We start from the raw sequence: 57,671 nt of genomic DNA on the forward strand, positions 1-57,671 counted from the left end.
CGGCCGGCGCGGTGGGAACGATGGTCACCCAGCTCGCCCGCGAGGCCGGGGCCTACGTCATCGGTACGGGCCGGGCGGCCGACCGGCGGAAGGCGCTCGACTTCGGCTCGCACGAGTTCGTCGACCTGGAGAACGACTCGCTGGACGACGTCGGCGGTGTCGACCTGGTCTTCGACGTCATCGGCGGCGACGTCCAGAGACGGTCGGCGGGCCTGATCCGGGCCGGCGGGATCCTGGTGTCGGTCACGGGGCCCGTCGAGGCGTACCCCAAAGAAGGTCTTGCCGTTGACTTCGTGGTCGAGTCGGACCGGGCTCAGCTGGGTGAGATCGCCCAGCGGGTGCGCGACGGCCGGCTGCGGACGAACATCGACAACGTGGCGACGCTCGACGACGCCGTCGCGGCGCTCAACCCGGCCGGGCGGCGGAAGGGCAAGACGATCATTCGAGTACGAACGTCCTGACGTGGTCCAGCGCCACATCGAGCGCGACCGCCATCGGCTCGACGTCGTGAGCCGCGTCGGCCAGAAGATATCCGCCCTGCAGAGAGGCCATCAGGAACGTCGCCAGCCGATCGGGATCGGCGTCCTCGCGCAACGAGCCGGCCTTCTGCATGCGGCGCAGGCCATCACTGATCAGCGTCTCCCAGGCCGCGAACGTCTCCGACAATGACTGCCGGGCCTGTTCGTCCTGGTCGGACAGCTCGGCCGCCATCGAGCCGAGACCGCAGCCGTGGGCGCCGTTCTGGAGGCTGTTCGCCTTCACGAGCGCGTCGCGCCAGCGCCGCAGCGCGCCGAACGTCCGGAACCGCTCCAGGCGCCCCTGCTCGCGCTCGAGAACCAGCTGACCCCGGAACTTGACCACTTCCCGGATCAGGGTCAGTTTGTCGGGAAAGTGCGTGTAGAGCTGCGACTTGCTGGTGCCGCTGGCCTCGAGTACGTCGTCGACGCTGGTCGAGTTGACGCCCCGCACGAACATCAGATGGTTGGCGGCCTCGAGAATCCGCTGACGGGTAGCGAGCGCACGCGGATCAGGGGTACGCCGGCGCCGGCGAGGCGTCGCGCCCGCCGGCTCGTCACTCATCGTGCCAGCGTACCCACAGCGGCATGTGCTCAAAAAAGCTGGCGACCGCGTGCAACCCTTTCCGGCCGGCCGCGCCTCTAAGCACGACGGAGGGAGCACAACCGAGTGGACACCGAAGACGCGGACAATTTCCGCGAGTTCGTCCGCAACCGATTCGATCAGTTACGCGCACTCGCGTTCGTGACGTGCGGTGACTGGCAGACGGCGGAGGACGCCACGGCCGGGACCCTCGCGAAGCTGTACCGCCGCTGGGACAAGGTCACCACGCCGGACGCGTACGCCCGCACGATGGTGGTCCGCGCCGCCATCAACGAAAAGCGGAAGCCGTGGCGGCGAGAGCGCTCGTACGGCGACGAACTGCCGGACGCCGCGCTGCCCGACCACTCCGGCGCCGTCAACGACCGGCTGCGCCTTCACCACGCGCTCAAACGGCTGCCGACCCGGCAGCGCGCGGTGCTCGTCCTGAGGTTCCTCGAGGGCCTCAGCGTCGAGGAGACCGCCGACGTTCTCAAATGCCGGCCGGGCACGGTCAAGAGCCAGTGCGCCCGGGGACTGGCCTCGGCGCGGGCCCTGCTGGCGGCCGAAGACATCACGCTGTACGACGACGAAGAGGGGAACGAGCGTGGGTTACGACATGCGGGACGTCTTGAGGTCACTCGAGGCCACGCCGCCACCTCCGGCGCGTACGACAACCGATGACATCATCGGCCGGGCCCGCCGCGCGCGGGTCTGGCGCCGTGTCGCCGTAGGCGCCGGCGGCGCCGCCTGCCTCGCCGTGGCGGTGGCCGTCTCGGCGACGACGGTGACCCGGCCCGGCCCCGGTGACTTGGGCGGCGCGGCTGGTCAGCCGAACCCGCAGGCGTCGTTCTCGGCGCCACCGCCCGAACGGACCGATCCGCCGCTGCCCGTCCACAAAATCGACTTCAGCAGCTCGTACGGTCAGTACCGGGTCGGTGCCTACAAAATCGGCCCGGCCGTCGAAGTCACGGGCGGGTACACCGAGCTGCCGGTCTACCACGACGGCACGACGCTGGGCGACGGGTCGACGGTGCCGTTGGAGGTCGCCACGATCGCCGTCTACGACAAGGGCCTGTACGACACCGCCACGTTCGGCGGCGCGGGCGACGCGACCCTCGTCATCGGCGACCAGTACCCGGTGATGGTGGACGGGCGTGACGCGCTGGGCCGGGACTGGACGTACACCTCACCCGTCGACCCGGCGAAGAAGCGGGTCATGGCCGCGCTGGCCTGGCAGTACGCGGATGACGCCTGGGCCACGCTGCTGCCCAACTACGGAGGCCCCGACCTGCCGCGCGAGCAGGCGACGCAGATCGCCGTCAACCTCACCACGTCGGCCCGGCGTGACCTGAAGGTCCCGTACCAGCTGAAGTTCCTGCCGAAGGGCTGGCAGGCGGTCGCGGTGCGGCAGTCGGTCCCCGGCAGCGGCGATGCGGTGTCGGAGGTGTTCCTGCACGAGGGCCCGGTGGCCGACCCGGCCACCCGCGTCGATGAGGTGCTGCCCGGCCACGTGAAGATCTCGGTGATGAAGGGCCTGGAACCCGGAAAGGCCGACTACATCAAGGATGAGGGCGTGCACTGCGCCAACGGCCGGGAGAGCTGCGCGATCATCAAGGGCGACTACCGGATCGACGTGAGCGCCTACGGCAGCGGGCTGTCGGACAACGACATCAGGCAGATCGCCGAGGGCATACAGCTGCGCGACCTGGCCGACCAGAAAACCTGGGCAAAGGCCGACTTCTGATCGGTGCTGGCAGTGGGTGACCGGCCGCCCGGCGGCCGGTCCGACCTCCGGCCGAGATGACACCATGATCGACATGACCGCCGACGAGCATGCCGCACGCGCCGCCGAACTCACCGCCGAAGCCGAACGTCTCTACCAGATCTGCCTGGTCGACTACCAGACCAACATCAACGAAGACGACCATTCCGACGAGCCGTACGTCCCCGGCGCCGACCTCGCGATGCTCACCGCGACCACACAGCTGGCCCAGGTCCACGCGACTCTCGCTTTGCGGGGCCGGCAATAGACCTGGACCTCATCGTCACAAAGCCGCGCGGCTGTTCGTCGTGGTCGGCAAGCACAGAATGGTCGCCTTGAGTCCAGCCTTCAACCCGTTCGATCTGACGGTCAGCGGTCGCCGAAACGAAGTTGCGGATGGGCGAACAGATCGATGCCGTAGCGCGCATAGACCTTCACCGTGTTCTCGCCGGTCAGTGCGTCTTCAGCGATGCCGAGCAGTGCGGCTACCCGTACGACCTCCTCGCGGGAGTCCGCCTCGATCTCCAGGTACGGTGGGATCAATGGCCATTCGTCGATCTCCAAGCACGCTCCGTCGAGCAGGAAACTGGTGCGCCGGTTCTCCTGATACGACTTCGCGGTGAAGCCGAGCCGGCCCAGCAGTTCGTTGGTCGCCTCGAAGCGGTCGACGCCGACCTCTACCTCGTCGGTGCCGTCGATCCCGTCGTGCGTGATTTCCTTGACCGCCAGCGTCGCGCCCGCGCCGGTGTCCCGCAGTCGAATCCAGCGGCTCTCATCGCCGGGGGTGATGTCGTAGACGTGGCGACGTTGGAGCAGCGTTTCGCCCTTTTGCTGTCCTCCGAGAGCAAGGATCGACAAGGTCATCTGGGCAGGGTCGATGTCGAGAACCTTCGCCTCAAATTCGGTCGACAACGCATTGCTCCTTACGGGAACGGGTCACAAGTGGAAAACTGACCGTACTCGGCATCACGCAGCGCGACGACTTCCTGGCACAGGGGACTCTGGACGAACTCGCTGACCGGCATGCACAAGTCCATCCGCTGGATACAGACACCGACCTGGTAGCCACCGCGCCGGTCACGGTAAAGGCGGACGCCGTAGAAGCCCTCCTCGCAGTCCTTGGTGTTGTTGAACTGGCACCCAAGGCATGTCTTGGGTAGCCGGACACGGCGAATCTTCTTGAAGAGCAGTTCCCGGCCCGCGGAGGTCCGGTAGGCAGTACGCCATCCTGAGACTCCGGCTGTCACCCGATGCTCGAAGGCCGTCGCGCCAGCCTCCGCCAGGATTCTTTCGATGGCGATGACAGAGTCAATGCCATCATCGAGGGAATTCAGCAGTCGCACCGACAACCCGGGCGCGAAATCGGTCAGCAGTCTGCGCACGCGCGACGCATGGGAGTAGTTCGGGACCACGATGTTCGCGCTGACTCGGATTCCTGCGGCGAGGGCTGCTTGGACCGCGTGCCGCAACGCCTGGATCTTCTTCTCAGCCCGACGCCGGTCGGCGAATCGGGCGTGCTGGACCTGAGCCAGTTCGCTCGCGGTCGTACCGAAGATGCTGAAGTTCACCCGGTCGAGCCCTTCCCGGGCGCAGCCGGCGAGGATCCGTGCTCCGTTCTCACCGTTGGAGGTCATGCAGACGCGGAAGCCTGCCCCCGTTGCGGACCGGATCACCTCAGCCAGGCGTGGGTGGAGGCTGGGTTCGCCCCCGATGAGATGCAGCTCGTCGACGTGCAGCGCATCCCGCAGCGTACGGAGTGCGTCGACGAACTCCTCGTCAGGAGAGACCGCCGCGGGCAGGAACCGTGCGCCGTTACTGGCAAGGTAGATGGAAACGCGCCCCGACTGCGCTGCCGCGTCGAAGTCGCGCGGGTCGCGACCCAGGTTGTCGGCGACGACCGGCGTCCCCTCGTTGTGACAGAACGTGCAGGCCATCCCGCAAGTGTCGATGACCTTCACGCGCAAGGTGCGGTCCCGCTCCACTCGCACCGGCAGGTCAGCCAATTCGCTGCTGTGCCCCTCACCGCCCAGCCGCACGCGATGATGGAGTGATAGCGATCCGTCAATATCCGCCATGTGCTGATCGTGGTTGCGGAGAGGCGCCGAACCCATCACACGCGGTAGTGCATCAACGGGTAGGTTCGATCCGGTGACCGGATACTCGGCAGTCCCGAGTTATCCGGTGCATGGATGGGGTCGGAAGCGACCAGAGGAGCATCGTGGGTAACCGCACAGCGCCGGCGTTCTCAGTTCCCGAACACCTCTGGCGGGCGGAAAGCATGCGCAGCGCCCTGGCAGCGCGCGACATCGCCCAGGCCTTCCGGCTGGTCCAGCGAGAGACAGGCGTGAGTCAAACCCATCTCGGCGGCGCGACGGGCCTCAGCCAGGCACAGGTCAGCGAGATCATCAGTGGAGCGCGCAGGGTTAGCAGCATCGACGTGTTGACCCGCATCTCCACCGGGCTGGGGATGCCTGATGGCGCCCGCATGACCCTCTTACTTGGTGAACGTCCGCAGACTGCTGCGATGTCCTCTGACAAGAATGTCGGGTCGTACCTGATCGAACGGTTCTCCGACGTCGAGGCGATCTACCCGAGCCGATCGGAATTCACCTCGAAGGTGCCGCCACATGCCCTGTTCGACGAGGCGGCTGATATCCGCGCGGCAGGGTTGTCGCTCAATCTGATCTGTCAGCAGTACGCCGACAGCCGACTGGCTCAGATCGTCCGCGACGGTACGCATCTGCGTCTGCTCTTCCTTGACCCGGCTGGCAGAGCCATCCGCCAACGTGAGACAGAAGAAGGTTTGACCGCCGGCCATCTGGGCTCTCTGACGACGCTCAACCTTCAAGGCATCCTCCGTGTGCGCGATCGGCTCCCGGCCGAGGCGCAGGAGCGGATCGAGGTGGCCACCTATGACCAAACTATTCGCATCAACATCCTGCTGATCGATGACATCGTGTGCGTCGCCCAGCCGTATCTTCCGCACTCCCGAGGAGTTGAGGCTCCCACGATGATGATCAGAAAGCGGTGGCCGGCAGCTGGGCTCTACCCGGTATTCGAGCGCACATTCGAGGAACTCTGGAGCGGTGGCCGGCTCAGATGACTGACTACACGGACCTGCTACCCATCGCTCACCAAGCCGTCGATCTAGCCAGCGACATCATGCGTACGATGCAGCCCGGCCTACTGACCGCCAAGGGCGACCGTGACATGGCGAGTGAGGTCGACTACGCCGTCGAGGACCGGGTTCGCACCTTCCTCGCCGAGCACACCCCGGAGATCGGCTTCCTCGGCGAAGAGAACGGCCCTAGCGGCACGGCAGACGGGCCGACGTGGGCCCTCGACCCGGTGGACGGCACCGTCAATTTCGTCCACGGTTCACCGCTGTGCGCCATCTCGCTCGGCCTCATCACCGAGAACCGCTCAGTCATCGGCGTCATCGACCTGCCCTTCCTCGGAAACCGCTACTCCGCGGCCGAAGGCAACGGCGCCCACGCGGACGGCAACCCGATCAGAGTCAGCACGACGCGACGAGTCAGCGACGCCGTGGTGGCGATCGGCGACTACGCCGTCGGCGATGGAGCTGCCGAGAAGAACCGAGCCAGGTTCGCCCTCACACAACGACTGGCCGAGAACGTCCAGCGCATCCGCATGCACGGATCAGCCGCCATCGACCTGGCCTGGCTGGCCGCAGGCCAGGTCGACGCCGTAGTAATGCTGGCCAACAAGCCCTGGGACACGGCAGCCGGAGTCGTCATCGCTCGCGAAGCCGGCGCACTCACCGCCGACCGTGACGGATCGGCCCACAGCTTCGAATCGTCCGCAACGATCGCAGCGAACCCGAATCTTCTCCGCGCGATCCTCGATCTCGCGGTTGACCCCGACCGTTTAGCTACCTAACCGTGCCGGCGGCCGAACCCAGCGACATCCTGCTTAGCAGGCCTAAGTAGCTGCTCGTTCTACACAGCACGCTAAGGGCGGCTCCTGACAAGCGCTACGCGCCGGACTCCCCGTAACGAGGAGCCCGGCGGCGCTGCCACGGCGAAGGCCGCAAATGCGATCCATTCGCCACGGTGCCGGCCGGTCAGCTCAGCCCCAACTGGTGCACGAACCATCGCGTGACTCGCGGCATAGATCAAGTGCGATTGATGGCGCACCGCGAAGCGTCGGCGTCCAGGGCGAATCCGCGTCCGAAACGGCGGATCACCCGGCACCGAGTAAGGGCGTCGCTCTGTAGATTCGGCGACTCCGAATCGGACGCGCATCGGCCGCTTGCCGCGCCGGCCGAGCGTGGTTGCCTCACGGTCCCACTCATCAGGCAACGCGGCAGCTCAAGCGGCCTTGCCCGACCGTCAGCCATGCGGCACGACACCGGAGGGACTGACAGCACGCCGACGCGGCCCTAGATGGGTCCGGACGCGACATCCCTGGTCAACACCAGGGCAGACAGGCCACTCCAGAACAACCGATCACCACATCCCACATGGCAGGATTTCGGCAGGACTAGAATGGGAAACAAAATGCCGCAACCCGCGTTTCCGCAGGTCACGGCATTTTCAAGAAGTGCGCCCGAAGGGACTCGAACCCCTAACCTTCTGATCCGTAGTCAGATGCTCTATCCATTGAGCTACGGGCGCTTGCCTTGGTGCTCGACCAGCATACACACCGGCCTCACACGCGGAGACTCCGGGATTCGAACCCGGGATGGGCGATAAACCCAAACCGCATTAGCAGTGCGGCGCCATAGACCAGACTAGGCGAAGTCTCCCCGGTAGCCGCAGGGCTACCGACGCTTGAGAGTACCGGACCAGCGTGGGGGCGCACAAAGCGGGCCACGCCGGGCGGGTCGCACCGATTGCCAACAGGTGAAATGTGCTCGTTACGGCTAGGCTCCCACGGCATGGAGGAGAACCCGCCCACCGAGCCTCGCCGGTCGCCTCGAGCGCGCAGTCAGCGGTCCCCGTTCAGCGCGGCCGGGGAACCGGGGGCGCAGGAGAAGCCCGCGGGGCGGGCTCCCCGCCGGGCGCCCAAGCCGGCCCCGCCGGTCACGTTCCAGCCTCCCAGTGCCGAAGATCACCCGTCCGGGGGGTCCTCGCCGTCCGAGGGGGCGGGCCGTCCGCCGGCCAAGAGCTCTTCTCGTACGAAGGGTGACCGCGCCGCCGCTCCCCGCGACGAAGAGGCCGCCCCGGAGCAGCGGCCTGTGCGCAAGGCCACACCCCGCAAAGCGCGGGCGCCCCGGCCCGAACCGGCGCCGACCGCCACGCCGCCCACAGGCGACGGGGTCGAGGCCGCCGCGACGCCGGCAAACGCGGAAGCACCTAAGGCTGCGGCGCCCGCGAAAGCGCGCGGGGCCGCGGCACCCAAGGCTGCCCCGGAAGCGCGTAGGGCGGCAGCACCCGGGACTGGCCCGGAAGCGCGTGGGGCCGCAGCGCCCGAGGCTGCTCCAGATGCGCGTGGGGCCGCAGCGCCCGAGGCTGCTCCAGATGCGCGTGGGGCCGCAGCGCCCGAGGCTGCTCCAGAAGCGCGTGCGGCCGCAGCGCCTGAAGCTGCCCCGGAAGCGCCCAGCGCCGCCGCGCCCGAAGCTGCCGCGGAAGCGCGCGAGAGCAGTGCGACCGAGGCCGCTACCGCGTCGGTAAATGCGGAAGCGCCCAAGACGCGAGCGACGGCGGACGGGACCGACCCGCAGGTGGCGGAAGTGAGCCCGGCTGAGGAGCCGCGGGTGACAAGAGTGACCGCAGCCGAGAAGCCGGTAGCGACAGAAGTGACCTCGGCGGAGACGCCAACGGCGACGGAAGTGACTGCGGAGACGGCGGCCGAAGAAGCCCCGGCGGAAAAGCTGGTGGGCAGGGAAGTGGCGACGGAGAACACGGTGGGCGGGGAAGTGGCCGCCGAGAAGGCGGCCGCGCCTCGGGCGCGTCGTGCTCGGGGCACTAAGGCTGCCGGCGGCTCGGTCAGCCGTTCCAAGGCGGCGCCGCGAGAGCATGTGCAGGAGGAGCTGATTCCGCAGGAGCCGGCCGCCACCGTGTGGAAGGAACCGGCCGGCCCCGTACGGGAAGAGGCCCTGGCTCCGCGGAGCGAAGCTCCCGCCCCGGTAGAGCAGAGCGCTGCGCGCGATATGGCTGTGACCAAGCCCGCGGCGGAACGGACCGACCCCTGGGCGGGGCTCATCGCCGACCCCGCTCGAGCGCCCGAGCTTCTGGCCATCGCCGCTGTTCAGACGCTGGGGCCTCGTGCGCGGGAATGGGCCGACCGGACCCGGGAGGCCTATCCCGCAGCGGGGACCGATGCTCTTGTCCGGCTTGCCACCCGGCAGTTCACCCGGCTCGGGAGTCTGACCGGGATCGTGGGGGCCGTCGCCGGCGCCTATGCGCCCGTCGCTCTTCTCGGGGCGGCCGCCTTCACCGATGCCGAGCTTTCCCTTCACATCGCGGCGGCGTACGGCCTCGATCCCACCGATGAGGAGCGGGCCGCCGATCTTCTCGTGATCGGGCGTGTACACGCCACCAAGGGCGACGCGATCGATGCGCTTGCCGAGGCTCGCCGGCCTGCGTACGACTCGAAGGAACCGCTCTGGCGTATCGCTGGATTTGTGGCCGCGCAGACCGCGGCCTGGGTGGCCGTGAAGGTTGTCAATCGGCGTTTTCCGGGCACCAGTCTGCTGGCCGCCTTCCTGTCCAACACCGCGTCGGCCAATGCGACGGCGGCCCGAGCGGCCAAGTACTACAAATCGGCTAGATCCAGTTGAGCCAGGAGTCGGGCAGGAGGGTGTAGCCGACGAAGGCGACCACATCCAGCAGGGTGTGGGCGACGATCAGCGGCATCACCCTCTTGTAGCGCAGGAAGAAGAGCGCGAAGATCACGCCCATCACTGCGTTACCGACAAAAGCGCCAAAACCTTGATACAGGTGGTACGACCCCCGGAGCACCGCCGAGCACACCACGATCCAGACCGTCGAGTACTGGAGCTGGCGCAACCTGGTCATCAGGTAGCCGACGACGATGACCTCTTCCAGGATCGCGTTCTGGGCGGCCGACAGGATCAGCACGGGCACCGCCCACCACACCGGTTGCAGGGCGGCCGGCACGATCTGCGCGTTCAGGCCGAGCACCGAAGCCACGTAGACCAGCCCCAGGCCGGGGATGCCGATCAGCGCGGCCAGCCCGAAGCCCCAACCCGTGTCGAAGGCCGGCCGGTCAAAACCGAGACCGAGCGTCCGGCGTACGGAAATCTGGTCCCTGAGCAGGAGATAGAGGGCCAGCGCGACCGGGATCAGGTCGAAGAAGATGCCGAGCAGCTGATAGGTCAGGTCGAGGTACGGCCGGGCCGACTGCGACGCGTTCAGCACGGCCGCCTGTGAGGACAGCGGCTTGCCGGCGGTCAGCTTCGCGACGAGCGACACCACCGCGTAGACCGCGCTCTGTCCCAGCGACAGCAGCAGAACGATGATGATCTCGCCGGTCAGGAGCCTGCGGCCGGTCCGCTGATCAAGGGTCACGGGACAAAACTACTCACTCGTTCGAGGCTCCCAGGCACCACCTAAACGGACTTTTCCGGTCAAGGGTCACGGCATGAATGGAGATGAGTCGCACGTTCCGTGCGTCGCCTATCCGACTGTTGTGACCACCCTGAATCCATGGGAGACCTCGGACGAATGCTCAAGGAGAGCTGGAGCCTCATCGAGGAGCATCAGGAAAAGGTCGCCGGCTACTTCTACGCCCGGATGTTCCTGTCGCACCCCGAGCTGAGGGATCTCTTCCCGGTCCACATGGACATGCAGCGTTCCCGGCTGCTCAACGCGATCGTCACCGCGGTGCAGACGCTCGAGGATCCGGAGAAGTTCGATTCGTACCTGCGCGGCCTCGGCCGCGATCACCGGAAGTTCCACGTGGAACCGGAGCACTACGAGGTGGTGGGCGGAGCTTTGATCGAGGCGATGCGGCAGTACGCCGGTGAGAGCTGGAGCGTCGAGTACGACCAGGCCTGGGCGGACGCGTACGCGGTCATCGCCTCGAAGATGCTGGGCGGCGCCGAGGCCGACACCAACCCGCCCTATTGGTACGCCGAAGTGGTCGCCCACGAACGACGGGCGCAGGACATCGCCGTCTTCACCGTCCAGCCCCTGCAGCCCCTGGAGTTCCGCGCCGGGCAGTACGTCAGCGTCGAATGCCCCCGAATACAGCCCCGGCTGTGGCGTACCTACTCCGTGGCGAACGCGCCCCGCCGGGACAACACGATCGAGTTCCACGTGCGTGCGGTCGGCGCCGGCTGGGTCTCCAGCGCGCTCGTACGGCGGCTGGAGGTCGGCGACATGATCCGGCTGGCCGCGCCGATGGGCTCGATGACGCTGGACCGGCGCTCGACCCGCGACACCGTCTTCATCGCCGGCGGCACCGGGCTCGCGCCGATCAAGTCACTGCTCGAGGAGCTGACCCGGTACAACCGGACGCGCTGGGTGCACGTCTTCTTCGGCGCCCGCAACCGCGAGGACCTCTACGACCTGCCCGACCTCAACCGTCTCGCCGCCCGCTATCCCTGGCTGTCGGTGGTGACCGCGTGCAGCGACGACCCGACCTTCCCGGGCGAGCAGGGCCAGATCTCCGACGTCGTGGCCCGCTACGGCCCGTGGAACGAGCACGACTTCTTCGTCTCCGGCTCGGGCCCCATGGTCAAGGCCACGCTCAAGACCTTGGCCGAGCAGCAGGTCCCCTCGATCCGCATCAAGTACGACAGCTTCTCCGAGATGGCCTAGTAAGCCCACGGCCGTTGGTAGTCGGGCACGAGGTTGGACTCCGCGTTCATCCGGTCGACGTAGAGCCGGCCCTCCAGGTGGTCGATCTCGTGCGCTACGAGCCGGGCCATCGCCCGCTCGAACGACGTGATCACCCGCGTGCCGTCGTACCGGGCGTGCTCGACGTCGATCCGCAGCGGCCGTTTGACCAGCCCGCGGTAGTCGAAGAACGAGAGGCACCCCTCGTACTGCTCGTCGCGGTCGGTGGTCTCACCCACGATCCGTGGATTGATCAGCACGACCGGCTCCGCCGAGCCGTCGGCCGGGCGTACGACCGCGACCGCCACCGAGCGCCCGATCTGCGGCGCCGACAGCCCGACCCCCTTGCTGAAGTCGTGCACCTGCTCGAGCCGGGTCAGCGCGCTCAGCAGCGCGTCGACCGTCTCGTGGGCCTCGACCTCCTCGCGCGGCAGCTGGAAGTGCCGGGCCCGCTGCCGCAGCAGCTCCGACCCGCGCTGCACGATGCCGACGTCACGGGCCGGTCCATGGCCGTTCGTGGTGTTGCCCGGCGCCACCGCCGGATAGGACGGCGCGTTCGCTCCCCGGAACCGCCACTCCAGCCGGTAGCGGGCGTTGAGCTGCGGCGCGTCGGTCGACCACTCGAAGACCGCCCGCTCGTCCTCGTCGTGCCGCTCCATCGGGGTCCGCACCGGCACCTCGGCCGCCAGCGACGTCTCGACGCCCCAGACCTGCGGGTCGAACGCCACCGGGAAGTCGAGTCGCACGGTCAGCCGCCGGGTCGGCAGCCGGACCGCCCGCTGGAACCACTGGCCCCACTTCTCGACGCCGACCGTGTACGCGTATTCGATGGTGGTCCGCTCGCCCGGGTAGAGGGCGAACTGGCCGCGCTCGTTCGCGAAGAGCAGCCAGACCTCCTTGGAGGCGTCCCGGTCGAGCTTGACCCGCCACTGCATCGGCTCGATGGCGTCGCCCTCGCCGGCGCAGGCGACCAGCGCCATCTCGTCGAACGAGAGCGGATGCTCGCGGTGGTGCCGGTTGGAGCCGGTGGGGTCATTGGGATAGCGGTCCACCGCGATCTTCACGAGGTAGCGCGTGACCGGCTCGGAGCCCGCGTTGTAGAGCGCCCGGCGCACCCGGCAGCGATAGGTGCCGTCCACGTACGTGAGCTCGGCGACCTCCCGCTCGACGATCAGGCCGGTGCCGGGCGGAAGCCACTGCACGGGCACGGGCGGATCGCGGTGGAGCGCCGTGCTGCGCGCGTGGCGCAACTGGTCGTACTCCTGGAAGCGTTCCCAGATGGCTCCGCCCGCACCGAGGACCGCCTCGGCGCGCCGGGCGAAGTCCTCGGTCGGCTTATGTCGGCGCCCCTCGACGTGGCTCACGTACGAGGGGTCGAACCCCATGCGCGCGGCGAGTTGCTTCTTGCTCATCCCGCGCTCGACCCGCCAGTGCGCCAACGCCGTAACGAATTGGTCAGCGGCCCGCTCGACGGGCGAGGTGGTCATCATCGATGTCCCCTTCGCGACGAGAATTTCAGTGTCGCCGCCGCGCGTGTCCGCATCGCGCTACTAGCGCGTTGCCGACAGATACCTTGACGTATCCGGCAACATGGGTGCCGAACGTTAGCTCGCCCTTGCTGTGGGTATTAGTCCGAAAGTTCGGCTTGGTTAGGCTACCCTTAGAGGTGTACGGTGGGTCGTCATGACGGGGCCGTTTCGGCCCTCGAGGCCCCACGCGGACAACCGCTCGATTTAGCGAGGTGAATGCGGTGACAGCTCCCCGTTTGTCGCCGCGGACGGGCAGCGCCCGGTGACCACAGCGCTTCACCGAGTGACACGCACTGTCACCAGACCCCGCCCTCTCGCCCCGGTGACGGCGACCCTTCGTGCCATGTTCGGCACGAGCACCGAGATCCCCGGCCTCGCCCCCGATCTGGTCGTCGCCGACCCGGCCGGCTGGGCTCCCGCCGCCACTCTCGCCACCGAAAATCTCGACACTCTCCTCGACTCGGCCCGCCGCCGCTGGAACGCCCAGCCGCATGCCGCCGCCGCCCTGGCCTGGAAGGCGTACACGTACTGGCTGGCCCTGCCGGCCGTGCTCGGCTGGGCCTCGGCCCGCCGCGTCCCGCTGCTCACCGGCGACAACGTCCTCGTGCACTTCAACGACGAACGCCCGCTGGTGACCCTCGGCCTGCGCGCCGAAACGCCCATCGCGGTCCTTCCGGGCGACCCGATCGCCATCGCCGGCCTCCCGCAGGTCCGTGTCGTGGCCGACGAGGACGCCCTGCTCGCCGAGCTGCGCGCCGCGCTCCTCGACAGCCACCTGACCCCGCTGCTCGACGCCATCCACGACCGGGTCCGCCTCGGCAAGCGCACCCTGCTCGGCTCCCTGAGCTCCGGCGTGGCCCAGGCCATCCTCCGCTCGGCCGACGTCATCCCCGGCCCGTCCGCCGACAACATCGAGCTGCTGCACCGCGCACTCGGCGTCGACGGCCTGATCGACCTGGTCCCCGGCCCCACCGGCAAGCTCGAGGTCCAGCGCAAGACCTGCTGCCTCGCCTTCACGCTGCCCAAACCCAAGGTCTGCAAGGGCTGCTGCATCAAGAGCTGACCCATTTTGTACGGATCCACGAAAGGCCCCGCTTCGACGGGCCCGGGCCGTCGTTGGTCACCCTCCTCGCGCGGCTTCCGGGCTGTCCTGCCCACTCGCGCTCTTTTCATCGGCCATCCCGCCCGCGCCGAGTACCCGAACGATTACTTCCAGCGATCACCGGGCAGAAGTAGCTTGATCTCCCTGGTCGAGTGTGGAGGACCGAGTTGCTGGCGCAGATCTCCTCAACGGACGTCGCCGAGATCGACGACCTGTACGCGTGGCTGACGGCCGACCGTGAGCTGGCCGCCGAAGTGGTGGGACGGGGAAGTCCGAAGTACATGGGCGGACTCGAGGTCCTCGATCTCGTGCTGACCCACGCCGTGGCCATCTCGAGCCTGGCGATGTCGGTGGTGGGCTTCGTGAACAATCGCCGGAAGCCGGAACGGCTGACGATCACCCGGCCCGACGGGGCGAAGCTCGAGATCGAGGGCGCCACCGAGAGCACAGCCGCGGAGATCGAGGAGTTTCTGCGCGCGCGGCAGGACCCCGAAGAGCCCACGTGACGCCCGGCGAAGCGGTTCTCCCTGATCCGAAGACGTCCCGGGCCGTTCTCATCGGGGTCAGCGACTACAAGCGGATGCATCCGCTCCCGGCGGTCGCGAACAACGTGAAAGACCTGGCCGGCCTGCTGATGGATCCCGGGGTCTGGGGTCTGCCGGCCGCCAACTGCGACATCGTGCTCAACCCCGAGAGCGTCGGCGAGGTCCTCGACGCCGTGCACCGGGCGGCGAGGTCGACGTCGGGAACACTGCTGGTCTACTACGCGGGTCACGGGCTGCGCCCGTCCGGCGAGTTGCGGCTCGTGCTGCCCAGCGGCGACCAGAGGAATCTGTATCGGACGGTGGGGTTCGACGACATCCGCGACGAGTTGCGCTCGCCGGACGTCCGCGCCTCGAAAAAGGTCGTGATCCTCGACTGCTGCTACAGCGGCGCCGCGGACATGGGCATGGCCGACCTGCTCGAGGAGGTGGCCGGGCAGACGGCGATCGAGGGCACCTACGTGATGACCGCGACCACGGATTCCCGCCCGGCCCTGGCCCGCCCGGGCGCCAGATACACGGTCTTCACCGGCACGCTGCTGGAGGCGATCCGCCAGGGCGTGCCGAACGGCCCCCGGGCGCTGAGCATGGAGACCCTGTTCCGGCAGGTGGCGGACCGGATCAGCTCACGGGGCGGTCCGGCGCCGGAGCAGCGCAGCCGCGGTGACGGCCACCGGATCGCCATCGTCCGGAACCGGTGGACCCCGCCCGGGGCCGACGAGCCACCACGGCGGGCCGGCCGGGCCCGGCAGTGGACCGCGATCGTCGCCGCCGCGATGGCGTTGTTCGCGGTGGTCGCGCTGATCTGGCAGCCCTGGCGCGCCGGCGACTCACCCCAGTCGTCCGTCGTGGCGATGCGGGCTCTCCGAGCACAACTGGACGAAAGCCACTCGACCGAGGAGCGGCGGGCCACCGTCGCGGCCATCGGCGACCTCGCGCGGAAGGCTCCGGCCAGCCTCCCGGAAGGTTGTGCGGCACTCCAGAACTTCGTGGTCGATCTCCTGCCCTTCCCGCGCGTCGAGCCGTACAACGACCCGAAGTTGCCCCCGCTCGGCTATCGCGCGCCGGACGTCCAGGACGCGCTCACCCAGCTCGGCGGCGTGCCCTGCCCGAACCTGATGATGGCCGAGGCCGACTTTCGCGTGGCCCGGCTGACCGGTGATTTCCGGTCGGCCCACCTGGACTGGGCCACGTTGTACAAGGCCGATGTCACCCAGGCCCGTTTCGAGGGTGCGACGCTCACCGGCATCCACCTGTGGCAGATGAACGGCAAGGGAGTCTCGTTCGAGGGTGCCAACTTCGACGGGGCCGAGTTCTCCTACACCATCCTGGCCGGGGCGAATCTGCGCGGCGCCACCTTCAGGACGCTCGTGGACCGCCGGACGAAGTTCTATTACACCGACCTGAGAGGCGCCGACTTCCGCGGCGCTCACCTCGAGGGCGCCGACCTGAGCATCGCCAAGATCGACGCCAAGACGCAGTTCGCCGGGGCCACAGCGGACGATCAGACGCTGTGGCCGCCGAAATTCGACTGGCGCAAAGCCGGGGTCAAGAAGTGAGCGCCCGCTTCAGCAGGTCGACGATCTTCTCCTCGTTGACCTCGAGGAGGGCGAAGTACACCGGCCACATGTCGCCGTCGTCCAGGGTGGCGTGGTCGCTGAAGCCGAGGGTGGCGTAGCGGGTCTTGAACTTGGCCCGGCTCTGGAAGAAGCAGACCATCTTGCCGGCGCGGTAGTAGGCCGGCATGCCGTACCAGAGCTTCGGGGTGAGCTCGGGCGCGTTGGCCTTGATCACGGCATGGAGCTGTTCGGCCTGCTCGCGGTCGGCGTCGGCCATCTCGGCGATCTTGGCCAGGACGTCGGGCTCGGTGTCGGCCTTGGCGCCCCGCTTGAGTTCCTTGGCACGGTCCTTGATGGCGTCCCGCTCGGCGGTGGTGAAGCTGGTCATGACTTGCTCCTTATGGCTGACGAGATGTGGTCGAGGGCATTCGTGATGGTGATCGTGAGAAGAAGGGCGGCCAGCTCCCGCTGGTCGAAATGCTTGGCGGCGAGGTCCCAGACCTGATCCGGCACCGGATCGGAGCCCGGACTGATCACGCAGGAGGCCAGAGCCAGCACGGCCCGGTCCTCCTCGGTGAGCGGGTCTTTCTCGGCGAGCGGGGCGGCCCGGGCATGGCGGCGGATGAGGGCCAGCAGCCGGTCGTCCAGGCCGACGGCGTCGACCGCCTTGCCGATCGCCGCCAGGGCCGCCGCGGCCTCCGGGATCAGGACGGTGGGGCTCGGCATCCGCTCGGTTGTCATTGCCGCCTCCTTCCTTGTGCTTCCTCGTGCTGACAGGTGCAATCCGACCACCGACGGCCGGGGCCGCACGCCTGCCGTGGGACACCATGGGACAGGCGCAAGGCTCTGAGCTGGGCAGACGCGGAAGTGATCCGTTGGCGTGGGCCGGGACGATACGGTGTTCCGCGTGGCGGGGCCGCGGGAGAAGCTGGTCGCCCAGCTCGCGTCGATCAAGGAGCTGAGCGGTCTCAGCCTGCGCGCGCTCGCTCGCCGGGCCGAGTTGAGCAGCTCGTCGCTTTCGCGCTATCTGACCGGGCAGCTCGTGCCGCCGTGGGAGGCCGTGGTCGCGCTCTGCCGCGTGGCCGGCCGTGATCCGCGCCCGTTGCGAGCGCTGTGGGCGGCCGCGGGTGAGGCGGACGCGGCGCCGGCGCCCCGCCGCAACGATCTGCCGGCCGACCTGTTCGACTTCACCGGGCGCGAAGCCGAGGCGGCGCGGGTCGAGGAACTGCTGCGGACCGCCGGGGCGGTCACCGTCGACGGCATGGCCGGGGTCGGCAAGACCAGCCTGGCCGTGCACGTGGCGCATCGACTGGCCGCGAAGTTTCCCGACGGCGGCCTCTACCTCGACCTGCAGGGCTTCACCCCTGGTCAAGAACCTTTGGACACACAGACCGCCCTCGTACGCCTCCTCGCCGCCCTCGACATCGCCCACGTCCCGGCCGACGCCGCCGCCCTCTGGCGTTCGGAGCTCTCCCGGCGGCGCGCGCTCGTGGTGCTCGACAATGCGGCCGACGCCGACCAGGTGCGCCCCCTGCTGCCGGGCGCCGGCCGCTCGGCCGGGCTGATCACCAGCCGCAACCGGCTGATCAGCCTGGACGGGGTCCCCCCGGTGTCACTGGCGCCGCTGGACGACAAGACCGCAGCCGCCCTGTTCGACCGGGCATCCGGCCGAGGCGACGGTGACCGGGAGGCGTCCGGCCGGAGCGACGGTGACGAGGACGGGGTCGGGCAGGTGCTGGTGCAGTGTGGCGGCCTGCCGCTGGCTCTGCGCATGGCCGGGGCCCGGCTCCGGCATCGTCCCGGGTGGACGGTCGCTGTGCTGGCCGAGCGTATGCGCGACACCGCCAGCCGGTTCGATGCCGCCTTTGGCATGTCGTTGAGGCAGCTCGATGATGGCCAGCGCCGCACATTCCGCCTGCTCGGCGTGATGCCCGGTGCCGACTTCGACGCGGCGGCGGCCGGCGCGCTGATCGGCCGGCCGGCCGGCGCTTCGCTGGAGGAACTGGTCGACGCGCATCTCGTCCAAGAGGTCAGGCCCGGCCGCTACCGCATGCACGATCTGATCCGTCAGTACGCGGCCGATCTCGAGGGTGAGCACGACACGGACGACGCGGTGCTCCGGGTGCTTGTTCACTATCTGAGCCAAGCGGAAGAGCACGACCTCCTGTGGCTCGACCTCGAATACGGCAATCTGGTCGCCTGCTTCGACGCGGCCGTGCGCCTGGGCGCGGACGAGATCGTCGCCGGGCTGCCGCAGGCTCTGCGGCCGTGGTTCTTCCGTCATCGCGGCACCGACGACCAGACGCGCATGCTTGCCGCCGCCGCTGATGCCGCCGGGCGGCTCGGACGTGATGAGCTGCGGGCTTCGTCGCTCTCGGATCTCGGGTGGGCGCACGCCGCGGCCGGGCGGCTGCCGGAAGCGCTGGCCGCGTACAGGGATGTCGCTCCGCACGATGAAGCTCAGGCCGCCGCTCTGGCGTTGCGGCGTGGACTCGTACACCGGGATCTCGAGGATTTTGAGGCCGCGCAAGCGGACTTCCGGCAGGCCACGGCACTTTTCGAAGAGACCGGAAACCGCAGTGGGCTGTCCCAGGCGCTGGCCTTCGACGGCTGGGTGACGCTGCGGCTCGGGCGGTCCGGCGAGGCGGCCGAGCTGGCCCGGGCATCGATCGACCGGGCCGAGGGGCCGGCCAGGATCACCGGCCTGGTCACCCTGGGCGTGGCCACGGTCTCCGAACTTCCCGTACGGGAGGCGCTCGCGCTCGCCGAGCACCACCACCTGGTGCACAACCAGGCGTGGTGCCTGAACTATCTCGGCGTCGTGCTCCGGATGACCGGCCGGTTCGAACAGGCGCTCGACCATCATCGGCGGGCGCTGGAGCTGCTGGTCCCGCTGGCCGAGGTGCAGCTCGAACGCGAGTGCCGTCGCTGTTACGCCGAGACCGAGACGGCGTACCACCAGGTCTCGAGCTCGTCGTCCAGCATCTCCAACTCCTCCTCCGACGGCCGGTAGCCGGAAGGCAGCTCCACCGCCATCGCGCCGGTCCGCACCACGATTGCGCGCAGCGCCGCCACCGCCGGCATCTCGGCCAGATCTTCGACCGAGAACACCGCCCCGCCCACCAGCGTCTGATGGCCGAGCGCGTACCAGCCGGCGATCAGCTCGGCGTCGCCCTGCGCCTCCGCCGCCTCGGCCACCGCCACGACCAGGTCGATCAGCTTGACCTCGCGCGGCGGCTCGTCGTCGACCATCCGCCGCCACAGCGCGCTGCCCGCCTCGCAGTAGAGCCAGGGCGGGTCCACGTATTCGTCGCCGGTCTCACTCAGCTCGGTGAACTCGGTGATCCCGTCGTGGTCCGGATGCGCGCCGACCGGAAAGCGGTAGGTGTGCCTCCGCCGGATCAGGATGTCCTCGACCCGCCCCTGCGTATGGGAGCAGTCGAACCCGCGCTGGAACTCGTACAGAGCGACGAGCCAGTCCCGGACCCGCCCGTCCTCGGCCGGATGGTGCCGGTCCAGGGCCACCACCGAGAGGTGAACGAGATCCTCGATCTCATGCATCGACATGCGCGCATTGTCCGGGGCGTTGCGTCGGGACGGTTCCGTTCTATGATGTCGATCTTCACATCGGGGGAGAGGGTCCATCGTGGGCGTTCGTCGGTTGGTGGCTTCGGCGGCGGTCAGCGCGCTGGCCTGCGGTACGGCGGTCGGCGTGAGTGCCGGGCCGGCGCAGGCGGCGGTGGGTGCGCCGACCGGGTTGCGGACAGCGGGGCAGAGCTGCGCTTCCGAGGCCCCCGGGCCCTACCTGAGCCCGGCGCGGCTCAACGACGCCCAGGCGGTCGTGTTGACCGGAGCCGTCGCCGAGGCGGGCGAGGGTGCACAGGCCGACTTCCAGGTCTGGGATGTCGCGCGGCCGGACGAGCGCCAGCAATGGCTGCGCGGTGCGGTTGCGGGCGGCCAGGGGGCGTACGTTCAGCTAGAGGACGAAGGGAAGCAGCTCGACGGCGTCACGTACGCCTGGCGGGTGCGTCTTCTCGACGGCTCGGGCGCCTCGGGGTGGAGCGACACCTGCTACTTCACGGTCGACCGGGTGGGCGGCACCGAGCCGGTCGTCACGTCGCCGGAATATTTGGACGGCGACACCACGCTGCGCGGCGCCATCGGTGTGCCCGGAACCTTTACCTTCACGCCGACCACCGGCGATGTCGTCGCCTATCGGTACCGTTTCTATGCCGGGGAGACCCCGGAGGGCGGGCCCTGGGTCGATGCTCCCGCCGAACGGCTCGGAGCGCCACTGACCGTCACCTGGGCGCCGAAGGTGGCGAGCTACCACTCGATCACCGTCTACGCGGTGGATCGCGCGGGAAACCTCTCCCAGTTCGCCGACCGGGCGTTCTGGGTCCGGGAGACCCGGCCCTCGATCTTTTCGGCCGACTATCCCGAGTCCTACCCGAAGCTCGACTTCACCGTCGGCACGCCGGGCGAGTTCCAGTTCAGCGGCACCGCAGGCGACACGGCGTCGTTCGAGTGGTCGATCGACGAGGGTGGGCCGTCGGGGACGGCGCCGGCCGACGCGTCCGGCAAGGCGACCGTGATGATCGCGCCAACCCGCTCGGGTGAGCAGACCCTGACCGTCCGGGGCGTGGGCCGCGACGGGGTGCAGTCGCCGTCGCGGGACTACTCCTTCGTGGTCGACGACGGCCCGATCGTCACCGGCCCGTCCGGGGAGATGATCGTGGGAACGCCGGTCAAGCTCGAGGCGGCGCCCCGGGCGGAGAACGTCGAGGCGTACCTCTATTGGCCCGAGGACGGCGGTCTCTTCCCGCGGCCCGTCCAGAAGGTCACCGTCCCGGCCCGCGCCGACGGAACCGCCGAGATCACCTGGATCCCCACCCTCGCCGACCGCAACATCGACGGGCTGCGGATCCAGAGCCGTAGTGCCGACGGCACCCTGTCCGTGCCGCGATTCCAGTCCCTCCGGGTCGACACGGCGACACCGACGAACACCCGCACCGGCGGCGACTCGCTGGGTGAGGTGGCCACCTTCACCGCCCGGACCCGGATGCCCGGCGTCGTGAACTGGGTCGTGCAGGTCAACGGCGACGAGACGGTCGCACAGAACGTCGCGCCGGAGGCCGATGGCAGCGTCCGGTTCCAGTACACCCCGGTCAAGCGGGGCAACCACACCATCACCTTCGTCGCGTACAGCCGGAACGCCGTGACCGAGACCGGCGGCGACAGCTGGACGGTCACGGACGCGCCCCGGATCACGTCGGCCGACTTCCCGGCGACCGGCACGGGCCGGCTCGCGCCCGGCACCTTCACGTTCACCCCGCGACTGCCGGGCACGGTCCGCTACGAGTACTCCATCGACAGCACGGGGTACGTCAAACTGCCCTCCTTCACCGATGACGGCAAGGCCACCACGCCGGCCTGGACGCCGGCCACGACCGGGCGGCACCTGATCAACGTCCGCGGCTACGACGCCAAGGGCTACGCGTCGAGCATCGCGTCCTACTTCTTCGACGTCGCCCCGGCCGCCGTCACGGTCACCGCGGTGGCGCCGGCCTCGGTGGCCGCCGGCGGCCTACGCACCCTGACCCTCACCGGCGCCCAGCTGCGGGCGAAGGACGTCGTCGAGGTGACGCCGGCCGGCGGCAAGACGATCATCGGCACGGTCCTGAGCACGGCGCTCGACGGCAAGCGGACGACGGTCGACGTGAACCTGGCCGGCGCGGCGCTCGGCAAGGCGACAATCACGATCCGGCCGTACGGCTCCGGGCAGCAGCCGGTCGTGCGGGCCGCCGCCTTCACGATCACCGCGCCGCCGGCCATGCGCGCGACCAAGGCGCCCACGATCACCGGCACGGTCGCGGTCGGCGGCACGGTCCGGCTCACCACCGGCACGTGGACGCCGGCGCCGACCGCCTACGCGTACCAGTGGATGGCGAACGGCGTCGCGATCAAGGGGGCGACCGGGGCCTCGTACGTCATCCCGGCCTCGCTTCTCGGCAAGCGGCTCACCGTGGTCGTAGCCGCCGCCCGACCGGGCTACACGCTGACCCGGGCCGGCTCGGCCGCCACCGCCGCCGTGGCCAAGGGCCACGCGCCGGCCCCGACCGTCCGGCTCCCGAAGATCACCGGTACCGCGAAGGTGGGCCGCACGCTGACCGCCGACCCCGGCGCCTGGAATCTCAAGCCGGATTCGTACCGCTACGAGTGGCGGCTGAACGGCAAGCTCATCCAGAACGGCTCCGTCCGTACGCTCAAGCTGACCTCCGGCATGCGCGGCAAAAAGGTCACCGTCACGGTCGTCGCCCGTAAGGCCGGCTACAACGACGGCCGGTCGACCACGAAAGCGGTCACTGTGGCGAAGTGACGTTCGACACGGCTCTCAGGTTGATCAATACGCTGAGCAGGGACGTTTCCGCAGGTTCTCAGCCACCCGCCCAGGTGACTGGCAGAAGGCTGACAAGCTGAAAACCTGATGCGAGCGATCGGTGTGTAATGCAACTATCGCCGTCTGCTCAGCGCGCGCGGCCCTTCTGACCTGCGGGCGCGTCGATGCCGGAAGCCCTTTGGAGTTCCCGTGACAGAACAAGCCGCCGCGCCACCCAACAAACTGGACGCGCACGTTTTGAAGATCGCCGGTGTGGTGGTCCTCGGCGCGATCATGTCGATTCTCGACATCACCGTGGTCAGCGTCGCGCTGCCCACCTTCCAGACCGAGTTCGACGCGACGTACGCCGAGGTCGCGTGGACCATGACGGGGTACACGCTGGCCCTGGCCACCGTGATCCCGCTCAGCGGCTGGGCCGCCGACCGGTTCGGCACCAAGCGGCTCTACATGATGGCGCTGCTGCTCTTCACGCTCGGTTCGGCGCTCTGCGCTACCGCCGGGTCGATCGAGCAGTTGGTCGCCTACCGCGTGCTGCAGGGCCTCGGCGGCGGCATGCTGATGCCGATCGGCATGACGATCATGACCCGGGCGGCCGGTCCGGATCGGATCGGCCGGCTGATGGCCGTGCTGGGCGTTCCGATGCTGCTCGGCCCGATCGGCGGCCCGATCCTCGGCGGCTGGCTGATCGACATCGCGAGCTGGCACTGGGTCTTCCTGATCAACATCCCGATCGGCGCGGCCGCGCTGGTCTATGCGTTCGTCGTGTTGCCCAAGGACGAGCCGCACCCGTCCGAGTCCTTCGACTTCGTCGGCATGCTGATGCTCTCGCCGGGTCTGGCGCTTTTCCTGTACGGCGTCTCGTCGCTCCCGGAGACCGGCACCATCACCGCCACCAAGGTGTGGGTGACCATGCTGGTCGGCGCGCTGCTGGTGATCGGCTTCGTCTTCTACTCGTTCAAGCCGCGCCACCCGCTGCTCGACCTGCGGCTGTTCCGCAACCGCAGCCTGACGATCGCGACGCTGTCGCTGTTCGTCTTCGTCATCGCGTTCATGGGCGCCGGTCTGCTCTTCCCGAGCTACTTCCTCCAGGTGCGCGGTGAGTCGACGCTCAACGCCGGTCTGCTCATGGCCCCGCAGGGCCTGGGCGCGATGCTGACCATGCCGATCGCCGGCATGCTGGCCGACAAGATCCCGGTGGGCCGCACGGTGCCGTTCGCGATGGCGCTGATCGCCGCCGGCTTCTTCACCTTCACCCAGGTCGGCACCGACACGTCGTACCTGCTGCTGTGCGGCTCGCTGTTCGTGATGGGCCTCGGCATGGGCGGCACGATGATGCCGATCATGACGTCGGCGCTGCGGACGCTGTCGCACTCCGAGGTGGCCCGCGGTTCCACGCTGGTCAACATCCTCCAGCAGATCGGCGGCTCGATCGGCACCGCGATCATGTCGGTGATCCTGACCAGCCAGCTCAACGGCTCGGCCGAGATCCCCGGCCTGACCAACCCGAACAACGGTGAGCCGATCACCGAGGCCGGCGCGGCCATCGCCGTGCAGCAGGGCGCGCAGATCCCGCTGCCGCCGGAGATCTTCCAGCGCGGCCTTCAGTGGGCGGCCGACTCGTTCGCCACCACGTTCTGGGTCGGCTTCCTGTTGACGGTGGCCACGCTGATCCCGATCGCGTTCCTGCCGAAGAAGCGCATCACGAAGGACGAGAGCGGCGAAGGTGCCGTCGACGCGCCCGTTCTGATCCATTAAGGATCGTTAAGAAGGCCCGAGCCCCGTTTCGCCGCGCGCGAAGCGGGGCTCGGCTTTTACCTGCGAAAACGCCTATTCGTTACCTGAAAGAGAATCGGTCGTCATTCACGATCAATAATCTCCGGCGGATCACGTCCATCGGAGGATAATTCTCTATGCGTCGATATACACGCAAACCGGGGCTGGTGCTGCGCTCAACAGGCGCCGCCGCTCTGGCCGTCGCCCTCGGGCTCACCCTGGCGGGCCCGGCCGTCGCAGCCGACGCGACGCCGTTCATCAGTGAGATCCACTACGACAACGTCGGCGTTGACAGCGGTGAGGCGATCGAGATCCAGGCCCCGGCCGGATTCGACCTCAGCGGCTGGCAGATCGCCCTCTACAACGGCTCCAACAACGCCGTCTACAACACAGCGACGCTCAGCGGCGCCGGCCTGGTCGTCCAGAGCTACCCCGTCGACGGCGTTCAGAACGGCGCCCCCGACGGCGTCGCCCTGGTCAAGCCGGACGGCTCGGTTGCTGAGTTCCTCTCCTACGAGGGCACGATGACCGCCGCCAGCGGTCCCGCCGCCGGGCAGACCAGCGTCGACATCGGCGTCGCCGAGACCGCGTCGACCCCGATCGGGCAGTCGCTGCAGAAGGTCGACGGCAAGTGGCAGGCGCCCGCCGTCAGCTCATTCGGCGCGGCGAACGGGACCACGCCCGAGGAGCCGGAGGAGCCGCAGCCCGGCTGCACCACCGACGTCACCAACACGATCGCCGAGGTGCAGGGCACCGGCACGGCGACCACGCTGCCCGGCAGCAAGGTGACCGTCGAGGGCGTGGTCACCGCCGACCACCGCACCGGCGGCTACAACGGCGTCTACATCCAGACCGCCGGCAGCGGCGGCGACCGTGAGGTCAAGGCCGGCGTCGCCTCGGACGCGATCTTCGCCTACTTCACCACCAACACCGCGCTCCACCCGGCGGTCGCCGTGGGTGACAAGGTGCGGGTGACCGGCACGGTCAGCGAGTTCAACGGGCTGACCGAGATCACCACCGCGGCCAAGGCCGACGTGCAGGTGTGCGCGAGCAACGCGCCGCTGCCGTCGCCGGTCGCGCTGAGCCTGCCGCTGGACGACGCGGCCCGCGAGTCGGCCGAGGGCATGCTGGTCGCCCCGGTCGGCACGTTCACGGTCTCCGACGTCTACAACACCAACCGCTACGGCGAGGTCATCCTGGCCGCCGGCGACAAGCCGGCCCGCGTGCCGACCGACGTCGCCCGGCCCGGCACCGACGCCAACGCCAAGGTGAAGGCCGACAACAAGGCCGCCCGCATCCTGCTCGACGACGGTAGGACCACCAACCTGTCGAGCGCCGCGCTTCCGCCGCCGTACCTGGGCAAGGACGACCCGGTCCGGGTCGGCGACAGCGTGGAGAAGTTCGGCCCGGCGGTGCTGGGTTACAGCCTCAACGACTGGCGCCTCCAGCCGGCCACCCCGGTCGACGCGGACACGCCGGCCGCCGCGCGGACGACGTTCAAGGACACCAACCCGCGTACGACCGCTCCCGCCCCTGTCGGCGGTGACATCAAGGTCGCCAGCTTCAACGTCCTGAACTACTTCGTCCACTTCGGTGGCGAGGCCCGGGGCGCCACCGACGCGGCGGCGCTGGCCAAGCAGCAGACCAAGATCGTCTCGGCCATCACGGCGCTCGACGCCGACGTGGTCGCGCTCATGGAGATCGAGAATTCGGTCCGCTTCGAGCCGAACGATCCTCAGGTGGCGCTGAAGACCCTGGTCGGTGCGCTCAACGAGGTCGACGGCGCGGGCACGTGGGACTACGTGCGCTCGCCGGCCGAGCTGCCGAGCGCGGCCGAGCAGGACTTCATCACCACGGCCATCATCTTCAAGCCGGCCAAGGTGGCGACCAAGGGCGCGTCCCGGTCGCTGAGCGACGAGACGGTGTGGGCCAACGCCCGGGAGCCGATCGCGCAGACCTTCACGGCCGGCTCGGCGACCTTCACCGTGGTCGCCAACCACCTCAAGTCGAAGAGCGCGTCGGTCGCGCCGACCGGCGACAACGCCGACACCGGTGACGGTCAGGGCGCGTACAACGGCGACCGGGTCCGGCAGGCGAAGGCGCTGGCCACCTTCGTCGACGGGCTGAAGACCTCCAGCGGCAGCGACGAGGTGCTGCTGCTGGGCGACTTCAACGCGTACACGCGGGAAGACCCGATGCAGGCCCTGTACGACGCCGGCTACAGCGATCTGCACACCACGCACGCGCCGGACAAGTCGTCGTACGTCTTCAGCGGCGAGTCGGGCTCGCTCGACCACGCGCTCGCCACGGGCGCCATGGCCAAGCGGGTCACCGGCGTCGACATCTGGAACATCAACTCGGGTGAGTCCTTCGCGTACGAGTACGACGGCTACGCGCCGTTCTACGCCCCGGACCCGTACCGCGCGAGCGACCACGACCCGGTCGTGATCGGCCTCAAGACCACGAGTGGGCCGGTCGATCTCCAGCTGCTGAGCGTCAACGACTTCCACGGCCGGCTCGAGCAGCCGACCGCCGGAAACGGCGGCGCCGCCCAGCTGGTCGGCATGGTCAACGCCCTGCGCGCGCAGAACCCGAACACCGCGTGGGTGTCGGCCGGTGACAACATCGGCGCGTCCACCTTCATCTCGGCCATCGACGGCGACAACCCGACGATCGACGCCCTGAACGCGGGCGGCCTGGCCGTCTCGGCGGTCGGCAACCACGAGTTCGACAAGGGCCTGGCCGACCTCCAGGGCCGCGTCGAGGACCGGGCGAACTTCCCGTACCTGGCCGCGAACGTCTACAAGGACGGCCAGCGGGTCCTGCCCGGCTACAGCGTGCAGACGGTCGGTGGCGTCAAGGTCGGCTACATCGGTGTGGTCACCGAGCAGACCAAGTCGCTGGTCAGCCCGGACGGCATCGCCGGCGTGGAGTTCCACGACCCGGTGGCCGAGGCGAACACGCTGGCCCAGCAGCTCTCCGACGGCAACGAGGCGAACGGCGAGGCCGACGTGCTCGTGCTGCTCGCCCACGAGGGCGCGGCCACCGAGAACATCGGTTCGGCCGAGGCGCTGCAGAACGACCCGGTCTTCGGGAACTTCACCAAGGTCGACGCGAACATCGACGTCATCTTCAGCGGTCACACCCACCAGCCGTACGCCTTCGAGGTCCCGGTTCCCGGCACCGACCGGACCCGTCCGGTCATCCAGGCCGAGGACTACGGCCTCAAGCTCGGCAAGGCCGTGCTGACCTACGACCCGGCCACCAAGTCGGTCACCAAGTCGACGGCCGAGCTGCTCAACGTCGCCGGATATCCGGCCGACACCGCCGTCGCCGACATCGTGGCCAAGGCCAAGGTGACCGCGGAGGAGCTCGGCAAGCAGCCGCTCGGCAAGATCACGGCGGACATCAACCGCGCCTACACCAGCGCGAACGCCGAGGACCGGGGCGCCGAGTCGGTGCTCGGCAACTTCATCGCCGACGTCCAGCTCGACCAGACCAGCGCGCCGGGCCGGGGTGGAGCGCAGATCGCCTTCATGAACCCGGGCGGTCTGCGGGCCGACCTCAAGTACGGCACCGACGGCACGGTCACCTACTCGGCCGCGTTCTCGGTCCAGCCGTTCGCCAACGACGTCGTCACCCAGACGCTCACCGGCAAAGAGATCAAGCAGGTGCTGGAGGAGCAGTGGCAGCCGGCCGGGGCGTCCCGCCCGGTGCTGCACCTGGGTGTGTCGAAGGGGCTCACCTACTCCTACGACGTGAACCAGCCGCAGGGCTCGCGGATCATCGCCTCGACCCTGAAGCTCAACGGCGTCACGATCGACCCGCTCGGCGAGTACCGGGTCACCAGCAACTCGTTCCTCGCGGCGGGCGGCGACAACTTCGCCAGCCTGGCCCTGGGCGACGACAAGGTGACCACCGGCGACAACGACCTCACCATGCTGGTCAACTACTTCGCCAAGTACACGCCGATCACCGCCGACCCGAAGCCGCGCTCCACCGCGGGTGTGCTCGACGGCACCGCGCCCACGGGCCGGTTCGCCCTCAACGGGGCAGCCGTCGCCCTCTGGCCCGGTCAGTCGGCGACGCTGACCCAGATCGAGGTCAGCGACGACGTCAGCGCCGTGGCCGGGATCAAGCGGGTGGTCACCTGGGGCGACGGCAGCGCGCCGGAGACCCTGGCCGCCGGCACGACGACCGCGACCCACAAGTACGCCCAGGCGGGCACGTACACCGTGTCGGTGGCGCTGACGGACGAGGCGGGCAACAGCGCCGCGGCCACGTTCATGGGCGCGCCCACGGTCAAGGTGTCGGCACAGCCCGCGGGCCGCAACGTGCTCGCGCCGTCGTCGATCTGGGCCGGTCAGTCGGCCTCGCTCGCCGTCGGCCAGGTGAACGGCGCGGCCAAGCTCGTCGTCGCCTGGGGTGACGGGGCCACGGCCACCGTTCCCGCCAAGGGCGCGGTCGTGAAGCACACCTACGCCAAGGGCGGCACCTTCAAGGTGACGGTCACGCCGTGGAACGCGGCGGGCGCCGGCACCCCGGCGGCGGCCGGCTCGGTCAAGGTCACGGTGGACACCATCGCCCCGGCGGCCTCGCTGATCGTGCCGTTCCGCGCCGACCGGGCGTCGTCCTGGGACAAGGTCTCCGGCCTCGCCGCCGACCGCGGTCTGGGCGTGGCCAAGGTGCAGGTGAAGCTGATCCAGGAGCGCTCGGGCGGCTGGTACTTCTACGACGGCGCCAAGTGGGTCAAGGCGGCGTCGCAGGCCCAGGCCACCGGCAAGGCCAAGGTGCTGGCCGACAGCACCCTGACCGCGGGCGTCCTCTGGAGCGTTCCGGTCAAGGGCGTGGCCAAGGGCACGCTGAAGGTCACCTACTGGGCGACCGACAAGGCGGGCAACTCCTCCGCGCCGCGGACGTCCTCGGTGAAGGTCACCAAGTAACGTCCCCTGTGTGGAGATAGCGCCGTTCCGTCCGGCCGCTCGCGTCGTCTGTGTCGACGCGGGCGGCCGGATCCTTTTGATGCACTGGCGGGACCCGCACGACGGCTCGTACCTCTGGGAGCCGCCCGGCGGCGGCATCGAGCCCGGTGAGACACCGGCCGAGACGGCCCGGCGCGAGCTGCTGGAGGAGACCGGCCTGACGGCCGAGGTCGACGGCCCCGGCCTCGACGTCCACCGCGACACCCGCTGGAAGGGCCGCCGCTACGTCGGCCCCGAGCAGTGGTTCATGGCGAGGTTCGACACCCACGAGCCGGCCGTACGCCGTGACGGCCTCCTGGACTACGAACAGACCGACCTCGACCGCCACGCCTGGATCGCCTGGACCGACCTGCTCACCACGACGGAAAGGGTCGAGCCGCCGGAGCTCCTCGAGGTGCTCCGGCGGCTCGACCCTGATGGCCCGTGGGCCGCTACTTCGTGAAGGTGAAGTAGTAGTACGACCCGATGGTCGTGTAGTTGACCGAGTCACCCGACGAGGTGGTGACGTAGTCGGCGCGGGCCCGGTACTTGGCGCCGACCGGGTGGGTGCCGGTCAGGGTGAAGGCGGACTGTCCGGCCGAGCTGAGCGGCAGATACAGCACGCGCCACGGCTTCCACGCGCCGCCCGAGTAGACGTCGAGGACCAGACGCTGCTTGCGGCCCGGGTACGGGGTCATGGTCGTCAGGAAGTACGGGTGCACGTTCGCGTGGTAGAAGCGGTAGGGCACCGTGCCGATCTTGGCGGCCTTGTACTGCCGTGAGGGCGTCAGGTTGAGGGCGACCTTTGTGTTGAGCACCGAGCGGGCCGACGTCGCGGCGTACTGGCTGTCGCCGGTGAACTTGACCTGGACCGCTGTGGTGCGGGTCAGCTTCAGCGAGGTGGTGAGGTTGCCCTTGGCGTCCGCGTTGGCCCAGCGCAGCAGCCGCTGCGGCTCGGTGCCGTACGGGTCGGCCCAGATCTGCAGCGACCGGTTGCCGCCCGTCGTGCCGAGGTGCGCGGTCAGGGTGACCGTCGAGCCGTAGTTGTTGACCGTGTTGTTGTGGCTCAGCGTGAGGGCGGGAGTCCTCTGCACCGTGACGGTCGCCGAGGCCGAGGCCGGAGCGATCGAGTCGGTCCCGGCGTAGACGACGGTGTAGTCGTAGATGAACGGCTCGGGGCGCTTGTCGACCAGCGTGAACTGCCCGGACGCGTTGGCGGTGGCGGTGGCCACGAGCTGCTTGTTACCCGGCGCGTTCGAATCGACGTAGAGCTCGACTCGCGCCCCGGGCTGGCTGACCTTGCCGGTGAACTGGATGGGGCTTCCGGGCGCGGCAATGGCCGGGGCGCTCAGAGTGATGGTGCTGCCGACCGGCGTGGAACCGTGGATCGCGTGGAACCGCCACTCCTCGCCGACATTGCCGATCGCGAAGAGCCGGTTGCCACCCGGTTCCCAGGCGGTCCACCAGATCGCCTGGCGGGCGTCGACCGCGAACTGCTCGGCCACGGCCTGCGAGCCGGCCGGCGAGATCGTGACGTCGGCGGTGCCGTCCTGGTTGCCGTAACCGAACGCCACCCGGCCGTCGGTGTTGATGTCGACCGACTGCGGCCGGCAGATGCCGTTGTCGTAGGCGGTGGTCTTGGCGGCCGGGTCGGTGATCGGCGCCTTCCAGATCGGGCAGCCGTCGCCGAAGCCGATCAGGGTGGAGCCGTCCGGGGTGAGCGCGGCGTCCCGGAGTGTGCCGTCGCCGAAGCGGCTCTTGGTCTTCAGGACCGCCGCGCCACTCGACACGTCATAGACGGCGACGTCGCCGTTGCCCGGGGAGTAACGCCAGGCGCTGAAGACGACCAGGGTTCCCGGAGCGCCCGGCGCGGTGCGCAGCTGGGGATTCAGAGTGCCGTCGAATTCGAAGTTGAGGTCGTGGAGGACCGTCTCGCCGCTGGCCGGGTCGACGGAGCCCATGCCGCCGTCGTAGCTCATCCAGATCTTGCCGCTGGTCACGGCGAGCTGACGTGGCCACACGGCCTCGTCCAGGACATAGGTGCGCCGAGGGCTCAGCGTCGCCGCGTCGAAGGCGGTGATCTTGTGGTCGTCGGGAGAGGCGACGTAGACCGTCGAATAGTCGGGTGAGACAGCCAGCCCGGTCGCGTTCCAGCCGGCCGGGACCTGCTTCTGCACCCCGCCGAAGTACGACAGCGAGAACAGCGAGCCGGTCGCGGGCTCGGTGACCAGGACCCGCTTGTGCAGTGGGTCGACGACCATTCCGCCCAGCCCGCTGGTCGGCACGTAGGCGCCTTGCCCGAGTGCGGTCGGGGCCGCCGCCGCGGCTGCGGATCCGGCGCCGACGGCGACGGTGACCGCGGCGGTTCCCGCCACCGCGACCGCCGTGAGAGCCGCTCGAAGTTTGTGCATGTGGTCCCCCGTCACTTGGTGAAAGTGAAGTAGTAGTACGGGCTGTAGTTCGTGTAGTTGACCGAGTCGCCCGACGTGGTGGTCAGGTAGCCGGCCCGGGCGCGGTATTTCGCGCCCACGGGGTGGGCGCCGGTCAGCGTGAAGGCCGACTGGCCGGCCGAGTTCAGGGGCAAGTCGAGGACGCGCCAGACCTTCCACGTGCCGCCCGAGAAGACCTCGAGGGTCAAACGCTGCTTGCGACCGGCGTACGGGTTGATCGTCGTCAGGAAGTACGGGTGCACGTTCGCGTGGTAGAAGCGGTACGGCACCGTGCCGATCTTCGCTGCCTTGTACTCCCGTGCGGGCTGCAGGGCGACAGAGGCCCTCGTCTGGAGCACGGACCGGGCCGAGGCCGGCTTGGTCCGCGTGTCGCCGGTGTACCTGACCTGCACCGCGGTGGTGCGGGTCAGTTTCAGCGACGCGGTCAGATTGCCCTTGGCGTCCACGTTGGTCCAGCGCAGCAGCCGCTCGGGCTCGGTGCCGTACGGGTCGGCCCAGATCTGCACCGCCCGGTTGGTGTAGGTGGCGCCGAGGTGGGCCGTGACGGTGACCGTCGTGCCGTACGTGCTGATGGTGTTGGTGGGGCTCACGGTCAGAGCCGGCGTGGGCAGGCCGACCGTGGTGATGGCCGAGGTGGTCACCGGCCCGATGGTGTCGGTGCCGAGATAGGAGACCGTGTAGGTGACCGGGCCGTCGGACGGCGGATGATCGAACAGGTAGAACTTGCCGGGAGCCTTGACCGTGACCCGGTCCACCTGCTGCTTCTCGGTCGGCGAGTTCGCGTAGTCGCGGGTGAGCGTGACCACGCCCGGCTTGTCCAGCGTGCCGTTGATCTGCACCAGGCCACCGGGCAGGACCGTGGCCGGGATGTCCGCCGTCATGACCGCGGGCTGGGGCGTGGAGCCGTGGATCGGCCAGAACCGCCAGTCCTTGCCCGAGTTGCCGAAGGCGAAGAGGCGGTTGCCGCCCGGCTCCCAGGCGACCTGCCAGACGTGGTCGGGCCGGTTGAGCGTGAACTGTTCGCCCGAGGAGGTCGTGATGTCGGCGGTGCTGCTCTGGTTGCCGTAGCCGAAGGCCACCCGGCCGTCGGTGTTGATGTCGACCGCCTGCGGGCGGCAGATGCCGTTGTTGTCGGTGACGGTCCTGGCCGCCGGATCGGTGATCGGCGCCTTCCAGATGGCGCAGCCGTCGCCGAAGCCGACCAGCTCGGAGCCGTCCGGGGTGAGCGCGACGTCGCGCAGCGTGCCGTCGCCGAACCGGCTCTTGGTCTTCAGAACCGCCTCACCGCTCGACACGTCGTAGACGGAAAGGTCGCCGTTGCCCACCGAGTAGCGCCACGCGTTGGCGATGACCAGGGTGTTCTGTGAGGTGACGAGCTTGGCGGCGACCCAGGCCTCGTTGTCGAGGTCGTAGAGCGCCGACACCCCGGTGGCCGGGTCGAGCGAGCCCATGCCGCCCTCGTAGGCGAACCAGACCTTGCCGCCGGCCATCGCGAGCGCGCTCGGCTGCACCTTCTCGTCCAGGTCGTAGACGCGCGACTCGGTCAGGGTCACCGGGTCGAGGGCGCTGATCCGGTGCTTGCCGCCCATCGAGGCGTAGACGGTCTTGTAGTCGGGCGAGAACGCCAGCCCGTCGTTGGTGCCGATCGTCGCCGACCGCTGCGCCCCGCCGAAGTAGGACAGCGAGTGCAGCGTTCCGGTGCCGGCGTCGGTGACCAGGACCCGCTTGTGCACCGGGTCGACGGCGGCGTCGGTCACCGCGTTCACCGGCAGGAGGACACCGTTGCTGAGCGTGACAGGTCCGGCGGCCGCGGCGGCGGCCGGCCCGGCGACGGAGACGGCGGCGGTGCAGGCGACCGCCGCGGCCGTGAGGGTGGCTCTGATCTTGAGCATGCGCATCACTTCGTGAAGGTGAAGTAGTAGTACGGGCTGTAGTTCGTGTAGTTGACCGAGTCACCCGACGTCGTGGTGAGGTAGCCGGCCCGGGCGCGGTATTTGGCGCCCACAGGGTGGGTGCCGGTGAGCGTGAAGGCCGACTGGCCGGCCGAGTTCAGGGGCAGGTCGAGCACGCGCCAGACCTTCCACTTGCCGGCGGTGAAGGTCTCCAAGGTCAACCGCTGCTTGCGACCGGCGTACGGGTTGATGGTCGTCAAGAAGTAGGGGTGCACGTTCGCGTGGTAGTAGCGGTAGGGCACCGTGCCGATCTTGGCGGCCTTGTACTGCCGCGACGGTTGCAGAGTGACCGACGCGCGGGTGTTGATGACCGAGCGGGCCGAGGCCGGCGCGTTCCTGGCGTCACCGAGGAACTTGACCTGGATGGCGGTGGTGCGGGTCAGCTTGAGCGAGGCGGTCAGGTTGCCCTTGGCGTCGACGTTGGTGTAGCGCAGCAGGCGCGCGGGCTCGGTGCCGTACGGGTCGGCCCAGAACTGCACGGCCCGGTTGGCGTAGGTCGAGCCGAGGTGGGCCAGGACGGTGACCGTGGTTCCGTACGCGTAGGTGGTGTTGTTGTGGCTCAACGCGAGCGAAGTCGGGTTGCGGGTGACCTCGGTTGTCGCCGAGGCCGAGCTCGGCGCATATGTGTCGTTGCCCTGATAGGTGACGGTGTAGGTGACCGGGCCGCCGTAGGAGGGCTTCGTCGTGATAGTGAACCGGCCCTCCGCGTCGGCCAGAGCCCAGGGGGAGCTCCAGGGCTTGGCGTTGCCGAGGCTGGTCGAGCCGAGCCAGACGCTGGCCCCGGGCACGCCGACCGTGCCGGTGATCGTCAGGTTGGTGTCCAGGGCGCCCGTCTTCGGCGCGTTGATCGTGATCGGCGCGTAGGCCGGCTCGGAACCGTGGATCGGCCAGAACCGGAGCTCGGTGTAGCCCGGCTTCGTGGTGCGGCTCAGGGCGAAGAGCCGGTCACCGCCCGGCTCCCAGGCGATGCGCTCGATCTCGTCGTTGTTCGGGACGACGAGCTGCTCGGCCGGAAGCTCGCTGCCGGCCGGGGAGATCGCGATGTCGGACGTGCCGTCGGTGTTGCGATATCCGAACGCGACCCGGCCGTCGGTGTTGACCGACACCGCGGACGGGCGGCAGATGCCGTTGTTGAACGCGGGCGTCCGCTTGGCCGGGTTGGTGGCCGGCGCTTTCCAGATCGGGCAGCCGTTGCCGAAGCCGATCAGCGAGGAGCCGTCGGCGCTGGGCACCGCCGCGCGGAGCAGGCCGTCGCTGAACTTGCCCTTGCCCTTCAGGACCCCGATGCCGCTGGAGACGTCGTAGACGGCGACGTTGCCGCTGGTCTCGGCGACGTCCGAGGTGTCGGCGACGACCAGGGTGCCCGGGTCGTCCGCGGGCGTGCTCACCTTGGGCGCGTTGTGGAAGGAGATGCCGTCGACCGTCGAGTCGTGCAGCGTCACCTTTCCGGTGGCCGTGTCGAGGGTGCCGAAGCCGCCGGCGGACGTGCTGTCGCCGGTGGAGTAGCCGAACCATAGTTTGCCGCCGGCCACCGTGGCGGTGAGCGGGCGCCGGTTGCCGCCCACGGACCACGTGCCCTTCGCCTCGCGGGTCGCCGCGTCGAAGGCCTCGATCTCGCCCCAGGCCATCGTCACGTACAGGGTCGCGTAGTCGGGCGAGAACGCCAGGCCGGTCACGCCCGGCCGGAGCCAGACGTATTCGTTCTGCACACCGCCGAAGTACGACAGCCAGTGCAGCCGGCCTTCGTCCGCGTCACTGATCACGATGCGCTTGCGCACCGGGTCGACGGCCATGTCGGTCACGACGTCGAAGGGAAGGGCGACATCGCCGCTGAGCGCGGGCGGGCCGGCCACGGCGGGGCTCGGACCGGCGATGACGGCGAGGACGGCGGTGCCGCAGGCGACCGCGACGGCGGTCAGGGCAGCTCGGAGCTTTTTCATCGGCATCACTTCGTGAAGGTGAAGTAGTAGTACGGGCTGTAGTTCGTGTAGTTGACCGAGTCACCCGAGGTGGTGGTCAGGTAGCCGGCGCGCACGCGGTATTTGGCGCCGACGGGGTGGGTGCCGGTGAGCGTGAAGGCCGACTGGCCGGCCGAGTTCAGGGGCAGGTCGAGCACGCGCCAGACCTTCCATTTGCCGGCGGTGAAGGTCTCCAAGGTCAACCGCTGTTTGCGACCGGCGTACGGGTTGATGGTCGTCAAGAAGTAGGGGTGCACGTTCGCGTGGTAGTAGCGGTAGGGCACCGTGCCGATCTTGGCGGCCTTGTACTGCCGCGACGGTTGCAGAGTGACCGACGCGCGGGTGTTCAGCACCGTGCGCACGGCGGCCGGGGCGTACTGGGCGTCGCCGAGGAACTTGACCAGGACAGCGGTGGTGCGGGTCAGCTTCAGCGAGGCGGTGAGGTTGCCCTTGGCGTCCACGTTGGTCCAGCGCACGAGCCGCAGCGGCTCGGTGCCGTACGGGTCGGCCCAGATCTGCACGGCCCGATTGGCGTAGGTCGTGCCGAGACGGGCCGTCACGGTGACCGTCGAGCCGTATGCGTTGATGGTGTTGTTCGGGCTCAGCGCCAGTGACGTGGCGTTGCGGGAGACCTCGACCGACGCCGTGGCCGACGCCGGCGCGTGCGTGTCATCGCCCTGGTAGGTGACCTTGTAAGTGACCGTGCCGCCGGCCGGCGGGCTGTCGGTGAGGGTGAACCGGCCCTGGGCGTCGGCCACGGCCGAGTCGACCGGGCCGGTGCCATTGGGCGAGGTCAGGTCGGTGCGGCTGAGCGAGACCACGGCGCCGGGCACATTGATCGTGCCGGTGACGTCCAGGGCCGCGCCGCGGTTGGCCACCACGGGCGCCTTGACCGTCAAGGCCGGGCGGACCGGCTCGGAGCCGTGGATCGGGTAGAACTTCACCTGCTGCCCGCTGCGGCTCAACGCGAACAGCCGGTCGCCGCCCGGCTCCCAGGCGACGTGCGTGACCTCTTCGCCGCCGGGAGCGACGTACTGCTCGACCGGCAGTTCGGAACCGGCGGGCGAGATGGCGATGTCGGGCGTGGCGTCGGTGTTGCCGTAACCGAAGGCGACCCGGCCGTCGGCGTTGGCGTCGACCGACTGCGGCCGGCAGATGCCGTTGTTGTACGCCGTGGCCGTCGTGGCCGGGGCGGTGAGCGGCGCCTTCCAGATCGGGCAGCCGAAGCCGAAGCCGATCAGCGAGGACCCGTACGCCTCGATGCCGTTCAGGAGGCCGGGGCTGAACTTGCCACTGCCCTTGAGGACCGGCTTGGCGCCGGACACGTCGTAGACGGCGACCTTGCCGCTCGTCGCGGTGTTGGTGGACCGATCGGCCACCACCAGCGTGTTCGGGTCGTTGGGCGGAACGATCAGCTCGGGCGCGCCGTGGATGCGAGCCGGAAGCTCGCCCCAGTCGCCGTACTCGGTCTCGAGGTCGAGCGAGGCGAAGCCGCCGAATTGTTCGCCCGCCTGATAGAGGTAGTCGGCGGTGCCGTACCACACCTTGCCGCCGGCCAGCGCTACCGTGCCCGGACTCGCCATGCGCGGGTAGCTGCGCTTCTCGGTCGGATGCTCGGTGTCGTAGGCGAGAATCTCGTCGGTGCCCGAGCCGGCCAGCCACAGCGTCGAGTAGTCGGGCGAAAGCGCCATGCCGTCGACACCCGGCAATTGGCTGATCTGGGTCTGCACGCCGCCGAAGTAGGACAGCCAGAGAACCTTTCCGGCCGCCTTGTCGGAGACGATGACCCGCTTGTGAACCGGGTCGACGACGACGCGGTCGGCATGCGTGATCGGCAGGACGACGCCGTCGGTGAGAGTGGGCGGGCCGGCCGCGGCGGGGCTCGCGCCCATGGCCACGACGCTGACGGTGGCAGTGCAGGCGACCGCCACGGCCGACATAGCGGCTCGAAGTTTGTACATATTGAGGACCCCCGTGGTCTATGTAACGGGGACAGCGTAAGGCACTTGATCGTTATTCGTGGATCAACATTGGCCGAACCGGTCGGGCTCGTACCGGCACAGGTGGCCGGTGTGGACCGTTCGGTCGAGGTGCCGTCCGAAGGCGGGCAGAACCGCCTCGATCCTCTTGATCGCGTCCCGTATGCGGGCCGTCACCGCTTTGCGGGCCCGCTCGGCGTTGTCCGGCCCGAGCGGCCGCGCGCCGCCACCGGGCCGGGTCGCCCGGCGCAGCTCGGCGACCAGATGCCGCCTCTCTTCCTCACCGACCGATTCACCCAGTCTTTTCCGGTACGCCTGAACGGCCGCCCGGTCGAGCACAGGCTCCTCCGCGACCCGGTCGTGCACCACGGGCCGCCCGGCCGCGGCCAGCTCGACCGCCGGCACGTCGGCCCCCGGCCGGGCCAGCAGCACGGCGAGATCGTGCAGCCCCTTGGCGTCGCGCAGCACGGCGTCGCGACCCCGGTAGTGCAGCTCCCACAGATCACCCCGCCGGCGCAGGGCCGCGTCCGGTGGCAGCGCCCGGCGACTCTCCCGCGCCCACAGCCGCGCGCCCAGTCGCATGTGGACGTCGTACGCCGCCGACAGCGACCGCCGCGCCGCCTCGGTGTCGCCGAGCGCGGCCTGGAGCAGCCCGATCCGATGGTCGTGGGCGCCCATGAAGCAGACCAGGGCCCCGTTCACCACACAGCTGCCGGCCAGCGGCAGCAGGTCGGCCAGGAGCAGCTCGCACAGCGGCCGGTCGTTCAGCGCGATAGCGGCGACGGCCAGCTCACCGGCGAAGACCGACCAGAGATAGGACCGGTCGGCCCGCCAGTCGGGCAGCGCCAGAACGATGTCGGCCTCCCGCCGCGCGCCCGTGAGGTCGCCGGCCCGGGCCCGGAATCCGGCGGCCACGGCGTGGGCGTGCGCGGGCGCGCCGATCCACCAGCGCACGGCCTCGTCGGCGGTGCGGCGCAGCTCGTCCGGGTTACCGCGGGCCCGTACGACCTCGAGCCGCTGGGACATCCGCACGTTGCCGGTGTCGCTGTCGCCGACCGCGTCACCGAGCGCGGCCGCCTCCTCGACCAGCCGTTCGCCGCCGTCGAGATCCCCGTCGAGCAGGGCCACCGCGGCCCGCCGGATCCGCAGGAAGTAGTCGTGCCGGGGCTGGCGCAGCCGCTCGGTCACATAGGCGTACTCGGCGAAGGCGGCCCGGAAGGCGGCCGACCCGTTCTCCAGATGGGCGTTGGCCGAGAGCAGCAGCGCCTGAGCGCGCCGTTCCTCGTCTCCGGCCCGCCGGGCCGCGTGCGCGATCTCGGCGGCGATGGCCGCGCGCTCGGCGCCGGTGCCCGGCGTCCACAGGGTGTCGTGCCGGGCCAGCAGACAACCGGCCAGCGTGGCCGGGTCACCGAGGCGGCGCGCGATCTCAACGGCCCGTTCCGCGTACGGCCCGGCCCGGGGCCGATCCCCCGGCACCGAATGCTGAAGCTGCCGGGCGAGGGCCGCGGTGACCTGCGCCTCGAGAGGCGTCCCGCGCCCGTCGAGCGCCGCCCGCGCGGTCTCCAGGGCGGCGATGAGCTCGGTGCGGGGCATGGCGAACCGGGCACCGATCGAGTCGAGCCCGAGGGCCACCCGACCCAGCAGATCACCATCGCCGTCGGCGACGGCGAGGCGCCACGCGTCGGCCAGCAGCGCGCGGGCGGCATCGGTCTCTCCCGCGCGAAGCCGCAGGTCAGCCTCGCCGGTCAGCAGCCGGACGCGCTCACCCGAGGCGAGCGGACAGCCGGCACCGTCGACAGCGGCCCGGGCCCGGGCAAGATGCCCGGCCGCCTCGGCGAAGGCGAAGCGCCCGCCATCGGCCTCGGCGGCTTCGAACGCCCAGCCCACGACAGGTCCGGCCCCGACCCGACCGGCCGCCGCGGCGAAATGACGAGCCAGCTCGGCCGGAAAGACGGGCCCACCACGTTCCCGCCGCCGGAGCAAAGCCCATCCGGCCCGCTCATGCAGGTGGGCCCGCCGCCCCACGTCAAGCGCCGAGTAGATCGTCTCTCGATAGAGATCATGCGCGAAACGGGCCGGCCGCCCGGCCAACACCCCAGCCGCGACAGCTTTGGCAATCGCCTCACCAACCGCCTCGGAACCCGCGCCGGCCTCGGCGTGGAGCATGTCGGCCAGGACGTCCGGGCGTAGCTCGGGGCCGGCCACCGCCGCCGCGTCGAGCAGCTGAGCGCAGGACCGGGGCAGGCGGGACAGGCGGCGGCCGATCGCCTCGCGGACGGCGGCCGGGACGTCGTCGGGTGAGCCGCCGGATTCCAGGAGGCGGCACAGCTCCCGCGCGAAGAAGGGATGGCCGGCGGTGCGTTCGTGCACCATCGGTGACCAGCGCTCGGCCGCGGCCGGGCCGGAGACGGTGTGCACCAGGTCGGCCACCTCGCGCGGCGACAAGCCGGCCAGGCCGATCGGCTCGGCCGTGGTGGCCAGGTCGGACAGCTCACCGGCGGTCGACGGCGGAGTCTCGTCCGGACGGTAGGCGCCGATCAGCAGCAGCGGGCCGGCGCGCGCCTGCCGGGCCAGAAATCGCAGCAGGCGCACCGACGACGGGTCGGCCCACTGGAGGTCGTCCAGAACGACGACCACCGGCCCGTCCCGGGCCTCCCGATCGAGCAGCTCGCTGACCGCGGCGAAGACGGCCGCCCGCGAGTGGTCGTCTGCCCGGAGGCCGGGATCCGGTGGGGCCGCCGTTCCCAGGATGGCGGCGAGGCGGGGATCGTCCATGGTCGGAAGGGAGCTCAGGGCCTGGGTCCACGGCCACCACGCCGGGGACCGTTCATCGTCCCAGCAGGTGCCCCAGAGGACCGGGCCCGCCTCGGCCGCGAAACGGCTCAGCAGTGCGGTCTTGCCGATTCCGGCCTCGCCGGTGACCAGTGCCAGCTCCGCTCGGCGCGGGTGGGCGCCCCGGCGGCAGGCCTGGTGGGCGGCCAGCAGCCGGGCCAGCGGCTCGTCGCGGCCGATGAACGGCGTCACCTGCGCATTCTGGCCGCCGGTGGAAGGTGCCAGACCGGTTCTGGCGGACATCCGACGGGATCTGGCGCATAGAGGGGTGAGCAGACCTGGGAGGTCAGACATGTTCGATCCGGATCGCTACAAGACCACTACCCGGCAGCAGTGGGAGGAGGCGGCCGAGGCCTGGCACCGCTGGGGGCCGGTCATCGACGACTGGCTCGGCGCCGCCACCGACCGCATGCTCGACGCCGCCGCCATCGGCGCCGGTGACCGCGTCCTCGATGTCGCGGCCGGGGCCGGCGGGCAGACCGCGGCCGCCGCGCGCCGGGCCGGCCCCACCGGGCACGTGCTGGCCACCGACATCTCGCCGGCCCTGCTGCAATACATCGGCAAGCTGGGACTGGCCACGGTCGAGACCCGCGAGATGGACGGCGAGCGGCTCGAGGTGGAGCCGGGCACGTACGACGCCGTGATCTCGCGCGTCGGCCTGATCTACTTCCCGGATCAGCGGGCCGCGCTGGCCGGCATGCACGCCGCGCTGCGGCCGGGCGGGCGGCTGGCCGCTGTCGTCTACGCCACCGCCGAGCGCAACGGGTTCTTCGCCGTCCCGGTCGGGATCATCCGGCGCCGGGCCCAGCTGCCCCCGCCGCAGCCCGGCCAGCCCGGGCCGTTCAGCCTGGGCGGGCCGGGTGTCGCCGAGCGGCTCTTCACGGACGCCGGTTTCCAGGACGTACGGGCCGAGGTCGTGCCGTCGCCGCTGCGCATGTCGAGCGCGGCCGAGTGCGTCCGCTTCGAGCGTGAGTCGTTCGGCGCCCTGCACCAGATGCTCGCCGGCCTGACGGAGGCCGAACGGGCCGAGGCCTGGGCCGAGATCGAGCGGGAGCTGAGCCGCTTCGAAGGGCCGGACGGCTTCACCGGGCCGTGCGAAATGGTGGTGGTGAGCGGTGTGAAGCGGTAGCTACAGGTTGGTCTTGCGTTCCGCGCTCTCGGTGTAGCGGTCACCCACGACCGCCACCTTCGCCAGGGCGGCCTCGATCTCCGCGAGGTCGCCCTGGGTGAGCTCGACGGCGGCGCCGCCGAGGTTCTCCTCGAGGCGCTCCCGCTTGCGGGTGCCGGGGATCGGGACGATCCACGGCTTCTGGGCCAGCAGCCAGGCCAGCGCGATCTGCGCCGGCGTCGCCCCCTTGCCGGCGGCGATCGCGCCGACGTGATCGACCAGCGCCTGGTTGGCCTCCCGGGCCTCGGCCGAGAAACGCGGCAGGTTGAGGCGCATGTCCGATTTATCGAAAGCGGTCGACGCGTCGATCTTGCCGGTCAGGAAGCCGCGGCCGAGCGGGCTGAACGGCACGAAGCCGATGCCCAGCTCCTCCAGCGTGCCGAAGACCTCGGTCTCCGGCCGCCGCCACCACAGCGAGTACTCACTCTGGAGCGCGGTCACCGGCTGCACCGCGTGCGCCCGCCGGATCGTCGCGGCCGACGCCTCGGACATGCCGAAATGCCGGACCTTGCCCTCGGCGATCAGCTCCCGCACCGCGCCCGCCACGTCCTCGATCGGCACCGCCGGGTCGACGCGGTGCTGGTAGAACAGGTCGATCGTGTCCACCCGGAGCCGCCGCAGGGACGCCTCGGCGACCTCCCGGATGTGCGCCGGGCGGCTGTCCACGCCGTCGGTGCCGATGGCGAACCCGAACTTGGTGGCGATCACCACCTGGTCGCGCACCGGTTCCAGCGCCTCGCCGACCAGCTCCTCGTTGACGTACGGCCCGTAGACCTCGGCCGTGTCGAAGAGGGTGACGCCGAGCTCCACCGCCTGCCGGAGCAGGGCGATCATCTCCGCGCGGTCCGGGGACGAGCCGTAGCCCTGGCTCATCCCCATCGCGCCGAATCCGATCGCCGAGACCTCGAGGCCGTTGCCGAGAATTCGCTTCTGCATGCCCTCAGTTCAGCGCAGGCCGTTCCGGATCGCCACCTTGATCAGCAACTCGGGGTCGTCGCTGATGATGCCGTCCACGCCGAGATCGATGACCCGCTGCATGACGCCCGGGTCATTGACGGTGTACGGCACGACCTTCAGGCCGTAGCGCCCCTGGAGAACCGAGACCGTCGGCCCGTGGAAGTACGCCGGGTTCGTCCGCAGATACCAGTCTTCGTTGGCGTTGGCGAGCTGGTTCGGATCGTGCACCTGCCAGTTCGCCGAGACGGTCGAGGCGCCGGCGGCCCGGGTCAGCGCGCCCAGATCGCGGTAGCGCCACCAGTCGAGACCGGCGGTCCACGGGCTCTTCACGGAAGGGTCGCCGTAGACGGCCTGCAGCGAGCACTCGTCGGCCAGGGAGGCGCACTCGGCCGGGCCGTACTGCCAGACCAGCGCGACCGTCTCGATCCGCCGGTCGAGCGTGCGGGCCAGCCGGATCGTGCGCCAGTCGAACGACTGGATGGTGACCCGGCGGGTCAGGCCGGCGGCTTGGATCTCGCGGACCAGCTTGCGGGTGAAGACCGGGTAGGCCTCGGTGTCGTTCACCAGCGGGCTGATCTTGGTTTCGATGTTCATCCGGATGTCGGCCCGCCCGCTCCCCCGGACCAGGGCGAACAGCTCACCGAGAGTGGGGATGCGGGCGCCGGGGAACGCGGTCTGGCCGGGCTGCACCTTCGAGCCGCAGTCGATCGTCCTGATCTGGGCGAGCGTGAGGTCGTGGACGAGTTTGCCCACGTACGGGAACTCGGGATCGTTCTCGACGGCGGGCGCCGTGTCGGCACAGTGCGAGCCGTTGATCGTCCGGTCGTGCAACACCACCAGCTTGCCGTCCTGGGTGACGCCGGTGTCGAGCTCCAATGTCGAGATCGCCGGGTTGGCCAGCGAATGAGCGAAGGCCGGCAGCGTGTTCTCGGGGTGTGTGGCCCGGCCGCCCCGGTGCGCCTGAACGTCGAACGGCGAGACGTACCCCCGAGGCAGTTTGAAGCCCTTCTGTGCGAGCACGCTCCGCAGGCGGTCGGGATAGTCGGTGATCAGGCCGTCGACGCCGTCGTCGATGAGCTTGGTCATGGTGGGCACGTCGTCGACGGTCCAGGGAACGACCTTGATGCCGTACGCGTGCGCGTGCCGCACCATCTCGCGGGTCACGTACGGCTTGTAGGCGGGATCGGTGACCGTGCCGTTCTGGGGAAAGCCGTGGACCGGCGAGAAGGCGTACGCGCCGAAGGTCCTGATCGCCCGGATCGGGTCGCCGCCGAAGTCGTCGATGTCGATGCCGCCCAGCCACGGCGACGCGCCCGGCTGGCCGGTCTGGAGGAAGTCGTAGTTGGTCAGCGCGACCAGCGGCAGCCGCGGCTCGACATGGCGCATCCGCATGAGCGCGCCCCAGTCGAAGCTCTGGATGGTCACCTGGCGCAGCAGGCCGGCCCGGCGGACCTCGGCCGCGGTGACCCGCACGAACTGCTCGCGCGGGGCGGTCTCGGTGGGCGCGCCCGCCTCGACCTTGGTCTCCACGTTGAGCTTGACGCCGTCCGCCCGGTAACGCTTGACCAGCGCGAACACCTCGCTCAGGAGCGGCATCCGGGCGCCCGGCACGGCGAGCTGGCCGGGCTTGTCGGCCAGCGTCTTCGAACCGCAGTCGAGGGTGCGGACCTGGGCCAGGGTGAGCGTGTTGACGTATTTGCCGACGTACGGGAACTCGGGATCGCCGGCCGTGACCGGCGCGGTGTCGGTGCACTTGGTGCCGGTGACCCGCCGGTCGTGGGTGACGACGGCCTGGCCGTCCTCGGTGATCTGCACGTCGAGCTCGAGGGTGCTGACGCCGAGCTGGAGCGCGTTGCCGAACGAGGCGAGGGTGTTCTCCACCCGCAGGCCCAGACCGCCGCGGTGCGCTTGCAGGTCGAAGCTCCGGGAGTGGGCCGCCGCCGGCGTCACGCCGATCAAAGAGCCGCCGATCAGGGCGCCGGCCGCCAGAAGCGCTGTCGCTTTACCGTGATGAGGCCTCATGAAGGCCAGCCTCAGCGTCCAACGAAACATTTAAGTAAAGCGATGGTTACGCCCGGACGCCAGAACGGCGAGCGCCGTGGTGATCGGCACCGCCGCGACCAGGCCGATCGTGCCGACGGCGCTACGCAGGATCTCCTGAGCCAGGAGCTCGCCGGTGAGAAGGTCGCCCGCGGGCTGCGTACTGGTGGAGAACAACAGCAACAGCGGGAGCGACGCGCCGGCGTACGCCAGAACGATGGTGTTGACCGCCGATCCGACATGCGCGCGCCCGACCCGGATCGCCGCGCGGTAGAGCGCCCACCCGGACGAGCTCGAGGACATCTCGGCCACCGTCACCGCCTGGGTGACCGTCACGTCGTCGAGCACGCCGAGCGCGCCGATGACGATCCCGGCCAGTAGCAGGCCGCGCATGTCGATGCCGCCGAGAGTGGCCGACAGGAAGGCGTCGTCGTCGGTGGCGACGCCGGTCAGGCGCATGGCCGCGGTGAAGCCGGCGCCGAGCAGCCCGGTGAGGACCAGGCTGGCCAGCGTGCCGGCGACCGCGACCGACGTGTGCGTGCTGAGGCCGTGTGTCAGATAGAGCGCCGCGAACATGATCGCCGAGGCGCCGACGACCGCGACCAGCAGCGGCGGTGAGCCGTCGAGGATGGCCGGGATGATGAAGAGCAGCAGCACCGCGAAGCTGACGGCCAGGCCGGCGAGCGAGGTGAGCCCGCGCCATCGCCCGAAGGCCAGGATCACCGCGACCGTCAGGGCGAGCAGCCAGATCATCGGCGTGCTGCGCTGATGGTCGACGATCGCGTAGTCGGAGCCGGTGTGGAGCAGGACCACCTGGTCGCCGAGGCCGACCTTCGTGCCGATTTCCGCGGTGATTTCCTGGCCGTCGTCGAGCCGTACGGTCGCCTGGCCGTTGATCGCTGTGACCGTGCCCTCGACACGGTTGTTCTCGGTGGCCGGAGCGGTCGTGCGGGCCGGCCAGAGCACGATCATCGCGATCAGGGTGGCGATCGCGGCCGGTATGAGAATGGCGGCGATGATCCGCCGGGACGCCGCGGGAAGCTGATCGTGTGAGTGCGTGTGTCGGCCGGCCACTGCGCAAGATTAGCGCCCGGATACATGCGCAATTGCTTATATCAGTGCTCAATCAACGACAGAGGGATTGACAAATCTGTTTTATTCATGCGCAAACGAGAATGAGTGATTGACTCATCACTCCGGGTATAGAAAGTGTTCTGATCATCGGTTAGGTTGGGGAAACCGCCAAGCGGGAGGTCGCCATTGTGCCCGATCTGAATCCGCTCTATCTGACCCCGAGAATCGAACCGGTCGCCCGATCCGTTCTCGACGAGGGTGAGCTGCTGAGGCAGTTGGTGGACGGCCTCGGATCACCACTCAACATCGTTCTTCCCGACCTGCTCGAAGCGAATGTCGAGTCCTTTCGGGAGACCTATCACCACCACCGGTTACGCGGCCGTGTCTACTTCGCACACAAGGCGAACCGGTCGGCCGCGCTGCTCCGGCGGCTGGCCGCCGCCTCCTCGGCCCTTGTCGGCGCCGACGTGGCCTCGCTGGCCGAATTGCAGCACGCGCTCGGCGCCGGATTCGGCCCCGAGCGGATCATGGCCACCGGCCCCAAGAACCGCGAGTTCCTCTGGCTGGCCGCCCGTACCGGCGTCATCGTGAACGCCGACTCACCCGGCGAGCTCACCGACCTGGCCGCGCTCGTCGCCGAGCACCGGCTGCCCCGGGTGCGGGTGATGGTCCGGCTCTCCGAGTTCGCCTCGCAGGGCGTTCAGGTGATCAGCCGGCGCAGCCGCTTCGGCGTGCCCGCCGGCGGCCTCGCCGAGGTGCTCGACCTGCTGGAGAAGCACCACGAGGAGCTGGAGCCGGTCGGCGTCGCCTATCACCTCGACACCATCGGATGGCCCGAGAAGGCCATCGCGCTGGAGGGCTGCCTGGCCGCCCTCGAGGAGTGCCGGGCCCGTGGGCTGCCCGTGCGCTCGGTCGACATCGGCGGCGGCTTCGGCGTCAACTACCTGGCCGACGGCGAGCAGTGGGAGCGGTACACGTCCGAACTGGCACAGGCCGTGCTCGGCCGGCGCGAGCCGATGACCTGGAACGGGCACGGCTACGGCCTGCGCAACGAGGCCGGGACGCTGCGCGGGGTGCTGGGGCTCTACCCCTCCTACCGGCCGGTCTCCGGCGCCGGATATCTCGACCAGCTGCTCAGCGCGCAGGCGCCCGGTCTGCGCCGGCCGCTCGGATCGCTGCTGCTCGACACCATGTACGACCTGGACATCGAGCCCGGGCGGGCGCTGCTCGACCAGTGCGGGATCGTCCTGGCCCGGGTGCTCGAGGTGCGCGGCCCGCTGGTACGGCTCGACTGCAACGCGCGCGATGTGAGCTTGGAGGAACACGGCGTCCTGATGGATCCACTGGTCATCACGGCCGGCGAATCGGGCCCGCCCGGGGCGTTCTACCTGCTCGGCAATCTCTGCCTCGAAGCCGACCTGATCACCCGCCGCCAGGTGTTCCTCCCGGTCACGCCGCGACCCGGCGACCTGCTCGCCTTCGTGAACACCGCCGGCTACTTCATGGACTTCAGCGCCACGCAGGCCCTGCACCAGCCGATCGGCCGCAAAGTGGCGGTCTACCGCGAAGGCGGCGCCTGGCGCTGGTGCCTCGACGAGCAGTACTGGCCCGTCCACCCGCGCGCGGAGGAATCATGAGATACGACGACATGACCGAGGCGATCGGCAACACCCCGCTGGTGCGCGTCGATCCGGCCGTCCACGGCCTTCGCAACATCGACCTGTACGCCAAGATGGAGCTGCTCAACCCGTTCGGCTCACTCAAGGACCGGGCCGCCCTCGGCATGCTCCGCCCGCTGCTGGACGGCGCCGTCCGGCGCGGCGACACGGTGGTCGAGCTCTCCAGCGGCAACACGGCCAAGGCGCTCGCGATGCTGGCCGGCATGCACGGCCTGTCGTTCAAGAGCGTCACCAACCGGATGAAGGTCCCCGAGGTCAAGGATCTCCTGCTGCTGCTCGGGGCCGAGATCGAGGAACTGCCCGGCCAGGCCGAGTGCCTCGACCCGACCGACACCGAGGACCCGCTGACCCGCATGCACCAGGCGCTCGCGGCCGACGGCAGCGGATATGTGCACACCGACCAGTACTTCAACGACGACAACGTCGAGGCCCACTTCAGCGGCACCGGTCCCGAGATCGTCAAGGACCTGGACGGCCGCGCCCCCGACTACTTCTTCGCCTGCGTGGGCACGGCCGGCTCGTCGACCGGGGTGGCTCGTGCCCTGCGGCAGCACGATCCCGACGTACAGGTGATCGGTCTGGTCGCTCAGAAGAGCGACTTCATCCCCGGCATCCGCACGATCGACGAGGTGCACGAGGTGGGCCTGTTCGACCCGGGCGTCTACGACGGCCTCCAGACGATCAGCGCCGACGAGGCCATCGACGGCATGCTCACGCTGATCCGGCGCTGCGGCACGCCGGCCGGGCCGACCGGTGGAGGAGCCTTTCAGGGTGCCGTACGCCATCTGCGCGCGCTCGATCCGACCTTGACCGAGCGCCGTACGGCGGTCTTCATCGTCTGCGACCGGATGGAGAGCTACCTCAGCTACCTGCGCGAACGGCGGCCCGCGCTGTTCGGCCGGCCGGCCCGCCGCAACGACCACCGCGCGCTGTCCGAGGCCGAGGTGGCGGCCGCGCCGGCCATCGAGGTGCCGGAGGCCCAGCGCTGGCCGGGCCTCGTCGTCGACCTGCGCAGCCCGTACGCCTTCCAGGCCCAGCACATCGCCGGCTCGATCAACATCGTCGACGAGGTCTTCGACGAGCTGCTCCACGGTGGACTGCCGTTCAGCCGGCGGCAGCCGGTGCTGCTGGTCTGCCCGGTCGGCGAGAAATCGGCCCGGTACGCCGCGCTGCTGAGCCGGATGGGCCATCCGTACGTGCGATCGCTGGCCGGCGGCGTCATCGCCTGGCGCGACGCCGGCGCCTCCCTGGTGCGTGACTGATGATCGGCAAAGGCGAGTCTTTAGTCCGGTCAAGGGCGGTGGTGGGGTGGTCGGACGGGCATACTGACACCATTCGCGAGCTGCTGCCCTGGCAGGCCGGGGTGCGGGCGCAGTTCCCGCAGCTCGTGGCCCATCCCGGGGTGGCTTATCTGGACAGCGCCGCGACTTCGCAGAAACCGCAGGCGGTCCTCGACGCGGTGATGGACTATCTGACCACCGGCAACGCCAACGCGGCCCGCGGCACCTATCCCTGGGCCAACCGCACGACCGACCGGATCGCTCAGGCCAGTGATCAGCTGCGAGCGTTCCTCGGCGACAAGTCGGACACGTCCGGTGTTCATTTCGTGAGCGGCACGACGGAGGGGCTGCGCGCGGTCGCCCGCGACTGGCTGGTCCCCCAGCTGCGCCCGGGCGACGAGATCATCGTGCCGTTCGCCGACCACAGCGCCAACATCGTGCCCTGGCTGGAGGCCGCCTCGTCGGCCCGCGCCGTGGTCCGGGCCATGCCGTACGACGCCGCGTACGACTACGACATCGACCGGCTGCGGGCGCTTCTTACCCCGCGGACCCGGCTCGTCGCCGCAACCCATGTGCACCATGTGTACGGCAACGACATGAACATCCACCGTCTGCGCCGGGCGGTCGGCCCGTCGGTGGCGATCTGCCTGGACGCGGCGCAGGGCTTCGGCCACATGCCGCTGTCGGTGGCCCCGCTCGACGTCGACTTCGTGGTCTTCTCCGGTCACAAGGCCATGGCCCTGCCCGGCGTCGGCGCGATCTGGGCGGCCAACAAGCGCGGCCCCGCCTTCCAGCCCGCCGGGTGGCGGGGCTCGCCCAACACGAGCGGCATCGTGAGTCTGGCCGCCGCCATGGACTGGCTCGACCGGACCGGCCTCGACCGCGTCGCGCGCTGGAGCCGGGCGCTCGGCGCGCGCCTCACCGACGGCCTCGACCGTCTCTCCTCGTACGAGGTGCTCGGGTGCCAGGAGAGCCTCTCGGCGGCCTCGATGGTGCAGCGCCGGCAGGGCATCGTGACGTTCCGGCACCGCGCGATCTCCTCCAACGACCTCGGCTTCATCCTCGAGAGCGAGGGGCTCCTGGTCCGTGCGGACGGTCACTGCCAGGGAGATCAGGGAGAGAAGACCTCGTCCGTACGGGTGAGCCTGCACGCCTACACCGCGGTCGAGGAGGTGGATCGTCTCCTGGACGCGCTGGCGGCCCTTGACCGCTGACGGGGCATCCATTTGATAGAAATGGGTGTCGTTTCCGTTAGGCATTCGAGGATGGGGCCCATGCCGTCGACCGTGCTCGATTCCGATCGCTGGCGCCGCACGTGGGACGAGGTGATGACCGGCTTCGTCCCCGGCATGGCCGGCCTCGAGTCGGCCATCGCCGCCACGGTCGAGGCGGTCCGCGGTGGCTCTCCGCGGCGCTGCCTCGACCTGGGCGGAGGCCCGGGCGTCCTGGCCGAACGGATGTCGTCCCGCTGGCCCGAATGCCGCGTGGCGGTGGTCGACCTCGACCCGGTCCTGCTCTCACTGGCCCGCGCCGCCGGCGTGGCGGTGATCGACGCCGACCTGGACTCGGCTTCATGGGCCGGCCTGACCGGCGGCGGACACGACCTGATCACGTCCGTGATGACCGTGCACTATCTGCCACCGCAGGCCATCCGGGCCCTCTACCGCCGATGCCGCCGGGTGCTGGCCCCCGGCGGCCTGCTGGTGGTGGCGGACCTGATGCCCGACGACGGTCTCCCTTCGGTGATGCGAGCGATGGACCCGGCCCCCGGCGACGCGGCGGCCGAGATGGCCTGGGTCCAGTGGTGGAACGACCTGTCGGAGGCCGGCGAGTTCAGCGCTTTGATGGCAGCCCGAGCCGACATCTTTCGCAACCGGACCCCCGCCAACTTCGCCGGAAACGTCGCCTGGCACGTGGCCGCGACAAGGGAGGCCGGCTTCACCGAGTCAGGCCTCATATGGCGCGACGGCCGCCACGCAGCCTTGGCCGCCCGCACCTGACAGTCGCCCGCCCCCGCTGTGTCTGTGCCCGCACGCGGCGCACCCCACCGCGCCGCCCGCGGCCGCCTTCACGCCACGCGGGCCCGCACCCCGAGCTTCGCGCCGGGCCTTGTGTCTAGCTTGACCCGTTCACGCAGGTTTTGTCCGTCCTCACGCCTTCTGGTTCCCGCGCCGTCTCACGCCCAGCCTTCCCGCCTCACACCGCGTCGCGCCGCGCCACCCCAGCTCTGGCCGCGGCCCGCCCCAGCAACTCCGCACCCTCGCGCCGTCTCGCGCTGCCCAGTGCTGCCCTCGGGTGTTTCGCCTTGGCGCTGTGCCGCGCTGCGCTCGGGTGTTTCGCCTTGGCGCTGTGCCGCGCTGCGCTCGGGTGTTTCGCCTTGGCGCTGTGCCGCGCTGCCCTCGCGTGCCTCACCTTCGCGCTGTCCCGCCCTCGCGCGCTCCGCGCTGCCCGATGGAGCCCTCGCGCCCGGCCCTCGCGCGCCCGGCCCTCGCGCGCCCCGCCCCCCGCGCGCCCCGCCCCCGCGCGCCCCGCCCCCCGCGCGCCCCGCCCCCGCGCAGGCCGACCTTCCGCGGCCCGACCTTCCGCAGGCCGACCTTCCGCAGGCCGACCTTCCGCAGGCCGACCTTCCGCAGGCCGACCTTCCGCAGGCCGACCTTCCGCGGCCCGACCTTCCGCAGCCCGACCTCCCGCAGCCGCGCTGCCCGATGCCGCCCTCCCTCTGGCCCGTGCCGCTCTCCGCGACACCTCACGTCCCGCGCCCTGCGTCGTCTCGGCGGCTCTTTCACGGGTGACGTGCATACATCAGATTCTTGCCATTAGACGATAATAATTGAAAACGATTACCGTTTTGCAGCGTGAAAGCACTCGGTATTCTCGCCATCTCGGCGGCCCTCATCTCGCTCGCCGGCTGCGGCTCCGACGACGGTGGCGCGGCGGCCGCTCCGAGCGGCGGCTCGGCCCTCTCGGTGGTCGCGACCACGCCGGAAGTTGCCGACTTCGTTCGCAACATCGGTGGGGACGATGTCACCGTCACTCAGATCATCAAGCCCAATGTGGACCCCCACGAATACGAGCCCACGCCGGCCGACATCAAAGCGATCGGCGAGGCCAAGGTCGTCGTCAAGAACGGCGTCGGTCTCGAAGCCTGGCTCGACCAGACCATCGCCTCGGCCGGCTTCAAGGGCACCGTCGTCGACTCCAGCCAGGGCGTCACCCTGCGCGAGGGCGGCCACGAGGAGGAAGCGGGCGGAGAGCACGCCGAAGAGGAGCACGACCCGCACATCTGGCACGACCCCCGGAACGCCAAGATCATGGTCACCAACATCGAGAAGGCGCTCGCCTCGGCCGATCCTGAGGACGCGGGGACGTACGCCAAGAACCTGACCGACTACTCGGCCAAGCTCGACAAACTGGACGCCGACAACGAGGCCGCTTTCGCGAAGCTGCCCGCGGCCGACCGCAAGCTGGTCACCAACCACGACGCTTTCGGCTACTACGTCGACCGCTACAAGCTTCAGTTCGTCGGCTCCGTGATTCCCAGCCTGGACACGTCCGCCGAACTCTCCGCGCAGCAGCTCACCGACCTGGTTGCCAAGATCAAGGCAACCGGCACCAAGGCCATCTTCACCGAGAGCTCGCTGCCACCGAAGAGCGCCGAGGCCATCGCCCAGCAGGCCGGCGTCAAGGTGATCGGGGGCGAGGACGCCCTCTACGGTGACAGCCTCGGCGAGCAGGGCACGCCCACCGGCACCTACCTCGGGGCCGAGGAGCACAACACCAAGGTCATCGTGGACGCGCTGGCCGGCTGACATGGTTCTCCGCTTCGCCGACACGAGCGTCGGATACCGCGGCACCCCGGTTCTCAGCCACGTGAACCTGGAGCTGCCGGCGGGGCAGTGCCTCGCCCTGGCCGGGCCCAACGGCGCCGGCAAGTCGACCCTGATCAAGGCGGTGCTGGGGCTGACCGAGGTGCTCGCCGGCACGGCCGAGGTGTTCGGCCTCGCCCCGGGGCGGGCGCGGGAGCGGTGCGGATATGTGCCGCAGGTCGGCGACCTCGACCCGGACTTCCCGGTCACCGCCGCGCAGGTCGTGCTGATGGGCCGCTACCGCCGGATCGGCTGGTGGCGGCCCACCCGGGCCGCCGACCGGCGGGCCGCGAAGGAGGCTCTCGACCGGGTTGGCCTGGCCGACGAGGCGGGGCGCCGGTTCGGGCTGCTCTCCGGAGGTCAGCGGCAGCGGGTGCTCGTCGCCCGCGCGCTGGCCGCCGAACCCGGGTTGCTGCTGCTCGACGAGCCGTTCAACGGCGTCGACGTGGTCAGCCAGGAGGCGATCCTGACGGTGCTGCGCGAACTCACCGCCGCCGGCACGGCTCTGCTGCTCAGCACGCACGATCTCGCCCTCGCCCGCGACGTGGCCGACCTGGTCTGCCTGATCAACGGACGGCAGTGGGCCTTCGGCCCTCCGGGGGAGGTGCTGACGGCAGATCAACTTCGTTCGGCGTACGGCGGTCACGCCATCGACCTGGCCGACGGCCGCACGGTTCTGGTGGAGCCGTGATCCTCACTGTGCCGTTCATGGCCCGGGCGATGGCCGAGCTGGCCCTGCTGGCGCTGATCTGCGGGCCGGTCGGCGTCTTCGTCTTCGCCCGCCGGCTGTCCTTCGTGTCGGACGCGCTCACCCACACCGTCTTTCCCGGCGTGGTGATCGGCTTTCTGACCGGCGGGGTGGAGGGCCTGGTCGTGGGCGCGCTCGTGGCCGGGCTGCTCACCGCGGTCGTGCTGACCCTGCTGACCCGCACCGGGGCGCTCTCCGACGACGCGTCCACGGCCGTCGTGCTGACCGCGATGTTCTCGATCGGCGTCGTGCTCGTGTCGCGCCAATCCTCGTACACCTCCGATTTGACGTCTTTCCTCTTCGGACGTCTCCTGACCGTGACGCCGCGGCAGATCGCCGAGACCGCCGTGCTGGCGGCGGTGATCCTGGTGATGCTGGCGATCGCGGCCCGGCCGCTGCTGTTCCGCACCTTCGACCCGGCCGCGGCGGCCGCGGCCGGCTATCGCACCTTCTGGCTGGACCTGTGGCTGAACGTGATCGTCGCCCTGGTCGTGGTGGCCGCGGTCCGCGCGGTCGGGACGATCCTGGTCGTCGCCCTGCTGATCATCCCGGCCGCCGCGGCCCGTCTGATCACGGCGCGGCTGGCCGCGATGGCGGTGATCGGCACGGTCCTGATCCTGCTCGCCGGCTACGGCGGCCTGTGGATCAGCTGGACCGCGTCGGTCGACTACGGCATCTCGCTGACCTCGGCCTCCGCGGTCGTACTCCTGCTCGTGGTGGCGTATCTCGTGTTGTTGCCGCTGCGCCGCCGAACGCCGCCCGCGCGAAAGGGATCGCCGCATGAGCTGGTGGGATGACGCGCTGCACCGCGCCATCGCCGAGGTGATCCTGGCCGGCGCACTGGCCGGGCTGATCGGCGTGCAGGTGGTGATACGCCGTTTGTCGTTCTTCACGATGGCGCTGACCCACGCGACCTTCCCCGGCGTGGTGGCCGCCTCGCTGATCGGCGTGAACGTCTTCGCGGGCGGCATCGTGGCCGGGGCGGTGGTGGCGCTGGGCGTGGCCGTCCTGAGCCGGAGGCAGGGCCAGAACGCGGCCGCCGCGACGGGCGTCGTGCTGTCGGCCGGGTTCGCGCTGGGCGCCGGACTGATCGCCACCCAGAGCGGTTTCAGCCGCGACCTGTCGGCCCTGCTGGTCGGCTCGATCCTCACCGTGAACAACCAGGACCTGGTGTTCACGGCGGCGATGCTGGTCGCGGTGGCGGCCCTGCTGGCGGTCTGCGCCCGCCCGCTGACCTTCGCCGGCTTCGACCCGGGCGGCGCCCGGGCGGCCGGCCTGGCCGTCGGCACCTGGGACGTCGTGCTTCTGCTCACGGTGGAAGCCGTGGTGGTGACCATCGTCCCGGCGGTGGGAACGATCCTGGCGGTGGCCTTGATCGTCGCGCCGGCCGCCGCGGCCCGCCTGTGGTCGACGCGACTGCCGGTGATCACAGGGCTGGCGGTGGTGTTCGCCGTCGCGAGTGGCCTGGGCGGGCTTTACGCCTCGTACATCTGGAACGTCGCCGCCGGCGCGAGCATCGCTCTGACCGCAACCCTGCTCCTGGCCGTCTCCTCGATCCTGGCCCGCCCCTTGCGCGGGGTGGCCGCGGCGTGAACGACGACGTGCTCGAGCGGGCGGTGATCGTGTTGCGCGGCATGGCCTACGAACATCGGCTGCGCATCCTGGTGTTGCTGCGCGGCGGCGAGCTCGGTCCTCCCGAGATCGCCGCCGCCGTGCCCGCGGATCCCACCGCGGTCGCGCACCACCTGCGGTTCCTGCTCGACGCCCGGCTGATCCGGCGCCGAAGGCGGGGCCGGCAGGTGTACTACGCCCTGACCGACGACGCGACCGCCCACCTGGTCACCCAGGTGGTGCGGTTCGCCGGCGGCGAGTAGGACGCGTCAGCTGCCCACCGGGCCGCCGTCGAGGCGCCACGTCACCACGACGCCGGGCTTGGCGTAGTCGCCGTCGGGCCACGTCGAGGCGGGCTTGTCGACCGTGGCGCCGCTGATCTCGCCGGGGTGCTGGACCGCGACGAAGACCGAGCGGTCGTCGCCGGTGATGAACGGGCCGCAGGTCTCGGCGCCGCGCGGGACCGTCAGGAACTGCTTGAGGGCGCCCCGCTCGGCGCCCTCGATCGGCGTCGCGAAGAGGCCGTCGTTGGTGCCCAGCGCGTTGCCGTCGGTCGAGATCCAGAGGTTCCCGGCGCTGTCGAAGGCCACGTTGTCGGGGCAGGAGATGGGCGACACCTTCGTCTTGTCGTAGCCGCCGAAGTACGTGTCGGCGGCGGTCGGGTCGCCGCAGACGATCGGCAGGGACCAGGTGAAGGACAGGCCGGTGTGGTCGCCCTTGTCCTCGACCAGCTCGAAGATGTGGCCGTGCTTGTTGGCGTTGCGCGGGTTCGCCTCGTCCACGCCCGGGTTCGAGCCGACGCCCCGGTTGGTGTTGTTGGTCATCGCGGCGTAGATCTTGCCGGTCTTGAGGCTGGGCTGGACGTCCTCGGGACGGTCCATCTTGGTCGCGCCGACCTTGTCACCCGCGAGGCGGGTGAAGGTCAGCACCTCGGCCGCGGTCATTCCGGGCACGTACGACACATTGCCCGAGACCAGCTTGATCCAGGTGCCGGTGCCGTCGAAGGCGCCGTCCGTGGGGAGCTTGCCGGTGCCGTCGATCTCCGCGGCGGGGCTGTCACCCGTGACCTTGGCGACGTAGAGCGTGCCCGACTCGAGCAGGGTCAGGTTGTGCCGGCGATCGTGCGGACGGTACTTACCCGCCGACACGAACTTGTACAGGTAGTCGAACCGCTCGTCGTCACCCATGTACGCCACGACGTGCCCCGACTTGGCCACGATGACGTTGGCGCCCTCGTGCTTGAAGCGGCCCATCGCGGTGTGCTTGCGCGGCGGCGCGTCCGGGTCGAACGGGTCGACCTCGACGATCCAGCCGAAGCGGTTCGCCTCGTTGGGGTGCTTGGCCAGGTCGAAGCGCTCCTGGGCCCGGTCCCACTTGCGCGAGCCGCTGGGGTAGCGGGCGGTGGTCGTGATGCCGTACCGGTTGAGCTTGGCCTTGTCGGCCTCCGGAACGGCGTCGCCGCCGACGAAGTACTGGTTGAAGTTCTCCTCGCCGGACAGCACGGTGCCCCACGGGGTGACGCCGCCGGCGCAGTTGTTGAGCGTGCCGATGACCGTGTAGCCCTTGGGGTCGGCCTGCGTCCGCAGCGCCGGGGTGCCGGCGGCCGGTCCGGTGAGCCGGAACGCGGTCTCCAGGGCGGTGATACGCCGGTTGTAGCGCAGCCGCTTGGAGCGTGCCGGCTTCCACTCGCCGGTGTGGCCGACCCGCTCGATCTCGACCACGGAGAGGCCGTGCGCCGCGATGGCCACCTTGACCTGCTCCACCGTGAGGGCGTCCAGGCTGGTGAAGCCGGGGAACATCAGCTCCTCGTTGGTGTACTCGTGGTTGACCACGAGCAGGGCCCGGTCGTCGCTGATCGGGATGACGCCGACGAAGTCGTTGTTGTAGCCGAACTGCTTCGACTGGGCCTTCGCGGTCTGGCGGTCCAGGTCGAAGCCGGGCGCGCCGGGCACGACCTCGTCGCCCCAGCGGATGACGACCGACGAGTCGTAGCCGTTGGGCACGATCAGCGTGTCGAGCTGGTTGGGCGGGATGGCCTTGAAGGTCAGCGGGCCCGCTTTCACCCCCGGCTTGGGGTGATGGGCCGGCGCGGCGATTGCCGGGGTCGCCGCGATGGCCGGGGTGGAGCTGAGGCCGAGCACGAGGGCGCCGGCGCCACCGGCCGCGAGCAGTCCACGCCGGCTCAGGGCCGAGCTGACCACGTCGCCGAGGTACGGGTTGGCCGACTCGTTCGGGGCCGGGTGGTCACAGGCGTTGCCGCACCGGTAGAGGCACGTCATCGCGTCCCGGCTCCCGCCGCTGTGCCCCAGCAGGGGTAGCAACCGACGGCGAATATCAGGCATCTCATCTCCTCGATAGGTGAGCTGCCCGAAACGTAGGAGAGGGGGTTCACCCCGGACTACCGGTCCGGGGTGAACGCGGCGTAAACGTCTTAACTACCGATAGCTCTGTTATGGAGATTCCAGGTGACCACCACCGCCGGCTTGGCGAAGTCGCCATCGGGCCACGTCGATGCCGGGTTGTCGATGGTGGCGCCGGTGATCTCGCCGGGATGCTGCACCGCGACGAAGACCGACCGGTCGT

The 57,671-nt window shown here is 69.8% G+C and carries 44 protein-coding genes and 2 tRNA genes (2 of these 46 running past the window's edge); 26 read left to right on the forward strand and 20 right to left on the reverse strand.

What is annotated here, in order from left to right; translation table 11 throughout:
• Positions 1-461 carry the 3' portion of an NADP-dependent oxidoreductase gene (locus tag ACFY36_RS33915; protein WP_499749996.1) on the forward strand. Its footprint begins 460 nt before the window's first position, so the window shows 461 of its 921 coding nt (coding positions 461-921); its start codon lies beyond the left edge, outside the window; it ends in the stop codon at positions 459-461.
• Here the strand turns inward: ACFY36_RS33915 and ACFY36_RS33920 are convergent.
• A complete protein-coding gene (locus ACFY36_RS33920; protein ID WP_499749997.1) occupies positions 439-1,080 on the reverse strand; it encodes a TetR/AcrR family transcriptional regulator in 642 nt (213 codons plus the stop codon). The genes ACFY36_RS33915 and ACFY36_RS33920 overlap by 23 nt on opposite strands.
• A 105-nt stretch (positions 1,081-1,185) precedes the next feature.
• On the opposite strand from ACFY36_RS33920, the gene ACFY36_RS33925 reads away from it, so the two are divergent.
• The 3 genes from ACFY36_RS33925 (at position 1,186) to ACFY36_RS33935 (ending at position 3,128) form a co-directional block, all read left to right on the forward strand.
• Positions 1,186-1,779 carry a SigE family RNA polymerase sigma factor gene (locus ACFY36_RS33925; RefSeq protein ID WP_499749998.1) on the forward strand — a complete coding sequence of 198 codons (594 nt, stop codon included), beginning with the start codon at positions 1,186-1,188 and terminating at the stop codon, positions 1,777-1,779.
• Positions 1,715-2,842, forward strand: a complete 1,128-nt coding sequence (locus ACFY36_RS33930; protein WP_499749999.1) for a hypothetical protein — start codon at positions 1,715-1,717, stop codon at positions 2,840-2,842. The genes ACFY36_RS33925 and ACFY36_RS33930 overlap by 65 nt, the downstream gene beginning before the upstream one ends.
• 64 nt (positions 2,843-2,906) lie before the next feature.
• Complete coding sequence (locus ACFY36_RS33935; protein WP_499750000.1) at positions 2,907-3,128, forward strand: hypothetical protein; 222 nt, start codon at positions 2,907-2,909, stop codon at positions 3,126-3,128.
• A gap of 101 nt (positions 3,129-3,229) precedes the next feature.
• Here the strand turns inward: ACFY36_RS33935 and ACFY36_RS33940 are convergent, their stop codons facing one another.
• Positions 3,230-3,772: a class IV adenylate cyclase gene (locus ACFY36_RS33940; RefSeq protein ID WP_499750001.1), complete on the reverse strand. Its 543-nt coding sequence runs from the start codon at positions 3,770-3,772 to the stop codon at positions 3,230-3,232.
• An 11-nt stretch (positions 3,773-3,783) separates the two neighbouring features.
• Positions 3,784-4,935 carry a radical SAM protein gene (locus tag ACFY36_RS33945; RefSeq protein ID WP_499750002.1) on the reverse strand — a complete coding sequence of 384 codons (1,152 nt, stop codon included), beginning with the start codon at positions 4,933-4,935 and terminating at the stop codon, positions 3,784-3,786.
• A 143-nt stretch (positions 4,936-5,078) separates the two neighbouring features.
• Between ACFY36_RS33945 and ACFY36_RS33950 the strand changes: the two genes are divergently transcribed.
• Together ACFY36_RS33950 and ACFY36_RS33955 are read left to right on the forward strand one after the other, a co-directional pair.
• Positions 5,079-5,963 (forward strand): DUF5919 domain-containing protein, encoded by an 885-nt coding sequence (locus ACFY36_RS33950; protein ID WP_499750003.1) that lies wholly within the window; start codon positions 5,079-5,081, stop codon positions 5,961-5,963.
• A 59-nt stretch (positions 5,964-6,022) separates the two neighbouring features.
• Positions 6,023-6,760, forward strand: a complete 738-nt coding sequence (locus ACFY36_RS33955; protein WP_499750227.1) for an inositol monophosphatase family protein — start codon at positions 6,023-6,025, stop codon at positions 6,758-6,760.
• A 664-nt stretch (positions 6,761-7,424) separates the two neighbouring features.
• Here ACFY36_RS33955 and ACFY36_RS33960 read toward each other — a convergent pair.
• A tRNA-Arg gene (locus ACFY36_RS33960) sits at positions 7,425-7,497 on the reverse strand.
• A 41-nt stretch (positions 7,498-7,538) separates the two neighbouring features.
• Positions 7,539-7,628, reverse strand: a tRNA-Ser gene (locus ACFY36_RS33965).
• A gap of 960 nt (positions 7,629-8,588) precedes the next feature.
• Here ACFY36_RS33965 and ACFY36_RS33970 point away from each other — a divergent pair.
• A complete protein-coding gene (locus tag ACFY36_RS33970) occupies positions 8,589-9,605 on the forward strand; it encodes a hypothetical protein (protein ID WP_499750004.1) in 1,017 nt (338 codons plus the stop codon).
• Here the strand turns inward: ACFY36_RS33970 and ACFY36_RS33975 are convergent.
• Positions 9,592-10,356: a CPBP family intramembrane glutamic endopeptidase gene (locus ACFY36_RS33975; protein ID WP_499750005.1), complete on the reverse strand. Its 765-nt coding sequence runs from the start codon at positions 10,354-10,356 to the stop codon at positions 9,592-9,594. The genes ACFY36_RS33970 and ACFY36_RS33975 overlap by 14 nt on opposite strands.
• A 138-nt stretch (positions 10,357-10,494) precedes the next feature.
• Between ACFY36_RS33975 and ACFY36_RS33980 the strand changes: the two genes are divergently transcribed.
• Positions 10,495-11,610: a globin domain-containing protein gene (locus ACFY36_RS33980; RefSeq protein ID WP_499750006.1), complete on the forward strand. Its 1,116-nt coding sequence runs from the start codon at positions 10,495-10,497 to the stop codon at positions 11,608-11,610.
• Here ACFY36_RS33980 and ACFY36_RS33985 read toward each other — a convergent pair.
• Complete coding sequence (locus ACFY36_RS33985) at positions 11,607-13,115, reverse strand: peptide deformylase (protein WP_499750228.1); 1,509 nt, start codon at positions 13,113-13,115, stop codon at positions 11,607-11,609. The two genes, ACFY36_RS33980 and ACFY36_RS33985, sit on opposite strands and share 4 nt — an antisense overlap.
• A gap of 385 nt (positions 13,116-13,500) precedes the next feature.
• On the opposite strand from ACFY36_RS33985, the gene ACFY36_RS33990 reads away from it, so the two are divergent.
• The 3 genes from ACFY36_RS33990 (at position 13,501) to ACFY36_RS34000 (ending at position 16,360) form a co-directional block, all read left to right on the forward strand.
• On the forward strand, positions 13,501-14,220 hold the full coding sequence (locus ACFY36_RS33990) for an IucA/IucC family C-terminal-domain containing protein (RefSeq protein ID WP_499750007.1): 720 nt from the start codon (positions 13,501-13,503) through the stop codon (positions 14,218-14,220).
• Positions 14,221-14,411: 191 nt separating this feature from the next.
• Positions 14,412-14,765 (forward strand): effector-associated constant component EACC1, encoded by a 354-nt coding sequence (locus ACFY36_RS33995; protein ID WP_499750008.1) that lies wholly within the window; start codon positions 14,412-14,414, stop codon positions 14,763-14,765.
• A complete protein-coding gene (locus ACFY36_RS34000) occupies positions 14,762-16,360 on the forward strand; it encodes a caspase, EACC1-associated type (protein WP_499750009.1) in 1,599 nt (532 codons plus the stop codon). The genes ACFY36_RS33995 and ACFY36_RS34000 overlap by 4 nt, the downstream gene beginning before the upstream one ends.
• On the opposite strand, the gene ACFY36_RS34005 is transcribed toward ACFY36_RS34000, so the two are convergent.
• Together ACFY36_RS34005 and ACFY36_RS34010 are read right to left on the reverse strand one after the other, a co-directional pair.
• Positions 16,350-16,748, reverse strand: a complete 399-nt coding sequence (locus ACFY36_RS34005) for an iron chaperone (RefSeq protein ID WP_499750010.1) — start codon at positions 16,746-16,748, stop codon at positions 16,350-16,352. The two genes, ACFY36_RS34000 and ACFY36_RS34005, sit on opposite strands and share 11 nt — an antisense overlap.
• A complete protein-coding gene (locus ACFY36_RS34010) occupies positions 16,745-17,101 on the reverse strand; it encodes a carboxymuconolactone decarboxylase family protein (RefSeq protein ID WP_499750011.1) in 357 nt (118 codons plus the stop codon). Before ACFY36_RS34010 ends, ACFY36_RS34005 begins: the two co-directional genes overlap by 4 nt.
• Before the next feature lie 166 nt (positions 17,102-17,267).
• Between ACFY36_RS34010 and ACFY36_RS34015 the strand changes: the two genes are divergently transcribed.
• The gene (locus ACFY36_RS34015) at positions 17,268-19,373 is read left to right on the forward strand and encodes an ATP-binding protein (RefSeq protein WP_499750012.1); all 2,106 of its coding nucleotides are present in this window, start codon (positions 17,268-17,270) and stop codon (positions 19,371-19,373) included.
• Here ACFY36_RS34015 and ACFY36_RS34020 read toward each other — a convergent pair.
• The gene (locus ACFY36_RS34020) at positions 19,292-19,927 is read right to left on the reverse strand and encodes a hypothetical protein (protein WP_499750013.1); all 636 of its coding nucleotides are present in this window, start codon (positions 19,925-19,927) and stop codon (positions 19,292-19,294) included. The two genes, ACFY36_RS34015 and ACFY36_RS34020, sit on opposite strands and share 82 nt — an antisense overlap.
• 79 nt (positions 19,928-20,006) lie before the next feature.
• Between ACFY36_RS34020 and ACFY36_RS34025 the strand changes: the two genes are divergently transcribed.
• The 4 genes from ACFY36_RS34025 to ACFY36_RS34040 all read left to right on the forward strand — a co-directional run bounded on the left by ACFY36_RS34025 (position 20,007) and on the right by ACFY36_RS34040 (position 29,957).
• Complete coding sequence (locus ACFY36_RS34025; protein ID WP_499750014.1) at positions 20,007-22,739, forward strand: hypothetical protein; 2,733 nt, start codon at positions 20,007-20,009, stop codon at positions 22,737-22,739.
• A gap of 210 nt (positions 22,740-22,949) precedes the next feature.
• Entirely contained in the window at positions 22,950-24,515 is a 1,566-nt protein-coding gene (locus ACFY36_RS34030) for a DHA2 family efflux MFS transporter permease subunit (protein WP_499750015.1), read from the forward strand.
• Positions 24,516-24,670: 155 nt separating this feature from the next.
• Positions 24,671-29,476 (forward strand): ExeM/NucH family extracellular endonuclease, encoded by a 4,806-nt coding sequence (locus ACFY36_RS34035; RefSeq protein ID WP_499750016.1) that lies wholly within the window; start codon positions 24,671-24,673, stop codon positions 29,474-29,476.
• 10 nt (positions 29,477-29,486) lie between these two features.
• Positions 29,487-29,957: an NUDIX hydrolase gene (locus tag ACFY36_RS34040; RefSeq protein ID WP_499750017.1), complete on the forward strand. Its 471-nt coding sequence runs from the start codon at positions 29,487-29,489 to the stop codon at positions 29,955-29,957.
• Here ACFY36_RS34040 and ACFY36_RS34045 read toward each other — a convergent pair.
• The 5 genes from ACFY36_RS34045 to ACFY36_RS34065 all read right to left on the reverse strand — a co-directional run bounded on the left by ACFY36_RS34045 (position 29,947) and on the right by ACFY36_RS34065 (position 40,857).
• Positions 29,947-31,905 (reverse strand): hypothetical protein, encoded by a 1,959-nt coding sequence (locus tag ACFY36_RS34045; protein WP_499750018.1) that lies wholly within the window; start codon positions 31,903-31,905, stop codon positions 29,947-29,949. The two genes, ACFY36_RS34040 and ACFY36_RS34045, sit on opposite strands and share 11 nt — an antisense overlap.
• Before the next feature lie 11 nt (positions 31,906-31,916).
• Positions 31,917-33,836: an NHL repeat-containing protein gene (locus ACFY36_RS34050; RefSeq protein ID WP_499750019.1), complete on the reverse strand. Its 1,920-nt coding sequence runs from the start codon at positions 33,834-33,836 to the stop codon at positions 31,917-31,919.
• Positions 33,837-33,841: 5 nt separating this feature from the next.
• The gene (locus ACFY36_RS34055; RefSeq protein ID WP_499750020.1) at positions 33,842-35,836 is read right to left on the reverse strand and encodes a hypothetical protein; all 1,995 of its coding nucleotides are present in this window, start codon (positions 35,834-35,836) and stop codon (positions 33,842-33,844) included.
• 5 nt (positions 35,837-35,841) lie between these two features.
• The gene (locus ACFY36_RS34060) at positions 35,842-37,815 is read right to left on the reverse strand and encodes a YncE family protein (RefSeq protein WP_499750021.1); all 1,974 of its coding nucleotides are present in this window, start codon (positions 37,813-37,815) and stop codon (positions 35,842-35,844) included.
• A 63-nt stretch (positions 37,816-37,878) separates the two neighbouring features.
• Positions 37,879-40,857: an ATP-binding protein gene (locus ACFY36_RS34065; RefSeq protein ID WP_499750022.1), complete on the reverse strand. Its 2,979-nt coding sequence runs from the start codon at positions 40,855-40,857 to the stop codon at positions 37,879-37,881.
• Positions 40,858-40,957: 100 nt separating this feature from the next.
• On the opposite strand from ACFY36_RS34065, the gene ACFY36_RS34070 reads away from it, so the two are divergent.
• Entirely contained in the window at positions 40,958-41,794 is an 837-nt protein-coding gene (locus ACFY36_RS34070) for a class I SAM-dependent methyltransferase (RefSeq protein WP_499750023.1), read from the forward strand.
• Here the strand turns inward: ACFY36_RS34070 and ACFY36_RS34075 are convergent, their stop codons facing one another.
• From ACFY36_RS34075 to ACFY36_RS34085, 3 genes are read right to left on the reverse strand one after another with little or no spacing between them, the layout of a single operon-like run.
• On the reverse strand, positions 41,795-42,769 hold the full coding sequence (locus tag ACFY36_RS34075; protein ID WP_499750024.1) for an aldo/keto reductase: 975 nt from the start codon (positions 42,767-42,769) through the stop codon (positions 41,795-41,797).
• 9 nt (positions 42,770-42,778) lie between these two features.
• Positions 42,779-44,812: a glycerophosphodiester phosphodiesterase family protein gene (locus ACFY36_RS34080; RefSeq protein WP_499750025.1), complete on the reverse strand. Its 2,034-nt coding sequence runs from the start codon at positions 44,810-44,812 to the stop codon at positions 42,779-42,781.
• Positions 44,813-44,842: 30 nt separating this feature from the next.
• Positions 44,843-45,904 carry a YibE/F family protein gene (locus ACFY36_RS34085; RefSeq protein WP_499750026.1) on the reverse strand — a complete coding sequence of 354 codons (1,062 nt, stop codon included), beginning with the start codon at positions 45,902-45,904 and terminating at the stop codon, positions 44,843-44,845.
• 188 nt (positions 45,905-46,092) lie between these two features.
• On the opposite strand from ACFY36_RS34085, the gene ACFY36_RS34090 reads away from it, so the two are divergent.
• The 9 genes from ACFY36_RS34090 (at position 46,093) to ACFY36_RS34130 (ending at position 55,351) form a co-directional block, all read left to right on the forward strand.
• Positions 46,093-47,541, forward strand: a complete 1,449-nt coding sequence (locus ACFY36_RS34090) for a type III PLP-dependent enzyme domain-containing protein (protein ID WP_499750027.1) — start codon at positions 46,093-46,095, stop codon at positions 47,539-47,541.
• Complete coding sequence (locus tag ACFY36_RS34095) at positions 47,538-48,845, forward strand: pyridoxal-phosphate dependent enzyme (protein WP_499750028.1); 1,308 nt, start codon at positions 47,538-47,540, stop codon at positions 48,843-48,845. Before ACFY36_RS34090 ends, ACFY36_RS34095 begins: the two co-directional genes overlap by 4 nt.
• Positions 48,846-48,883: 38 nt before the next feature.
• Positions 48,884-50,077, forward strand: a complete 1,194-nt coding sequence (locus ACFY36_RS34100; protein WP_499750029.1) for an aminotransferase class V-fold PLP-dependent enzyme — start codon at positions 48,884-48,886, stop codon at positions 50,075-50,077.
• A 60-nt stretch (positions 50,078-50,137) separates the two neighbouring features.
• Positions 50,138-50,863, forward strand: a complete 726-nt coding sequence (locus ACFY36_RS34105; RefSeq protein WP_499750030.1) for a class I SAM-dependent methyltransferase — start codon at positions 50,138-50,140, stop codon at positions 50,861-50,863.
• 855 nt (positions 50,864-51,718) lie between these two features.
• The gene (locus tag ACFY36_RS34110; protein WP_499750031.1) at positions 51,719-52,672 is read left to right on the forward strand and encodes a metal ABC transporter substrate-binding protein; all 954 of its coding nucleotides are present in this window, start codon (positions 51,719-51,721) and stop codon (positions 52,670-52,672) included.
• A gap of 1 nt (position 52,673) precedes the next feature.
• Positions 52,674-53,420, forward strand: coding sequence for a metal ABC transporter ATP-binding protein (locus tag ACFY36_RS34115; protein ID WP_499750032.1), 747 nt, complete (start codon positions 52,674-52,676; stop codon positions 53,418-53,420).
• Positions 53,417-54,274 (forward strand): metal ABC transporter permease, encoded by an 858-nt coding sequence (locus ACFY36_RS34120; RefSeq protein WP_499750033.1) that lies wholly within the window; start codon positions 53,417-53,419, stop codon positions 54,272-54,274. Before ACFY36_RS34115 ends, ACFY36_RS34120 begins: the two co-directional genes overlap by 4 nt.
• Positions 54,258-55,070: a metal ABC transporter permease gene (locus ACFY36_RS34125; protein WP_499750034.1), complete on the forward strand. Its 813-nt coding sequence runs from the start codon at positions 54,258-54,260 to the stop codon at positions 55,068-55,070. The genes ACFY36_RS34120 and ACFY36_RS34125 overlap by 17 nt, the downstream gene beginning before the upstream one ends.
• The gene (locus ACFY36_RS34130) at positions 55,067-55,351 is read left to right on the forward strand and encodes an ArsR/SmtB family transcription factor (RefSeq protein WP_499750035.1); all 285 of its coding nucleotides are present in this window, start codon (positions 55,067-55,069) and stop codon (positions 55,349-55,351) included. The genes ACFY36_RS34125 and ACFY36_RS34130 overlap by 4 nt, the downstream gene beginning before the upstream one ends.
• Positions 55,352-55,357: 6 nt before the next feature.
• On the opposite strand, the gene ACFY36_RS34135 is transcribed toward ACFY36_RS34130, so the two are convergent.
• Together ACFY36_RS34135 and ACFY36_RS34140 are read right to left on the reverse strand one after the other, a co-directional pair.
• Complete coding sequence (locus ACFY36_RS34135) at positions 55,358-57,430, reverse strand: PhoX family protein (protein WP_499750036.1); 2,073 nt, start codon at positions 57,428-57,430, stop codon at positions 55,358-55,360.
• A gap of 89 nt (positions 57,431-57,519) precedes the next feature.
• Positions 57,520-57,671, reverse strand: the final stretch of a protein-coding gene (locus ACFY36_RS34140; RefSeq protein WP_499750037.1) for a PhoX family protein. It continues 1,918 nt past the right edge of the window; 152 of the gene's 2,070 nt are visible here — the last part of the coding sequence; its start codon lies off the right edge, out of view — the gene reads right to left on this strand; its stop codon occupies positions 57,520-57,522.

Source organism: Actinoplanes sp. NPDC000266 (assembly GCF_042899005.1).
In the GTDB taxonomy this organism is placed as follows: Bacteria; Actinomycetota; Actinomycetes; order Mycobacteriales; family Micromonosporaceae; genus Actinoplanes.

Coding starts and splice junctions, on each gene's coding strand:
- ACFY36_RS33920 (WP_499749997.1), bottom strand. CDS start 1,080: ATGAGTGACGAGCCGGCGGGCGCGACGCCTCGCCGGCGCCGGCGTACC.
- ACFY36_RS33930 (WP_499749999.1), top strand. CDS start 1,715: ATGCGGGACGTCTTGAGGTCACTCGAGGCCACGCCGCCACCTCCGGCG.
- ACFY36_RS33935 (WP_499750000.1), top strand. CDS start 2,907: ATGATCGACATGACCGCCGACGAGCATGCCGCACGCGCCGCCGAACTC.
- ACFY36_RS33945 (WP_499750002.1), bottom strand. CDS start 4,935: ATGGCGGATATTGACGGATCGCTATCACTCCATCATCGCGTGCGGCTG.
- ACFY36_RS33955 (WP_499750227.1), top strand. CDS start 6,023: ATGCGTACGATGCAGCCCGGCCTACTGACCGCCAAGGGCGACCGTGAC.
- ACFY36_RS33980 (WP_499750006.1), top strand. CDS start 10,495: ATGGGAGACCTCGGACGAATGCTCAAGGAGAGCTGGAGCCTCATCGAG.
- ACFY36_RS33985 (WP_499750228.1), bottom strand. CDS start 13,115: ATGACCACCTCGCCCGTCGAGCGGGCCGCTGACCAATTCGTTACGGCG.
- ACFY36_RS33990 (WP_499750007.1), top strand. CDS start 13,501: ATGTTCGGCACGAGCACCGAGATCCCCGGCCTCGCCCCCGATCTGGTC.
- ACFY36_RS34005 (WP_499750010.1), bottom strand. CDS start 16,748: ATGACCAGCTTCACCACCGCCGAGCGGGACGCCATCAAGGACCGTGCC.
- ACFY36_RS34010 (WP_499750011.1), bottom strand. CDS start 17,101: ATGACAACCGAGCGGATGCCGAGCCCCACCGTCCTGATCCCGGAGGCC.
- ACFY36_RS34020 (WP_499750013.1), bottom strand. CDS start 19,927: ATGTCGATGCATGAGATCGAGGATCTCGTTCACCTCTCGGTGGTGGCC.
- ACFY36_RS34035 (WP_499750016.1), top strand. CDS start 24,671: ATGCGTCGATATACACGCAAACCGGGGCTGGTGCTGCGCTCAACAGGC.
- ACFY36_RS34045 (WP_499750018.1), bottom strand. CDS start 31,905: ATGCACAAACTTCGAGCGGCTCTCACGGCGGTCGCGGTGGCGGGAACC.
- ACFY36_RS34050 (WP_499750019.1), bottom strand. CDS start 33,836: ATGCTCAAGATCAGAGCCACCCTCACGGCCGCGGCGGTCGCCTGCACC.
- ACFY36_RS34055 (WP_499750020.1), bottom strand. CDS start 35,836: ATGAAAAAGCTCCGAGCTGCCCTGACCGCCGTCGCGGTCGCCTGCGGC.
- ACFY36_RS34060 (WP_499750021.1), bottom strand. CDS start 37,815: ATGTACAAACTTCGAGCCGCTATGTCGGCCGTGGCGGTCGCCTGCACT.
- ACFY36_RS34070 (WP_499750023.1), top strand. CDS start 40,958: ATGTTCGATCCGGATCGCTACAAGACCACTACCCGGCAGCAGTGGGAG.
- ACFY36_RS34075 (WP_499750024.1), bottom strand. CDS start 42,769: ATGCAGAAGCGAATTCTCGGCAACGGCCTCGAGGTCTCGGCGATCGGA.
- ACFY36_RS34080 (WP_499750025.1), bottom strand. CDS start 44,812: ATGAGGCCTCATCACGGTAAAGCGACAGCGCTTCTGGCGGCCGGCGCC.
- ACFY36_RS34095 (WP_499750028.1), top strand. CDS start 47,538: ATGAGATACGACGACATGACCGAGGCGATCGGCAACACCCCGCTGGTG.
- ACFY36_RS34105 (WP_499750030.1), top strand. CDS start 50,138: ATGCCGTCGACCGTGCTCGATTCCGATCGCTGGCGCCGCACGTGGGAC.
- ACFY36_RS34115 (WP_499750032.1), top strand. CDS start 52,674: ATGGTTCTCCGCTTCGCCGACACGAGCGTCGGATACCGCGGCACCCCG.
- ACFY36_RS34125 (WP_499750034.1), top strand. CDS start 54,258: ATGAGCTGGTGGGATGACGCGCTGCACCGCGCCATCGCCGAGGTGATC.
- ACFY36_RS34135 (WP_499750036.1), bottom strand. CDS start 57,430: ATGCCTGATATTCGCCGTCGGTTGCTACCCCTGCTGGGGCACAGCGGC.